Genomic DNA, 57,671 nt, shown 5'->3' with positions numbered 1-57,671 from the left:
ATAAAATGTCACCGCTGACTTCAAATCTGGTCGATATTCATGCCCATGCAGATAAACGGGCTTTGTTTGTTCCTTACGATAACGACAAGTGGGTTCGCTACGAGGCCAAAGAAATCCGCTACGCCAATTTCACAAGCTCGGAAGCCGGTTCCATCTACGACAATACTAGCAGAAAAGGCCTGGTGATCGGCTCGGTGGAGCATGATACTTGGAAAACGGGCGTCAATCTGGCAGGGGAGGGGCGTGGGGAAACTTCCTATGTTTCAGTAATTGCAGGGTTCACGAGCGAAGATGTTACCCGCGACAAACGGGGCCACGGCTGGGTGAGTGTGGGGCAAAACAGCTGCAAATCCCCGAAAATCTTGGTCAGCTATGATAACGACTGGCGAAATGGATTGGATGATTATGGAAAAGCAAATGCAACAGCTGAACCCCGGTATGTGTTTGACTGGACGGCTGCTACACCTTTTGGCTGGAACAGTTGGGGCGCAGTTCAAGCGGGTCTGAATCTGCCTAAGGCAAAATCAGTGGTCGATTATTTTGCGGATGACCTGCCAGGTTTAAGAAATGGCGACAATACCCTTTACATTGATCTGGATTCTTATTGGGACAACCTTGCTCCCGGCGGTATGACCGGCGATTTCAGCCAGCTCACAGAGTTTGCCGATTACTGCAGATCGAAAGGTTTCAAACCGGGGATTTACTGGGCACCTTTCGTGGATTGGGGCAAAAACAGCCGTACCATGGAAGGCAGCTCGTACAATTACGATGAAGTTTGGACCAGGGTAAACGGTGAAGCGTTTGATCTGGACGGGGCTTATGCGCTGGATCCGACACATCCGGCAACAAAAGCAAGAATTGCCTATCTGATCGCCAAGTTTAAAGCGTCCGGATTTGAGATGATCAAGATTGACTTTCTTTCCCATGCCGGAATTGAGGCTGACGGATTTTATCAGCCGGGCATCCACACCGGAATGCAGGCTTACAAAGTCGGTATGGAATATCTGATCGACCAGCTGGATGGTTCCATGCTGGTGTACGCTGCGATTTCGCCCAATCTTGCCACGGGCAGGTACGCCCACATGAGAAGGATCGCCTGCGATACCTACAAGGATATCAGTGAAACGGCTTATTCGATGAACAGCGCCAATTATGGCTGGTGGCAAAACCATATCTATCAATATATGGATGCCGACCATGTTGTTTTTGGTTCGGAAAGCGAAGGGGAAAATCGTGCAAGGCTTGCCTCCTCCATTATAACCGGGACAATCATCACGGGCGATGATTATTCGGCCAACGGCAGCTGGAAAGCCAGATCCCAGGTACTTTTACAAAATTCGGACCTGTTGAATCTGGCTAAAAACGGGAAAATTTTCCGCCCGGTTGAAGGAAATACGGGCTGGGACCCTAGTGAGGTTTTTGTGCAGACGATCGGAAATAAAAATTACATCGCCGTTTTTAATTATGGTCAGGCCAGCAAAACTTTCACGATCGATCTCACCAGAGCAGGCTTTGACGGAAGTACAACATTTCAGGCAAAAGAACTTTTCTCCGGGAGTAATCCTGAGGCGAAGATGGCGGCTGCCCAGGCGCAGGGCACCATCACGATCACAGTTCCCGCTGCCGACGCTGCGATAGTTCAGCTAACGGATATCGCCCTCCCGGTCACGCTGAAAAATTTCAAAGCCACCAAATTGAACAACAACAGCCTGATTCAATGGCAGACGACGGCGGAAAAAAACAATAAAGAATTTGTGGTTGAGAGGAGCAGTGACGCCATAAAGTTCTCAGCCATAGCCACGGTTCCCGGGAACGGAGATTCGGGAAAAGAACATTCCTATCAGTTGACTGACAGCACGCCGGTCCGGGATTCGGTAAATTATTACCGGCTCAGGCAAAATGATTACAACGGACAATTTGAATATTCCAAAATCGTGGCGGTCGACTTTGGCGGTATTGAAAATACGGCTTCACTGTATCCTAACCCGGCCAGCACACAGGTTTCTGTGAAGCTCAACAAGAAGGTCAAAGGGAAACTGCACGTTAAAATCGAAGATATCGCCGGCCTGACCGTTATGACCAGATCTTTTAATAATCCTTCGGAAACAATCACAATACCCGGTATCGGCCGCCTGCGGAGCGGAGTATATCTCCTGACCTTGCAGGACGAGCAAGGCGAAATCCGGAAGCTGAGATTTGTAAAAAATTAATGGAAGGACTTATTGGTCAAGCAATAAGATTAACTCCGGAATGGTGACCAAGTCATTTTACGGTATCAATACCGAACATTTTCACTTGGCAGGAATAGTATAAAAAATGTCATTTCTGCCATCAATTCCATGTTGTAAATTTGAGAAACGATTGGGACTCGGAGTAAAAACAGAGGCCCATGGAGGGACTTAAACAATTCAGACATGAAAATTGCAATCAATGGTTTCGGAAGAATTGGCCGCATGACTTTGCGTGCTTTACAGAATAAGGAAAATATTGAGATCGTAGCTATCAACGATTTAACAGATATCAAAACGCTGACGCATTTACTCAAATACGACTCGTCACATGGTCATTTTCCGGGGCAGGTTTCGGAAGACGGCACACATATCCATGTGAATGGAAAAAATATCGTGCTGCTGAGCGAAAAAGCGCCTGAAAAACTCCCCTGGAAAGAACTTGAAATTGATGTTGTCATTGAATCCACCGGGCGTTTTACGGAAAGGGATAAAGCGCAGCTGCACATCGACGCCGGCGCAAAAAAAGTACTGATCACCGCCCCGGCAACCGGGGGTGTAAAAACCATCGTCAGCGGAGTGAATAATGCCATTGTTACTTCCGACGACAACATTTATTCAACCGCATCGTGTACGACCAATGCGATTGCGCCGGTCCTTCATGTTCTTGATAAGGAATTTGGCATAGAGTCGGGGTATATGAGTACAGTGCATGCGTTCACGGCAGATCAGGTGTTGCAGGATGCGCCTCACCGGGATTTACGGAGAGCCAGGGCCGCCAGCCAGTCGATCATCCCTACTACCACGGGTGCGGCGAAAGCGATCGGGGACGTGTTACCTGGCCTGAAGGGCAAACTGGACGGTTTTTCTTACCGCGTTCCCGTTGTGGATGGTTCCATCGTCGACCTTTCACTTAACTTGTCAAGACAGGCATCCGCTGAGGAAATCAACGATGCATTGAAATCCTATGCCGAAAATGAGCTGAAAGGTGTGCTGGAATACACCGAGGAACAATTCGTGTCGGTGGATATCCTGGGCAATACGCATTCGTCGATTGTAGACGGTACGCTGACAAGAAGTATCGGCAAGATCGTGAAAGTTGTGGCCTGGTACGACAATGAAGTAGGTATTTCCAACCGAATCTCCGAACTTGTTTCGGAACTTTTAGAGACGGTTAAATAAAGTAAATCAAATGGACATATCGGTGCATTCGAAGCTGGTGGTCATTGTCGCATTCCCGGATCTGCCCTTACTGGAAATAGCAGGTCCGGGAGATGTGTTTTTTCAGGCGTCCAAAGCGGTATATGAAAAAACCGGAATTGAAAATGCTTACAAAGTGCTTGTCGTGGCCGCCGACCGGTCCGACAAAGTTGTGACCAGGTCTGGCATTACGATCAGTTCCCCGGTCATGCGGGATAACATTCAAGAGCCGATAGATACACTCATCATTGCCGGTTATAATTTTGAAAACCCGGTTATCGAGACGTCTGATTTTTACCATTGGGTTTCGGAGATGTACCCCCGGGTCCGTAGGATCGGATCTATTTGCGTCGGCACTTTTGCCTTGGCCAAAGCCGGGCTTTTGAATGATAAAAACGTCACTACTCACTGGGAAAAGGCATCCAGGTTACTTCGCGATTTTCCCGGACTTCATGTCGATTCATCCCAATTATTCATCAAAGACGGCAATATATATACATCCGGCGGCGTGTCATCGGCGACCGACCTTTCGCTGGCGCTTGTGGAGGAAGACTACGGGCGTGATATTGCTGTTTCGGTTGCGCGCCATCTGGTGCTTTATCTGAAACGTCCCGGATACCAGTCTCAATTCGGGGACTTGTTACCTGAGCCCGAAATTGGTATTTTTAGTAAAATTCGGGATTGGATGGTTGCCAACCTGGACAAAGATCTGAGCGTGGAGCAACTTGCGCTGCACAGCAATATGAGCCCGAGGAATTTTGCCAGGGTATTTCTGAAAGAAACCGGCCTGACACCCGCCAAATTTGTGGAAAAACTTCGGATGGAAATGGCCCGGAAACTATTGGAAGAAAGTGATTTGAACATGGAACAGATTGCCGTGAAAACCGGCCTCCAGAGCCTGGTATCCATGCGGAGAGTATTCCTGCGAAACCTCATGATCACCCCTAGCGATTATAAACGTATGTTCCGTACCAGTAAAACCGTTGAATTTGCATAAAAATGGCTGAGCAAAACTATCCCCACGAGGTAATTGAAGATTTGATGCAGTATTTCCGGCCGGACATCGGCGCGGATTTTGAGAAATACCGGAACCATGTTTACCGGGTATTTCTCAATTGCATTTTGCAGGACAGTAATGCCGCCAATGTCGAAAAATACGCGATTGCCGCGGTTTTTCATGATATCGGCATTTGGACAGACCATACGATCGATTACCTCCCGCCTTCCATAGATCAGTTGCGAAAATACCTGGCCGAGAACGGCAAAGATGCGCTGGCAGATGAAATTGCCACGATGATTTACTGGCATCACAAGATCAGCCGCTACCGGGGAAAGTTCGAGCTCGTAACGGAGGTCTTCAGACGTGCCGACTGGGCGGATGTCACATTTGGTATCATCGCTTTCGATATCGATGCAAAGGCATCGTCCCACTATCGCAAAATGTTGCCCAACAAGGGTTTTCATGCTTTTTTGATAAAAAAGCTGGTATTGAATTTTCTTAAAAATCCCCTGAAACCGCTTCCGATGTTTACCAGGTAGCGAAGTAATCCCGGTGGGGACATGGATTGTCGTTTCGGGCAACTGTGGGTTCCTTCGTATATCCATAAAGGTTCGTGACGTGCGGGCTGTTTTTGCTCCCGCCGCACGCGTTCAACTGCAAGGCTATGTCAGCCATTTTCCTTCTCAGTGTTACCGGAAAGTTAATTTTCAGGACATAATTTTTAAAACCGAGTAGTTATCGAAATTTTCAGATTTCTTCTGTTACAAATACTTATCACCAGGATGTCATTTTAAACCTAAACCTATCGAAATACTATGCAAAAACTGATTGCGCTTTTTACTCAAAATTTAAACCCTCTAAAACGGAATGAAAAATGTTATTGAAATCTACTGACAAGCAGAAATTAAAGTGTGTGACACGATCCTTTTTTCTGGTTTTCTTCGCGCTCGCCAGCTTTTCCATGCAAGCCGGCCCAACTGCCTTTTCAAAAAATAAGCCTTCCACGAAAACTGTGCTGCTGCCCATAACGGGAACTGTAATTGACCCCACAAATGCGCCGCTTCCGGGGGCCAGCGTGGTGTTAAAAGGTACTTCAAAAGGTGTGGTTACCGATGCGGATGGAAACTTTGCTATTCAGGCAGAAATAGGAGATGTTCTGGTGATATCGTTTATAGGAATGAAAACCCAGGAACTAAGCATCAGAGATGAAAGTAAATTGAAAATTACTTTGATAGCTGACGCTACCATGCTGGGCGGGGTAGTGGTAGTAGGGTACGGTACTCAGAAAAAGAGTGAAATAACTTCCTCCATTGCAAAAATTGATGGCAAGGATATCGAAACATCGACTGCATCCAACGTGGCTTTATCGTTACAGGGCAGGGCTTCCGGTGTCGAGTTTGTTTCATCCGGTCTTCCCGGAAAAACGCCGAGTATCAGGATCCGGGGAGTGGGTACGATCAACAATACCCAACCGCTGATCGTGTTGGACGGCGTACCTGTGAGCGCTGATATACTGGGGCAACTGGCGCCGGCCGAAATCGAGTCCATCGAGATATTGAAAGACGCAGCATCCGGAGCAATATATGGTACGCGGGCTGCGAATGGTGTGGTGCTGGTTACTTCCAAAAAAGCGGGTTTCAACCAGAAGACAACCGTGCGGCTAAACGCCTCTACTGGTTTTAACAGTCTCATTAAAAAATATCCTGTCCTGAATGCCGAGAAGCTTTACGAGCTTAAACGTGAGCGATATGTAATGGACGGCCTCCCGATAGACCAGAATTCTCCGTGGGGGGATGAGTATTACAACAAGACCCGTACCGACTGGCAGGACGCCATGTTTCGCACCGGATTGTTCACCGATTACAACGTCACCATTGGCGGGGGCTCCGAGAATGCGACCATTAACGCCAATGTGTTTTACAGAGACGAAGAGGGCACACTTATTACCACTGATATGAAACGCCTCGGCCTTTCGCTCAGAAGCACCCAGAAAATATCCAACCGCCTCAGGGTGGAAGAAAACGTACGGATATCAGGCAGGAAAAACCGGATCGTACAGGACGACCTCGGAGGCTCGGGAACTTCCACGACCATATACTCGGCTTACCGTTATATGCCTGCTATCCCGGTAAAATACGACAACGGCAGCTACGGCTCGGGCAAGGCAAGTACGCAGCTGGGCGACATGTGGAATCCGGTGTACAAGGCCAGGGAAGAATGGTGGTACACCGATGAGGTCAGAACCATTATCACTACCAAGGTGGATTTTGATGTGACCAAAGCCCTGACTTTGAGCGCAAGGGCATCTTACCAGCGGACAACCTCGGGTAACGACAGGTTCCAGAACATCACACCGGACCAGTCGAGAAGTGAGTCGGCCCCGACATTGGAAGATGCCAATTTTGAAGCAACAACCAAGTTAGGGGAGGTTTTTGCCAACTATGACAAATCTGTCGGCGACCATCACATCGGTGCAACTTTGGGTGTTTCCGGGCAGATCGACGACAGCAACTGGAACAGGATGATCGGGATGGGGTTTGCATCTACCATCAACAGCCAGTTGGTGATGTCCAATGCGGCGACCACCAGAGTGGAAGGCAGCGAGTATCCGACCACCGGGCTTACCTCGGCTTTCTTTCGCGGTACCTATAGTTTTAAAGACAAATATTATGTTTCCGGTATTTTCAGGGCAGACGGTTCGTCCAGATTTGCCGACGGTAAAAGGTGGGGTTATTTTCCCTCTATTTCCGCAGGGTGGCGTATTTCAAACGAAAGCTTCCTGAGAGACAACTCCATGATATCCAATATGAAGCTGAATGTCGGCTGGGGACAACTCGGTAACCAGAATGTGGATGCGTTCCAGTATTTGAACGTATATCAAAAGGATGTCAAATACGTGCTGGGGGGTACCAATTTAACGGGAACCCGGCTCGCTTCCTTTGCGAACGCCAATATCACCTGGGAAACGACCAGCTCGCTGAATGTCCTTCTGGAATTGGGCCTGTTCAATAACAAAGTGAACATGGATATCGCTTATTTCGACAAAAGGACCAAGAATATGCTGATCCCGCTGCCCAGCCTTCTGGCATCCGGAACGGTATCTATCCCTGATTTCAATGCCGGCGAAATGCGCAATTACGGACTCGAGATCGAGCCTTCCTACAACGGTCAGGTTGGAGAGGTGAATTTTGACCTGGGGTTGAACCTGACTTTCCTGCAAAACGAGGTCACAAAACTATATGGCGAGGCCAAATATATTTCCTCAAACGAATACAACAGGACCTACCAGGGCCAGGCTGTGGGCACATTCTACGGCTGGAAAACGGACGGGATATACCAGAATCAGGGAGAAGTCGACGGCGATCCGAATATCTCGGCAGACCCCCGCAAAGTGTATATCACGCCGGGTGACGTGCGTTTTATGGATCTCAACGGCGATCATATCGTAGATGAGAAAGACAGGGTCAGAATCGGAAACCCTAACCCGAAAATGCTCCTGGGCTTCAATTTGGGCGTCGGCTACAAAGGTTTCAATCTTTCCACAACTTTCAGCGGCTCTTTGGGCCATCAGGTTTATGATGCCATGATGGTGCGCGGGATCGACCCAACCCAGAGCGGCAATATGGATGCGGTATCCTATGAAAGGTGGACAGGGGAAGGCTCTACAAACAAATACCCCAGAATGTCGACCATTCGGGCCAATAACAATTACCGTGTTTCGGAGCTGGGCCTTAAAAACGGCGATTACGTCAGAATGAAAGATGCAACTCTTGGATATACCTTTCCTGAGCCTGCATCGAAAGCCATTGGGATGTCACGTCTCAGGTTTTATTTGTCAGGTCGTAACCTATTGACATTTACCAAATTCGATGGTGTCGACCCAGAGGAAAGCGGAAGCGACAACCTGAACCGCGGTGTGATTCTGAACAACACGCCTCAGTCCAAGAGCCTCGTACTTGGGATAGATATCACATTTTAAAACAATAAAGCCTTATTTAAAATGAAAAAATATGCAGTGTTGGTAGTGATCGGGCTACTGTGTTTTTCCTGTGATAGTATTCTCGACCAGCAGCTGGTGGGCAGCCGTACTGACGAGGATTACTGGCAAACCGAAGCGGATTTGCGCGATGCGATTGCCGGCGCATATGGCCCATGGGCCACGCGGGCGCTGGGGATGGACGATCTGTTTTTCGACAATCAGAGCGATGACCACTGGAGAGCCGGCGACCATGCCGAGGACGAAGAGATCGAAACTTATAACACAGATCCGTCCAACGTAAAAATCAAGGATACATATCAGTATAAATATGAGGTGATCAGCCGGGCCAATGGTGTGATCATCAACGGGCCGAAAGTGAAGGCAGCAGGCGCAATCAGTGACGACTCGTATAATTCCATCATGGGACAAGCCTACTTTCTGAGGGCCTATGCGTATTACAGGTTGTATCTTATTCACGGACAGGTTCCTATCATCAAGGAAGAAAATGTTCTGAACAACGAATACAATCTGCCGAAGTGTGAATCGCCGGAGGTTCTGGCCCAATTTATATTGGAGGATCTGAATACAGCCGTAGGTCTCCTGCCTTTGCATAATATTGCGGGCAGCGTTGGTAAAGGAGCGGCATGGGCGCTGATGACTTCCATATATATGCATTTGGCGAAGAATTATGCGGATTCCGACAATCTGAACAAGGCTATTGCATCCGGAAAGAATGTGATCGACAATTATGCATTGGCCCCCGACTACCTGACCCTTTTCAGGACCGGAAACGAGAACATTGAAGAAAATCTTTTTCTGATGATGAATGATATGTCGTGGATCAACCAGGAACTACTCTCCAAACACCGTGGTCCGCGTCCCTGGGGCATGTACGGCTTTAATGAGCCAATGACCGATCTGGTGAAAGAATTTGAAACCGGCGATAAACGTAAAACAACCACCATTGTATCGGACGGGGAATCTGTGAACCAGGCGGGTGTGAGGGTTGTGCATATACCCGGGCTGTCCAACACCGGCCATAGTTATTTCAAATACATGGATTGGGTCACGCCGGAAACATTCAACCACGGGCTCAACATTCCTTTCCTGAGGGCTGCGGAAACCTATCTTTTGGTGGCTGAGGCAAAGATTCGTCTTAATGGCAAAGGTGCAGGGGATGCCGAGATCAATCTGGTACGTAAAAGAGCCGGTCTCAGTCCGGTTACCGGGGCGGATATCCATGCACTGATACACGAAAGCAGAATGGAACTGGCGGGTGAGAATTTCAGATATCAGAACCTGCTGCGTTGGGACAAAGCCAACATATATGATCTCACAACTTTTCTGTTGAAGCCTGAAAAAGTATTTCCCGCCGACATAGGAAGAACAAAATGGGTGAGGCCAAAAAACTATTACCAGCCTTTGCCGCAAATAGAAATAGATAATTCAGACGGCGTGTTAAAGCAAAATCCGGACTGGGTAAACTAAAGAAATACGGATAGGCAGCCAGCGTCAGCTGCTCGCCGGTGACAGGGCCTGCTTCAAATCCCGACATGGGGAATTTGAAGCAGGCCCTGCTGTTTTTGTTGATCTTCAATCTGTTACTTCCAAATGCCGGGGGGCGTTTTTGCGAAGTAACTGAGGTCTTAAGTAACCTGTATTCACGAGTCAGGATTAAACTGATGTAGCCACCAGTATATACATTTCGACTTCATCTTTTAAGAATAATTATTCTTAAAATTTTACAAATATGACGTTATCTATACGAAGTTGTTTATCGGTCCTGCTGGTCGTGCTTTTTTGCGTGGCCAATGCCGTGGGCCAGGACCGGAGGGTCAGAGGGAAAGTCATAGATGAAAGCAATGCGCCGATCCCGGGCGCGAGCGTACTGGTGAAGGGTTCCAACAATGGTACCAACACCGATACGGAAGGTAATTTTGCGATCTCGCTGCCCACCGGAAACCATGTCCTTGCGGTATCGTCCATCGGTTATGTGACGCAGGATATGAACGTGTCGGCAGCCATGTCCGAAGTGACGGTCAAACTCAAAGCGGATGTAAAAAGCCTGGGCGAGGTGGTGGTAACGGCCCTGGGTGTCCAGCGCAACACACGGAATGTAGGTTATGCGATCCAGCAGATCGACGGTGGAGGGATTCAGGAGGCCAGGGAGGTTAACTACATTAACTCGCTGCAGGGAAAGCTGGCCGGGGTCCAGATCGGCGGGAACAGCGGTTCGATGGGCGGGTCGTCACGGGTTACCATACGCGGGTTGAAATCCATTTCAGGGAATAACAATGCACTTTTTATTGTGGATGGCGTGCCTATGGCGAATATGAACATGAATTCGTACGGAGTCACGGGCGGTCAGGGTACCGGCGGCGGAGGGTATGATTACGGTAACCCTGCCCAGCTGATCAATCCCAATGATGTCGAGAATATTTCGGTACTAAAAGGTGCAGCGGCGACAGCATTGTATGGAAGCCGGGGGCAGAACGGGGTGATTTATATTACTACTAAAACCGGCAAAGGTTCCGGCAAGCTCTCTCTCAATTACGACCTGAACGTCCAGACCGACCAGGTTTCGCTTCTGCCCAAGTTTCAAAATTTGTACGGCGGCGGAGGCAGTTCCAGTTTTGCCAAATTGTATGTCAATCAGAATCCTACTGGTTTTTTACCAGGGGGCGGTACTTATGACGACGATGATGGCAAGGGGCGTTACGACCTTATCCCGGATTATGGTACGGACGAATCCTGGGGGCCGAAAATGGAAGGCCAGCTGGTGCGCCATTACTGGTCGTGGGACCAGGACCGCAACAATCCCAATTTTGGTAAAACTGCCCCGTGGAGCCCGCAGCCCGACAATGCAAAACAGTTTTTCAAAACAGGGGTAACTTTCTCGAATAACCTGTCTGTCGCCAGCAGCGGCGATAATGGGTCGATCCGTTTCTCGGTCGGGCAAACGAAGCAGAACTTTATTTACCCGGGAAGTAATCTCAGCCGCTTTTTTATCAGCCTCAATACTACATATAAGTTCAACGAAAAATTCACGTTCAGCGGCGGGATCAATTATGTCAATGATCATTCCAAAGGACGGCCGGGAACCGGTTTCTTTGGCAATAACCCGATGCTTTTTTATGTGATGTTCGGACAGCGGCAGATTGATGATGCTTATCTGAAAAACTACAAATACGCGGACGGAACGGAGCAATCCTGGAACCGCACCGCGTGGAATATCCAGAAACCTGCATTTACTCAGAATCCGTACTGGAACCAGTACGAAAATTACAATACCGACAGGAACAACCGCTATTTCGGGAACGCAGGGCTTACCTACAAATTTACCGACTGGCTTTCCGCCGACATACGTGTGTTTTCGGATTATCTGAACCACCTGGATGAGGTCCGCAGCGCGAAAGGCTTTTTTGTAGGTTCTTATGCCAAAAGGGCGGTGGTCAACAATGAAAACAACTACCAGGGAACGCTGAATATCAACAAGTCTTTTGCAGATTCGAAGCTGACACTGGAAGCGGTAGCCGGTGGGAATATTCTGAGCATCAAATCCAGTATAGATGCAGGCACGACCAATGGCGGGCTGCAGAATCCGATGGTTTACGTGTTGCAAAACTCGGTGACACCTGCTACGGTTTCCAACGCTTACGGCAACAGACAAACCAATTCCCTTTTTGCCTCGGTGACCCTGGGCTACAAGAGATACCTTTTCCTTACCGCAACCGGGCGAAACGACTGGGCGTCGACATTGAAACAGACCGGCAATTACTCGTACTTTTATCCGTCTGTGGCCGGTTCATTCATATTCTCCGATCTGCTTGCAAAAAGCAACTGGCTGACGCTGGGTAAGGCGCGCCTTTCGTATGCGCAGGTGGGTAACGATGCGGACCCGTACTCGGTGTCGCGCTACTATGATTACGTGGCGCCTTTTGATACTTATCCGTTGCAGAGTACTTCCGACAAGCTTTTCAACAGTCGCCTGAAACCGGAGCTTTCTTCGGAAACGGAGGGCGGTGTTGATTTCAAGTTTTTCAATGACCGGGTCGGGGCGAACTTTACCTACTACAACAGGAAAACCAAAAACCAGATCTGGAATGTGCAGATTCCTTCCGAAAGTGGATTTACTACCAAGGTAGTGAATGGCGGTACTGTGCAGAATAAGGGAATTGAACTGACACTTTCGGTAACGCCGGTTATGACGACGAATTTCAGCTGGCGCCTGGGCCTTAATTTTTCCAAAAACAAAAATACGGTGCTCGATCTGAACAGTACCGGCGACAACATCCAGGGTATCGAAAGGTTTATCATCGGTACCGAACGCCGCACGAACAAAGTGTCGATGGTGGCGCAGAGAGGGATGTCGCTCGGTACCATGCTCGGAACCGATTATGTGTATGATGCAAAGGGAAATAAAACGGTAGCCGATAATGGTACCTACAATGTAACCCCGACACCCGTGATCATCGGTGACGCCAATCCGGATTTTATCGGAGGATTGTCGAATATGCTGAGCTACAAGAATTTATATCTGTCTGCCCTGGTGGATTTCCAGAGGGGTGGTGACTTTTTCTCTTATACCAATTTGTATGGTAACAAATCCGGTATGCTGGCAGAAACGGCTGAAGACGGTATCCGTGAAAACGGCGTGATCAATCAGGGGGTAAAAGCAGACGGTACCGTAAATGATATTGCAGTACCTGCCAGGACGCATTTCAACGCCGATGGTGGCAACCGGATCAGCAGGGCAAACCTGTACGACGGCAGCTACATTTATTTGCGCGAGGTCCGGCTGGGCTGGTACCTGCCCGAAAGCTTCGCCAAAAAGCTGAGTATGCAGGCATTGCGGGTAACATTGACCGGCCGGAATCTCTGGCTGATGAAAAGCAATGCACCCAATGTGGACCCGGCCAATATCACCAATTCCATCAGCAACCAGATCGGTTTTGAAGGAGGAGCATTGCCGCCCGTCCGCAGTTATGGTGTTAACCTGAATGTTACTTTCTGACCTGCTAACCCGGATATCAAAAATTTAAAGTATATGAAAAACAAGCTATTTTTCCTGTTAACAGCCCTGATGGCTTTCACAGGGTGCGATAATTTCGAATCCCTGAACACCGACCCGTCGCGATCGAGCGAGACGCAGCCGGAATTCCTGTTGTCAAATGCCGAAAAACGCGCCTCCGACCTGATGTATGACACCTATTTCAATGGCCGCATCGGAATGGAGCTCTCCCAATATTGGATGGGCACCGACAAGACATCCGACGGGCGTTTTTTGTTTACCAATGATGGCCTTTGGGCCGGGCTGTATGCCGGCCCGCTGATGGATCTGAAAGAAATACAGAACTATTACGACCGGCATCCGTCAGAAACCAGTCCGCATACCATAGCGGTGGCGGAAATTCTGAAAGCCTGGATTTTTCACATCCTCACTGATGTGTACATCGATATTCCTTACACCCAGGCATTGCAGGGAGAAGACATTCCCCAGCCTGTGTTCGACAAAGGCAGGGACGTTTATGCGGCATTGCTCGCTTCTTTGAAGACGCAGATCGATGTGCTGTCGGGAACTCCGTCGGGTGTGGTCCGGGGGGATGTTATTGCGAAAGGGGACGTGCAGCAGTGGATCAGGATCGCGAACGCCTTGCGTATGCGGATAGCCATGCGGATGGCGGATGCACAACCTGCGGAAGCCAAAGCCGTGATCGAGGATGCGGTAAAGAATACGCTGATGAATGTGGGCCAGGATGTATATTTTCCTTATAATGTGGCTACCACCACCAACCGGTTTCCTTACAACGACGTAGAACGGCCGCTGGTCGAATTTGCCGTCACATCCACTTTGGTCGACTACCTCCAATCGGTGGAGGATCCGCGGCTGCCGATTTTTGCCCGCCCGGATGATACAAATGGTAAATACATTGGAAAGGTGTATGGTACGGAGGCTAATCTGCCTACGATGATCGGGCTTTCCAAGCCGGGTGTGATCGCTTACAGCGGTTCGGCAAAAGGTTATATGATCACTTATGCAGAGATAGCTTTCATCAAGGCCGAGGCAGCAGCAAGGGGTATGAGTGTGGGGAGCGCTGCGGCTGAGGATTTGTACAAAGAGGCCGTTACCGCTTCCATGACACAATGGGGTATTACAGATGCCAAAGCAGTGGAAACCTATCTAGCGGCCGTGCCTTACAAGGCAGGGGATTGGAAAAATGTGATTGGTACCCAAAAATGGATTGCCATGTACATGCAGGGAATACAATCCTGGCTCGAGAGACTAAGGCTGGACACCAAAAAGCCGGATGGCAGCGTGCTGTTTATTCCCCCCGCGTCGGGCAGCCTCGACCCGGACGTTACCGACGTTCCCAAGCGGTTGAAATACCCGAACAATACCCGCGCAAGCAATGCCCGAAACAGTGAGGAAGCCGCCAAAAATATCGGTGGTGACACCCAGGCAGTGAAGAATTGGTGGGACATTAGATAAGACAGGGACGGTTTTGGTTCGCTGGATACGATTGTGAGCCGGAAACTAAATGAGGATCAGTCTGATACAAGAACGATAGTTAATTTGCTTACCGACCAGCAACACGGGCTTGTTTGATTATGAAAAAGCAGAGCAGTCGGCAAGGTGGATCCAGGGACTTAATAAGGTGAAAAATGGCGGGCATGTACCGGAAACGGAAGAGTAGGGCATCAGCTCTTTTTGTTCCGGTACGTGCGGTCTTTTCATCCGGAGCGCTTCTGGAATTATATTTCTTAAAATTGGCCAGCCGGGATGATCCGTAGCAAAGGATTGTTCTGGATTGCTTCACGGCACGCGGATGCGCTGTATAACCGTGATGTGATCGAATTACGCTGGGGGAGATGACCGGCCAACGCGCTGATTTCGGAAACCCATAAAAAATAGTACCCGCATATTCATTCGGTTTCAGGCGGGTACAAACGATGAATGGTTTAAAAAAACTATTCGCTGCGCAAGCTTTTGACCGGGTTCGTTAGTGCAGCTTTAATGCTCTGAAAGCTGATCGTGAACAATGCGATCCCAGTGGCCAATAGTCCCGCCAGGGCGATGACCCACCATTCCAGGGTGGTTTGGTAGACAAATCCCTCCAACCATTTATTCATGGCATACCACGCAATCGGTGAGGCGATGACGATGGCTATCAGTATCAGCTTCAAAAAATCCCGGGAAAGCAAGCCCACAACACCAGCGACGGTCGCACCCAGTACTTTGCGTACGCCGATTTCCTTGGTCCGCTGCTCGGCCATGAAAGCGGATAGTCCGTACAAACCCAGACAGGAAATGAAAATGGCAAGCCCGGCAAACAGGTTGAAAATGCTCCCCATTTGCTGTTCGCTTCGGTAAAGATTATCCAGATCCTTATCCAGGAAGCCAAATGTGAAGGGGAAAGCCGGATTTAGCTGCTGATTGATCTTTTCCAATGCTTTGATAGTCTGCTCGTTGTTGCCGGCCGTCGTGCGGATCATCACCACGCCGCCCCATTTGTTGAGGCGCAGGATCAGCGGCTCTATCGCGTATTGCAGCGATTTATAATGAAAATCCTTGACAACGCCAATAATCGTTCCCTCCCGATCATCATAATTCAGCCTTTGTCCCACTGCATTGTTCACATTCAGACCCATGATCTGCATGGCCTTTTCATTGATCATATAACCTGAGCTGTCGCCCGAAAAAGCTTTCTCGAAACCCCTGCCCGCCAATATGTTTGCTTTGAAAACCTTTACAAAATTTTCATCCACATCAAGGGATGGGAACACCACCTGGTTGCGGGTGGTTTGTCCGTCCCAGATCACATCAATGGTACCGGATTCAAGCTTTGTAGGAAGATCTGAAATAACGGAGAAATTTTCCGTCAGGGGATTTTGCGCCAGTGATGCCTTCAATGCCTGTTGTTTTCCACCCAGCTCGCCGGTCGTGGGCAAGTATAGCAGGTTGGATTTGTCGAAACCCAGGTTCCGCTTTTTGATAAAATCCAGCTGTTTGTAAACCACCGCAGTACCCACGAGCAGCACAATAGCAACTACAAATTGGGTCACCACCAGCGCATTCCGGAAAAGCAGGTTTCCGCCGGCAATCCTCATTTTGCCTTTCAGTACTTTCACGGGCGCGAAACCCGACAGGAACAATGCAGGATAACTGCCGGATAGCAAGCCTGTCAGTACCGCTATGCCCATCAGGCTCATCAGGAGTTTTCCATCCAGCAAATGAATGGTCAGGGGTTTCTCCGTCAGCATTTTGAAGATGGGCAGCAGCATGTATACGATCCCGATTGCGATCACCAGCGATAGGAATGAGAAGATGAAAGATTCGCCAAGAAACTGGAAAATCAGCTGATAGCGGTTTGCACCTACCACCTTCCGCAGTCCTACTTCCTTGGCCCGGCGCTCGGAGCGTGCCGTGGCGAGGTTCATGAAATTAATACAGGCCACAATCAGGATGAAGATTGCGACGACAAAGAAAATATTGACATACTGCATGTTACCATGCCCGGGAAGGTCAATCTGCAGATTGGAATGCAGGTGAATATCCGTTAGTGGCTGTAGCTGGAAGTCAATTTTAACCGTCTGGCCGTGCTCGTGGAAAATTCTGGCTATTTGTTGGGTAAGTTTCTGCCGGGCGGAGGCAGAGGCCGCCGTTTTTGGATCGAGTTCGAGATAGGTATAAAAGTTAAAATTGCCCCAGGTTTCGATTTGTATGTCCCGGCTCCACTTGGCCATGGTTTTCATAGGAATGATGACATCGAACTGCAAATGCGAATTGGAAGGCGTATTGGCCAGGACGCCCGCGATTGTAAAATTTTCGTTGTTGTTGATGCGGATGGTCTTGCCTGCTGCATCGCTTGTACCGAAATATTTTTTTGCCGTTTCTTCAGTGATCAAAATAGCTCCCGGATCTCTGAGTGCCGTAGCCGCATTTCCTGACAGCAGCGGAAAAGAGAAAACCTCCAGAAAATTGGAGTCGGCATAAAAAACGCGTTTTTCTTCCATCTTTTTTTCGCCAGCTTCAAACAGCAACGAATACTGTTTGCTCATCCTCACTCCGCCTTTGATCTGGGGCAGCTGCGCCTGCAACCCTCTGGCCATTCCAGCCGCACTGACGGCTGTTTTGAAGTCGCCAGCGCTACAGGTCAGCCTAAACAGCTGATCAGCGCGGGTATGGAAGCGGTCGTAACTCAGCTCGTTCTGAACCCAAAGGAGGATCAGTATGCTGCAAGCCATGCCGATGGATAAACCGGCAATGTTCAGCATAGAATAAGCTTTTTGACGGACAATGTTCCGCCAGGCGATTTTGAAATAATTTTTTAACATATCAGGGCTAAGAGAAAATGGTTGATCATATATTGTTTTGCCAGGACGCCGGCGTACAAAGGGCGGCAGAACGGTTACGACATTGAGCAGGTAACGCAGTAGAGCCTTCGTTTTTCCGGCGCGTTGTACCGAGTAGGCGTACAGCTCGTCCAGGTCTCCTTCCACTTCTTCAATCGTGTTTTCAGGGTGCAGCCAGCGGAGCAGAGTTTTTGTCCACTGTGGCGGTTGTGGCTGGTTCATATGCCGCTTGGCTTTAAATTGTTGTCGGGCATCATTTTCCAAAGCCTGTTACGCAGTTGCTGTATATCCTCCAGCGCGATCTTTCCCAGATTCGTTACTTTAAAAAGGCGTTTTCGCCTGCCGCCGCGCTCGGTAGTCGCTCCCCCCAGCTCAGATGTGACGAAGCCTTTTTCTTCCAGCCGGATCAGGGTGTTGTGTATCGCGCCAAAGGTGACCACCCGGCCGGTGTGCCGCTCTATTTCCTGACTAACTGTGACCCCATAAGCCTGGTCGTCCAGAATGACAGTCATGATCAAAACAAGCTCTTCAAATTCTCCCAGATACGTTCGGCGCATGCTCAAAAACAATTTGTTTATATTTTCTAGTACAAATGCGTGCCAGTTTTCAAAAACATGCTTATTGAGGCAGAAAGTAGCTATTTCGTGTTTTTGACGGAAAAATCCGTGTCCGCAGAAGAACAGACGGTGTCCGGTAATGAACAGCGTAATAGGGTAGCAAGAACCTCAATCAGCCGCTGTTGCCCGTCATGAAGGAAGGCGTTTGCCAGGTATTTGAAATTGTATGTGATAGTGAATCCTTCGTACCTTATTTGTTTCACAAACTATCTGAAATTGAAGAATCCGACGGCAACGGTATGGTTGAAAAACCTGCAGACCCACCTATGCCCGCATTAGGGAAAAGCGCAGGGAAGATATTGTTGGCGGTCACTTACCATCTACAAATGAACGCTGACCGATATAAGGCCGGAGAATGCAAGCAGCTTTATTGCGCAATAGGTCTGCGCAATAAAACCTCGGCAGAAAGTCGCAGGTGCGGGCGGAGTAATTTAAGTAAAACAGGCGCCCGGATTTGCAAGTCCGGGGCCTGTTTTTTACGGGAGATCAGCGGATGGTTAAAACCGCTAACCAGGGTTTAGGCAGTTTGCATAAGTTGTCTCCTTGTGGATTCGGTAAGCTCCCTTTTGGCCAGCGCATGGCACTCGTAAAGTGCGTCGTTGAACATCATTTGCTCCGGAGGGGTTTTCTGGGTAGATGCCGATGGCCCTCTCAGGGCTCCCACAAGGCCAAGTTCGCGGGCAACGTACACATACCGGATCGCATCAATGACCACTCCGGCGGAATTGGGCGAATCCTGTACCGAAAGCTGCGCATCCAGGAAAACCGGTGCACCCATAAATCCTTCCAGCTCCAGGCGGAAATTAGCCACTTTATTGTCTCCGTAGTATGCGATGTATTCGGATGGTCCGGCATGTAAAAAGCTGTCTTCCGTCGAAATTCCCCGTATGTCGTTCTGCGCCCTGATGACATTTTCCTTCGATATCTTTTTCGATTTCAGCCGGTTCTTGTCTTCCATGTTCAGGAAATCCGTATTACCGCCCACGTTGCGCTGAATGTGTGCCCGTACATGGTGCCCACGCTCAAAGGCCAGTTCTTGCAGCATTTGTGACAAAATACTCGCACCAAACTGGCTTCTCATATCGTCCCCGATTATCGGTATTCCGGCATCGATGAACTTCTGTTCCCATTCGGGGTTGGAAGCAATGAAAACAGGAATACAGTTCACCAGCGAAATTCCGAGTTCGAGGCAGATTTCCGCGTAAAACTCTGTCGCGAGCTGAGAGCCGACCGGCAGGTAATTGATCAGCACTTCCGCTTCATGGTCTTTCAGGTGTCGGATAATTTCTTGCTTTAGCTCCTGAACGAAGGCCGCATCATGGGCGCCTGGGCTCGCCAGCAGGTCGGTAGGTTTCAAATTCTCTTTGATAATAAACCGGTTGTCCGGCGGATAGTTGGCCATCAGCGGAGATACCCCGTCGATCACCGGAGACCTGTAAACCGGTGCCTCGGATCTCACATCCGGGTTGAGTACGATAGCGCAATTGGGTTTGGCGAAAATCGCCTGTTTCAGTGGCAGCCCGATCTTACGTTCATCGATATCAAACCCACATACAAACTCAATGTTACCTGCCTTATAACCCCCGATGTCGTCTGCCATCAAGCCCGATTTTTTTTCGGAAAATACTGTGTAGTATTCCACGCCCTGCACCAACGAGCTGGCGCAGTTTCCTACGCCTAAAATGGCCACTTTAATTTTTTTGAACTGATTTTCCATTTTTTTAAATCTTGTATTTGCTGGCCGCCTCAGACCGGCTTGTCGGTACACAAATAGCCCTCAAATTGCTCATACAGGGCAAATGAGCTATTTTTGCACTAAATTAAATAAAATAGGATAAATCAATGCAAACGTTTGCATAAAAAACAAAATAATGGAATCCGGGCTGGTTTTTTGCGTATGAACAGTCATTTGTATTCTAACCTGGATGGAGGCTTCACCCAGGTTAGAAGTAGCTACAGAACGTATCATTTCCCGATCAGGACGTACTCTTTTCCTGCTTCGGTCATGAAATCGAAGGTCGGCTTGCCGGTGCCTTTCGTAGGGTCTGTTGACGCGCGAAACGATTTGTAAAATGGATTGGTATTGTCGCCGGTGGCTGGTTTCAGACTCTTTTTTTCAAGTTTAAGTGCATTCGGAACCGCGATACGGCAGTTACCACCCAGTTTGGACCGGACCGCCAGTTTAGAGACTTGTCCTTTGTTCCAGGTAATATCTACCTCAAATCCGCCCCTGGCCCGCAGCCCCTTTACCTCTCCGGTGGTCCAATCGTCAGGAATTGCCGCAAGAATGTTCAAAAAACCGTCATGGCTCTGCAGCAGCATTTCAGTCATACCGGAAGTGCCGCCAAAGTTGCCGTCGATCTGAAAAGGAGGGTGGGCATCGAGTAAATTAGGATACGTACCCCCACCTTTGGCATAGTTCGTTCCTTCCACACCGGTCAGTTTCAATTGCTCACGAATCAGCTTGTAGGCATGGTTGCCGTCCAGAAGCCGCGCCCAGGTGTTTATTTTCCAGCCTTTGCTCCATCCCGTACCTCCGTCCCCGCGCAATTCCATTGTCCGGCGGGCAGCCTGAGCGTAGGCAGGCGTGTAAAGCGGGGATATCTGCCTGCCCGGGAATAATCCGAACAAATGTGAAATGTGGCGATGCTCTGGTTCTGCCTCTTCCCAATCCTTATACCATTCCTGCAGATTCCCTTTTTTGCCGATCTGCATCGGGAACAGCTTGCTGCGTTTCTCGATCAGCAATTTCCGGAAGTCGGCATCCTGGCCTGTCTTTTCGGAAGCTTCTATGAGATTTGTAAAAAGGTCCCAGATGATAGCCATATCCATGGTTGTTGCAACCGACACGGATCCTTTATAGCCTTTTGCATCAATGAAAATATTCTCAGGCGTGGTGGAGGGTGAAGTTACCAGCTTGCCGTTTTGATCTTCGATCAGCCAGTCGAGACAAAAGATAGCGGCAGATTTCATCAGCGGATATGCCGTTTTGGATAAAAATTCCTGGTCGCCGGTAAACTGGTAATGCTCCCAAAGATGCTGGCAAAGCCAGGCACCGCCCATAGGCCAGTTGGCCCAGGAGGGGCTACCGCTCACGGGGTTGGTTGTCGCCCAAATATCCGTGTTGTGATGCAGTGTCCAGCCTTTGGCGCGGTAATAGTTCTTCGCGGTCTCGGTCCCTGTTTTTTCCAGCTGGCCGATCATGTCCAGCAGCGGGGTGTGGAGTTCAGATAAATTCGCCGTCTCCACCATCCAATAGTTCATCTGGGTGTTGATGTTGGTCGTGAAATTGCTGCTCCAGGGCGGCCTGACGTGGCTGTTCCAGATTCCCTGCAAATTGGCCGGGATGCCGCCGGGGCGCGAACTTGAAATAAGCAGGTAGCGCCCAAACTGGAAATACAGCATTTCCAATCCCGGGTCTCTGGCACCTTCGGTATAGTCCTTCAGGCGCTCATCCATAGCCTTGTCCGGTACCGGGTTCCCGTTTAAAACCAGGCTGGTGCGGTTGAAAAAGTGCTGGTAATCTTTAACATGAGCTGTTTTTAAAACATCGAAACTTTTGGCAAGGGCCGGCTGCAGGTATTGTTCTGCCAGTGCTGTTTCATTTTTTCCGTCTTTATCAGGGCATTTGTCAAATCCATTGAAGCTCGTTGCCGCCGAAAGCAAAAGTACGACCTCACTGGCATTGCGTACATGTACCCCGGCGCTGTCGGTGGTAACCTCACCGTCCGACTCCTTCACTTTCAGCCGCAGTTCGAAACGCATGCCTTTGCATTGCGAAGGATCGTTGTAAACGACCGGAATTTCCATGGTCTGCAGATAGTTCGGATCCGTGTGTGAGGGTGCCTGTCCCTTCATGGCAAGCTGGTCATTTGCGATCGCGACATTGTTATATACCAAAGGGCTGGAAGTAGAAGCTGTAAAATTCAGTGCACCTTTTTTACCGGCTTTCAGCTTCACGACCATGACCTGGTCTGGTGCGGAAATAAATACTTCCCGGCTGTATTCCGTGCCTTCCGAGGTGAACGTGGTAGTGGATACCGCATTGGAAATGTCCAGCTCCCGGCGGTAGGCGGACGGTTTGCCTGCCAGTTCCTGCCTGATCATCAGATCTCCCAGCGGTTCGTAGGATTCAGTGAAAAGGCCCTGTATTTTTTTGGTGAGTTCTTCCGCCAGTTTGTAATCTTCGTTTTCCAAAGCTTTCCGGACTTGCGGAAGGTATTTGTATGCATCAGGATTCGGGTTCTTATTGGCCGGCCCGCCCGACCATAATGTTTCCTCGTTCAACTGGATCAGTTCTTCATTCACGCCCCCAAAGACCATCGCACCGATCCGCCCGTTTCCCACCGGCAGGGCCTCACTCCAGTTTCGGGCAGGCTGTTTGTACCAAAGTTTCAGGTTTTGCTGGGCATGGGCTGAATTGGAATTGTAAAAAAGGAGAAAAACAACAATACCTATCGAAAAAGGCATTTTGCATAGCTTTGATGGAGATAATCTGCTCATGGTTTGTAGTTATTATTTGAAAGGACTTCCTGTTGCAAAGGGTTTTTCAGCTGTGTGAAAACCCGCGACCGGGTAATATTACCTTCGGGCGCGGGTTTGCGTGTTTAGGATTTTTAATGGGCTAATAACCGTCGTTTTGTTTCAGCTCCGGGCTGTTGCGGTCTATCTCTGTCTGAGGTAACGGCCAGAACTGGTATTTGTCTTCATACTTCGTCCTGACTGTCGGCGCCAGCGGATTCTGTACGAACCCATTCAGTTTCTGCGTAGCCATTCCCCATCTTCTCAAATCAAAATAGCGGATCCCTTCGAGCGCAAATTCGGACCTGCGTTCCTGCTTGATGCGCTCGCGGAAAAGGTCTTTCGTCAGTCCGGTGGGCAAAGCAGGCATTCCCACTCTTGCCCTCACCGCATTCACCGAAGCGTAGGCGTTCAATGGTCCGTTTACTTCGTTTTCGGCCTCGGCGTGCATCAGCAACACATCTGCATAACGGATCAGCACAAAATCGTTGTCTCCCAAAACGCCATAATCAGGATTGACAAGTGTGGGGTCGAGCCATTTTTTTGCTGCATAGTAACCGTTGGTCCAGCCGCCTTTTCCGGGTGTGGCCACCGAAAGGTCACCGGTAAAAGGCCAGCCCGACGATTCTTTTGTATCACCCGGGAAGAAAAATGTCATGCGCATCCTCGGATCTCTGTTCGTAAACGGATTTTTAGGATCATACCCGCTCCCGGCTTCGTTTATGGCCTTTCCCGTGGCGGTTTCGTAGGAGTCAATAAGGTCCTGTGTGCCCTGGGCTTCTTTCCAGCGGAACAGGGGAACTGCCAGTCCGTTGTCCTGGTGGGAAATGTTCGGCAGCTGGTACTTCACCGAAAACATGATCTCTTTGCTGGAATTTTGTGCAGGCTTGTAGAAATTCCCGAGATAGTTGTCAAAAAGAGAATACACTTTCCCGTCGATGATCTGTTTTGCGAGCGCGGCAGTCTCCGGATATTTCTTCTGGAAAAGCAGCATTCTTACTTTCCAGGCCTGGGCAGAGCCTTTTACAGCATGGCCGTTGCCATACAGATCATCGGGCAGACCTGCAATGGCCTTGTCCAGATCGGCCAGTACGAAGTTCACCACTTCGTCACGCGACGACTTTGTTTTTTTTGTTTTGAAATCAATGCTGAACGGATCTTCCTCCGTGATGACCACGTTGCCGTAAAGCTGCGCCAGCCACGAATAATGGAATGCACGCAGGAAATATGCTTCTGCCTTGTATTTTTCGAGCTTATCGCCGGTCAAGACTTTGTCTACGTTTGCTAGAAAAGTGTTGATCGCAGCTACTGCACGGTAGCTGTTGTCATAGTAATTTCTTACAAATTCGCCCGACTGAGGTGTTATCCCGGAGGCCAGCGCCGACTGTCCGCCGCCATAGTTATCGGGGCTGTACGTGTTATCGCTGAAATTGTCCCATGCATATATCTGGAACTGCGAGTTGGAATAACCTCCGCCGGGTGCATACAGGAAGTTATAAAGTCCGGTTAATGCATATTCGGCATCGGCTTCTGTCTTCCAGAAAGTGGTCGTCGACCTGCTTTCCAGTGGGTTGACGTCAAGCAGATTATTTTTACAGGAGCCTGCCGTAAGGCAAAACAACAGCAGGAATAATATGTTTTTGCTATATTTTTTCATGTCAATACTTTTTGAAATGGGGTTTAGAATTGGATGGAGGCGCCAAATGTGACCGTTTTGATCTGAGGATAAGTCACATAAGTTCCGCTCACGCTTACGCGTTCAGGGTCAAGCCCGGGGTATTTGCTGAACATGAAAAGGTTGTCCCCCACGGCATATACCCGCAGCGATTTCGCGCCTATCTTGCTGATTATTTTAATCGGCACGGTGTATCCCAACTGAACGCCACGCAGCCTCAGAAAAGAAGCATCCTTGAGAAAATAGGTAGAGGCATAGTTCTGAACCGGCGCATAACTATCGGCTACGTAAATTTTAGGCATTGTTGTGCTCGGATTTTCAGGCGTCCACCGGTTTCTCCAGTCCGTAGTAGGGACCGATCCCTGTCTGAACGGTTCGGCACCCCATCCGTTCACATAGATTTTCTGGCCCTGCGAACCGTACATCTGAAGGCTCAGGTCAAAACCTTTCCAATTGGCTCCGATGTTAAACGAGTACTGCATAGAGGGATAGCGTCCGTCCACATACGTCCGGTCGTTCGGGTCGATTTTACCATCGTTATTCACATCCTTGATTTTCAGGTCGCCCGGAGTCGGTTTCACAGGCTGCACCGGAGAATTGTCGATTTCCGACTGACTCTGGAATATACCGTCCCACACATACATGTAAAACTGGTCCAGAGGCCTTCCTTCCTCCCGGATCGTGTTGCTGCCTATCTCTTTGACTCCATAGCTCTCGATTTTATTCCGGTAGGTCTGGATATTTCCGCCGATACTGTATGAAAAATCATTGCCGATCCTGTTTTTGTATTCGATATTGAGCTCTACACCCTTGTTCCGCAAAGCGCCGTTATTGATGACCGGGGCGTTGAGTCCCAGCCAGATCGGGATGAGCGGTGTGCGAAGAATGTCAAAAGTGTACTTGTTGTACCAGTCGGCAGTGATATTAAGCTTGTTGTTAAATGCCGTAACATCTATTCCGACGTCGAATACCCGGGTACTTTCCCATCTCAGCGCCGGGTCTACCAGCGTGGACGCGGAATAACCTGTAGCTACGGAACCCGAGAAAGCATAGTTGCGGAGCGACAGCACAGGCTGGTAGGGGTAGGGTGTTAAAGCTGCCCTGTTGGCATCCGTAACAATGTTCTGGTTCCCGACTTCTCCCAGCGATGCACGGACCTTCGCATCATTCAGCCAGGAAACATCTTTTAAGAATGCTTCTTCTGTGAGCCGCCATGCTGCCGAAACCGAATAGAATGTTCCCCAGCGTGTATTGGAAGGCAGCCTGGAAGTACCATCGTACCGGATACTTCCGCCAATCAGGTATTTGTCCTTAAAATCGTAATTTAAGCTGCCATAAAAAGACCGGAGCGCCCATTCCGACGCAGCACCGTTATTGCTTTGGCCATCCGCCGGGCCGGCATTCAGTTCCCGCAGGTCGTTGGAAGGAAATGCGTTTCTGCCGGCGTTCAGCTCACTGTATGTATTGTATTCCTGCTGCGCACCTGCGAGTACCGACAAATTATGCTGGCCGAATTTCCTGCTGAAATTGAGCTGGCTGTAAAGCGACCCGTAGATATTGTCCTCCCTGCGCACGCTCAGACCGGGGGCGCCTACGTCCAGGTTTCCGGCAGGGCTCATGTCGTTGTAAAAATACATAGGTATACGAGGCCTGAAATCATTGTTTTTCAGAGAAAAATAGGTAGCCCCACCGCGGTTTTCCCACCGGAGACCGTCGATGATGTCAACGTCGAGCGATATGTTTCCCTGCGCATAATAATCCAGTGTCCTGATCCGGACATCATTTTTTGCGATGGCCACAGGATTTTTGTTCCGCTGTTCGTTGGGATAAGCGGATGCGATCCACCTGCCGTCCGGCGCCTGCGCAGGGTAGAGGGGCGACTGTGCCAGCGTGGACAGGAAAATATCCCCTCCGCCCGACCTTGGCGCGTTTCTGTTACCGTAACGCATCTGGAGGTCTGTCCCAAATGTCACCCTTTTATTCAAACGGGAAGAGAGGCCAATGCTCACTGTGTACTTTTGGTAATCAAAACCGATGACCGTTCCCGGCTGATCCGTGATTCCGAAACCAACATTATAAGTAGTGCTTTCTGTTCCCCCGCTCAGGTTCAGGAAATGGTTTTTGGTGTATGCGGTAACAAATACATCATCAAGCCAGTTGTGATTGGGGTATTTGACACGGTCAGTCGCATTGCGGTAGAGATCGATCTGGTCTTGTGTGTACAGTGGCTGAAGTGATGAATTCCTCCGCGCTTCATTGGACAGCTCCATGAATTCCGCTGAGTTGCTGATCGTTTCAGGCAGTTTGGCGGTTGTTGAAATCCCGATATTGAAATTGTACTGGAGTGCAAAGCCTGCCTTGCCTTTTTTGGTTTTGACAACAATGACGCCGTTTGATCCTCTGGACCCGTAGATGGCCGCGGAAGCAGCATCTTTCAGTACGGAAATGGATTCGATATCATTGGGGTTGAGCGCAGTAAGGTTCCCAGGCAAGCCGTTCACGATCACGAGCGGATCGTTACCGACCGAGCTGAAAGTAGTAATACCCCGCACCCGCATCTGTATCCCTTCGTTACCCGGCTCACCAGACCCTTGTACGACCTGTAATCCCGGCAGTTTGCCCTGCATGAGCGTCAGGGGATTGGTACCCACGCGCTTGTTGATGTCGGCACCGGAAACAGTGGCTACCGAGCTGAGCAGTTTTCGTCGCTCCTGAGACTGGTAACCGACTACCACGACTTCGTTCAGGTTCGCGGCCATAGGGGCCAGACGGATATTCAGAACGCTTTTACCGGAGATCGTTACGCGCTGGGTCTGGTAACCGATGAAGCTGACGACCAGTGTTGCATTTGGATTGACATTTAGTTCGAATTTCCCGTCAGCGTCGGTAGAAGTGCCCCGGTTCCCCGAGCCTTCCACGATGATGTTCACACCGGGCAATGTTGTGCCGGTTGAATCAATAACGGTACCGGTTACTTTTTGTACCTGCTGGGCAAATACTGGCCCGGATCCCAGGCAAACAGCGAAGAAAAAAAGCAACTGCATCAGCAGTGGGTGACCCGGGGAATTAGCCCTGGTCCGTCTGGGTAAATTGTGTTTCATAGTAGGTAATTGATTGGTTTAAAGGGTAATTTTTGATGGTTTAAACAGGCATATTGATCTCAATGAACAGCCGTCACCAACAGCCGCCAGCATGAAATGCACCTTGAAGGTTTGAACAGAAGTCAATTAATACTTGGAATTAGAGAGGGTCGGCTTCGTTCTTTTACAGGAATATTTAGCTTATTATTTTTCATAAAACTGCAGGTTGCACTCTTCGTCTGTCACATTCGGTTGAATGGTAAAAACTGAAAGTCCGGGATGAAGCTTCTCCGGAAGCCGCCAAGTTGGGTTTTACATTAGGTCGTTATACCGGGGTCTTCCGACTGTATAATCAAAAAAAAGGTCGTTTGATATTGCCATCCGGTATTTGAACCAATGTAAAAGTTTGTCTTCATAGGGATGTTTAAGGTCTGGTTTGATCCAATGAACATTACAAAGAAAATATATGCAGCGAAGGTCCGGGGGGCAAACATTATCCAGTTATTAAGTTATTTTACCATTTTATATATTCTATATTTTTTTTTGTGTTTTTTTAATCCTTCATTAAGACTATACCTTTTTATCACCTGGAAATGATGCTCCGGGACCAACTCAAATATCGGTAATACCAGACTAAGTTATGAAGCCTCAAATTCTCCAGGTTGCTACCACACCCAACAGGTCGTTCAGTATAAGAAGAGAGCTCATTCCGAACATCAACAGCCGCTGGCACTGTCATAGCGAGGTGGAGTTGATCTGTTTTCATAAAGGCAGCGGTACCCAGTTCGTAGGGGACGATGTCCGGAGATTTAATGCCGGGGATGTGGTTCTTGTCGGTGCCAGCTTACCTCATTTCTGGCATTTTGACGTAGAAGAACGATCTGATCAGGGAGACATTAACTCGCCATTTTCAACTGTGATCCACTTTACGGAGAATTTTTGGGGAGAGCGTTTTTTAATGCTTGCAGAAAACGCTGTCATAAAAAACGTACTCGAGAAAGCAAAACGCGGCCTGGCGCTGAAAGGGGAAATCGCGGTGAAAGTGATAGACCTTATGGAACAGCTGTATCATGCCGAAGGGCCTTACCGGATTATGCTGCTGATAGAGTCGCTGGTTGCCGCAAGTAACGTAAGCGATAAAAGTGTACTGGCTTCCCTCGGCTTCCGGTACGACAATCCGGAGCAGGAAAATGAAAGGATCAACGCAATATATAAGTATACGCTCAACCACTTCAGGGAAAAGATCAAACTCGAAACGGTGGCTTCCATAGCCGGGCTGTCGCCCAATTCTTTCTGCAGGTATTTCAAGTCCCGCACTGGCAAGCAGTTCTCACAATTTGTGACCGAGATCAGGGTGGGGTACGCATGTAAAATGCTCATTAATAATAACATGGGGATCAAGCAGATTTGCTATGACAGCGGATTTCACAACTTCACCTGTTTTTACAAGCAATTCAAACAAATCACCGGAAAGACGCCTGCGGGATATCAGCAGGCATTTTCAAACAGATAAGCATGCAGCACCTCTGTTGATCTACTTTTTGCCCGGTTCGTCTACTTTTTTTCAGCCGGACAGAACAGTTTCGCACATTTGTCAGGATGGCGCGTGGAATGATTTTTCCCTGCCGGCGTGCAACATTCCGGATCAAAAGGTGTCATTGCGATATTCCGGTCAGCCGGAACCCAAAGGTTGATGCCCGTCTGACCATCATCTATTTCGCCATGTTATGAAAATATTACTACTCTCCCTGGTTGCGTTCGCTGCGAGTTTCTGCCTGGTGTCGGCACAGCACATTAAAATCTCGGGTTTGCTGATGGACTCAGCAACCGTCAAACCCGTCGAATTTGCAGCTGTGGCCCTCCTGAAAGACGGAAAGATCATGGAGGGTGCGAACTCGGATTCCAAAGGCAGGTTTGTGTTCACCAAAGTTCCTCCCGGGCAATACGCCATTCAGGTTTCACTGATGAGCTATGCGACCAAAACGGTAGGAAAGATATCGGCCACAAACGAGGATATCGAAGTAGGTATCATTAAGCTTGTGCCGGCGGTTCAAAACCTGAATGAGGTGACGGTCAGTGAGCAGAAGGCATTGTTTGAGGAAAAATCGGACCGGATGGTTTACAATGCAGAAAAGGATATCAGTATCAAAGGCGGGGATGCGACCGACGTGCTCAAAAAAATACCCTCGGTGGCAGTGGACATTGAAGGTAATGTACAGCTTCGCGGCAGTTCGAATATCAAGGTGCTGATCGATAATAAACCATCGAGCATTGTAGCCCGCAGCGTGTCCGACGCCTTAAAACAAATCCCGGCCGATATCATCAAGCAAGTGGAGGTAATTACTTCACCATCTGCAAAATACGACGCGGAAGGCACCGCCGGGATCATCAATATCATTACCAAACGGAATACCATGAGGGGTACCAGCGGATCGGTCAGCCCTAACTTCGGACAATGGAACAACTGGCCGAATGCAAGTATCAACCACCGGATGAAAGGCCTGGGTATCTCTGCCAACGGCGGTTTCAGCAACTGGAGGAACAAGCGTTATATGCAATTGCTACGCTCTTTTACAAATGCTGACACGGTCACTGACCAGAACCAGACGCAGTGGGTGAGGGGCGATGGCCAGAATTTCTATGGTACGCTGAACCTGGATTGGGACGTGGATTCACTCAACCGCATCGGAGCGGGAGTGAATTATTATGATGGCGCCAACACCAATGGATTTGATATCGTTTTTGAGGAGAGCAGCAACGACAATGCCGGGCAATACTTCCGCAGGGACATGAGCAGAACCTACGACTGGTCTGGTGCGACCATCAACCTGGATTATACCCGTTTGTTTAAAAAGCCGAAAAAGGAAATTAATCTTTTGATGATGTATTCATTTGAAGAAGAGGATAGTAACTATTGGTCGGATCTGCTGAACCGCGGCAACAATGTTTACTACCGCGAGAAAAGCTACAACATCAGCAACAATAAAGAGGGAACAGTTCAACTCGATTTCACCAATCCGCTCGACAGCATCAGCACGCTCGAAATGGGCTCCAAAACCATCTTCAGGCAAATATTGAGCGACTACCGCATATCCAGCGCATTAGAAGGATCGACAGATTTCACAGACATGCCCGAGCTTGCCAATATTTTCGATTATGCCCAGCAGGTTACCTCTGGTTATGTCGTATATAGCCGTACGCCCAAAAAACGCTGGGGCGTCAATCTTGGGTTACGCTATGAGCACACCTTCATCCAGGCCCATTTCCTGAACGGGACAGCGTCTTTTGCAAACAACTACGGAAACCTGATTCCGAGCCTTAGTTTGTCACGCAGCCTGAAGAAAGATCAGCAGGTACGATTCAGCTATTCTCAACGCATTCAGCGCCCCCAGTTTTATTATCTAAATCCTTATGTAAATCAGGCTGATTCCAAAAACCTGTATGGCGGAAACCCTTATCTGAAACCCGAACTGACGCATTCCGTGGAGGCGAATTACAGCATATCCATCCGGCAGACGAGTCTCAATGCTTCCTTCTTCCTGCGCCAGACCAACAATGCCATCGAAAGCATCAATACCGTGGACAGCAGCGGTGTACTGAAACAGATCTTTCAAAATGTGGCGGAGAATTCAGCCTATGGGGTCAACCTGAGCGCCAATACGAAACTGACCAAACAATGGACTGTGAATGGTTCATTGAATGTATTTTACAATGTACTGGAAAGCAAGGAGCTCGCAACCAGCAATAAAGACTGGATGTACCGCATCAATCTCAACTCGACCATTGATTTTGGAAAAGGCATTAAAGCGCAGCTTTTTGGCTTCTACAACTCCCCCAGGGTTAATCTGCAGGGAAAAAATGGGAGCTTTGGCTTCTACAACATGGTGCTGCAAAAAGAGATCCTTAAAAAGAAATGCACCATTGGCGTGGGCTATGACAATCCCTTCAACCGCCGGATCAGATGGCGCAATGATTTTGTCGGTCCCAATTTTGTGCAGACGCAGGATGTAGCCATGTACCGCAGAGGGTGGCGCATTAACCTGAAATACGAATTCGGTCAAATGACGACCAACCAGCGTCAGAAAAAAAGGATCAGCAATGATGATAAAAAAGGAGGCGACGGCAACAACTAAGTTACCGGTAACCTTGCGTATAAATCGGGATATCGCTACTGCATCGAGTGGAGGCCCAGTTTATTCCCCTCTGTATCCGCGAACGTGGCATAAAAACCCATTTCCGGACTGATTTCAGTTTTGGCAACAATCACCTTGCCGTTATTGGCTTCCACCTTGTCCAGAATTACCTGTAAATTATCGCCTCCGTTAAGATATATGATCACGCCGTCCGATGAAGGTCTGTAACCTGCCGCCTCGATGATCGATCCGGAAACGTTTGTTCCATCAGCCGGGAAGAGCCCCATTTTAGTCCCCTGCCAATCGAGTTCCTCGATTTCGGTATTGAGTATTGCTTTGTAAAACGTTACTGCCCGCTGGAAATCGGATGCGGGTATCTCAAACATTGAAATAAGGTTTTCCATTTTGATCATTGTTTAATTGTGGCTGCAATGTGCCGTTTTTAATGATTAAAAAATTGGAAAAATGCGACACGTCACTCCCGGGAGTATAAAATTGACGAAAGGGCCAGTCCGCCGTCCTGATAAAAATCCTTGGGGCTGATACCTGCCAGCTCCTTAAAATCATTTGTAAAATGGGATTGATCAAAATACTGGCTTTCGTAGGCCACGTCTGCCAGGCTTTCGGTTTTTTTGTCGGCCATCATTTTCAAAACAGCCTGTAAGCGTATCGCCTTGCCCAGTTGCTTTGGGCTTAGTCCTACCTGTTTGGAAAAATTCCTTTCCAGCTGCCTCCTCTTTGAAGGATTGTCTTTCAGGATCTGATGAATTGAGGCGCTTCCTTTTGTCGACAGCATGGCTTCAATAGTCGATTTTACGATTCCATCGACCACGCTTTCTTCTGTGATCTTGTCAAAAAGAAACTTCTCTATTTCTTCAATGCGTTGTTCCGTGTTTTCGGCATTGACTATATGTTGTTCGAGCTCGTTTGAAATTTTTTCGCCAAACAGCGCCAATATGCTGGTTTCCTTATCCGTGAAATTTTTAATGGGGATGGCAGTAAAGTTGGCAAAACCGTACGGATAGAAACGGACAGCGAAAGAATTGACATAACCGGTGGGCTCAATAAAATATGGCTTGCTGATCTGGCCGAGAATCATAGCACGGGGTTGCAGAATGTATTGATCCGCTGTTGTGTACCGTTTCACATCGTCTCCGAGAATAAATATCATTTCAATGCAGCCGTCCGGAAGAATCCGCTGCTTCTGAGCGTTTGCTTCTGCCGGAACCTCTAATGTCCAGTAACATTTTATTAGCGACGCTAAGTCGGAGTGGGGCTTAAATGTCTGGTAGTCCATATCTGAGCGAAGTAGCCGTTTTACGGATCGAGTATACTAATTTATAAGAGAAATCCCATGAAATGCTACTAGGTGTCAGGCACTTTGTATCATAGAAAAAACAAAAAAAGCCAAAAGAAAAAATCCTCCGGCTTTGGTTGATACGCATTTTATTGTTGATAGTGAGTAATTTACAGGTAGTAAGTAAGTTTGCCTAGTGTGGGGACTCGGCCGTCGGTTCATTCTGCAACAGCTTTATCGGCTTCTTCAAAAATCGACAACAATTCGATGAGGTTGCCTATAATATAATCCGGACTGGCCTGACGAAGCTGGTCGGGCGTGTGTGCCCCGGTGGTGATGCCGATACTCAAACCGCAACCTGCATTCTGTCCTTCTTCAATATCGATCGCGGAGTCGCCTACTTTTGCAACTTCGCTTGCATCCGTGATACCCAACTGGCTCATTGCGAGTAAAATCATGTCAGGATTGGGCCTGTTAAGTTCAACGTCCGAAGCCGTGATCAGGCAGTCGAAATGGACTCCCGGTTCCCAGCCTATCTTTTTTACCAGTGCTTCCGCAGTCTGACGGTTGTAGCCTGTGTTGAGCACAACGGCAATGTTGAGCTCTCTCAGTGCATGGAACACACTGGTGGCATTGGGTTGCTCCAAAATATCCTGCGTGCTGTATGCGTCATCGAGCAGTATGAGGAACCGCTCAAAAATCTCCGCGGCCAGTTTTTCGTCTTCAATCTGCTTTAAGCTCAATATGCTTCTGATGGCCTGAAGCTTTTCCTTTCCTGCACCCTCTGCCAGTACTTCGTCCAGCGTTACGGAAAGTCCCTTTTCATTAACCGCGCGCATGAGTGTTTTGTATACCACATTATTTTCGTCGACCGTGGTTCCCGCCATGTCGAAAACGACCATTTTAATCATTGTGTCATTTATTTAGTTTGAATGTTATTTATTTAAAAACGATATCGTCCATTTTGGTTTCAAGAATTCGGTCACCGTACCACATAGGAATCCGGCCTGGCCGCTTTGATTATTTCATCGTCTGGCAATGCTCCCTTTTTCTGAAAATCCCGAGCTGTTTTTTTTGAAAAAAACAGGTGGCTAAAACCCAGTGCAAGCAATGCAACGATAGTAAGAACATAACAAAACTGCGTTAATGCGGCAGACCAGTTAAGGTCTTTCATGAAAAATTCCTTATAGAACAGCAGTATGACGCTGCCGAGATAGCCGCAGGCATCGCAGATGTAAACAAAAAAGCCGGCATTTGCCTTTATCTTGAAAAGGGCGATCATCCGTTCGAACAATGCGACCTGTATCGGGGTGTATGCCAGGAACATACCGGTACCCAGCATAACCATCCAGCTGAACGGCCCGATCCATTTGTAACTGAAGGCCAGTGTGCTGATTCCGCAAATCAGTATACCAAATGCAATCAGCCCCTGAATAGCCAGAAATCCTTTTGAATTGCTTCGGATCGCAGACAGGCAGCCCACAGAAAACAGCACGATCAAACCACTGATAGCTTCTGTTTTGGAGAACACGTTTCTGTCCCATCCGGGCTGGATCTCATTCCAGATCTCCACCGAAAAGTTATCCCTGAAATCACGCATCGTGGCCAGCAGGATGTAAATGAGGACAAATCCCATTACGCCCAGACCAAAGTTTTTCATCACCAGACGTTTATCATCACCTGTCATAGGAAGTCTTTCCGACCGCAGTATTTTGTCTGACTCGGTGGGTGGCGGAATAAGCTGGAGCATCCAGGAAAAAAACAGGAAAGCAGGTAAAAACAGCAAGCCGATTATTGTAGGAAGCCAGAATTCGGTCAACCCCGGAAAAAAATATTGTATCTGGAAATAAACAGTTTTGAGAAAACCGGACGAAACAATCAGGCTGATACTCAGTCCCATGCCCAATGCCTCCGTGAACTTCCGGCCTTCCAGGTAGCTGAAAATAACCCCCCAGACCATTCCCAGCGGAAGCCCGTTGAAAAACAGGAAAATGAAATTGTAAGGTGCCGGCACAAGCCCGAAAAACAGAAGTGACATTTCGGCGAAAACGATCAACCCGACAATGAGCGTTTGCCTGAATGCTGGTTTGAGTTCTGAAATGACTTTGATACCGACCCATTTGGAACACATATAGCCAATCACCTGCGCTACAATCAGGACTGTCTTGTAATGAAAGCCCCAGAGCGCAAAGTCACCATAGGTTCCGGCCGTGAATGGTTTGCGGAAGGCATACATACAAAAGTACGTCCCGAAGGCGGCCGCAACACACCAGAGGATAAAAAACACCTGGGAACGTGCCAGCCATTTCCTGATCAGTATCTTCATGAAAAGTGGAGTTTTGAGGTGAAAATCATAGGCTGACGCTGTGATCACTGATTCTGGTCGGAAATCTGGCACGCACTTCGTCGGGCGTTTCCTTGCTGTAAGTAGTGCTCCGGCCTTCTATGATCAGCTTGCCTTCCGGATCAAGGGTGATGAAAGCAAACAGCGGGTCTTTGTAATAATGCGCCCCGCTGTTGGTATAAACATAGGAGGCACTGTTGATGATAAAATAATGGACGCCATTTCGCTCGCCATGCCTGTCGTCATGGTCATGTCCCATGAAAACCGCGGCTACTTTGTTATTCGTATTGTTTTTGTCCGCGTTAAAATTCGCCTCGTCGAAGATTTTCAGGATGTCACTGGCATTGCCGAGTTCGTCAAAAAAATCACTCAGGAATACCGGCTGATGCATAAATACAATGACCGGATGCTGCGCTTTTTTCAGATCTTCTTTCAGCCAGTCCAATTGTGGCTGGTCGGTAAAGCTTCGTTTCGGAGCGGGTAGAGGCCCCCAGTTGGATGCATTGTAATCCACGAGCGTTAAGTCGTCCTTTTTCAGGAAGTTGCGGTCCATCACCACAAAGTGAAATCCCTCCCGGTCGAAAGAGTAGTAGCGCTGCTGCATACCCCACATTTTCATGATCGTCTCCTTGTCACAAAAGTCCATATCGTGGTTGCCCAGGACATGGTATTTTGGCCCTTTGAAACGGTTCCATTCCTCCATGATACCTGCTATCCCGGCTGTTTGGGTGGGCCTGCAAAAGTCGCCGCACTGTACGATGAAGTCAGGGTTCTCCTGCATCACCGCGTCCATAAAGCCTTTCATTCGGATGTCCTCCGGTTTTCCAAACTGCAAATGGTGTAGGTCGGTAATGAACCCGAACCGCAGTATTTTCTTTTCAGCCGACTGGCTCGGCGGAATGGCGTAAACATTTTTGGCCAGCAACGCAGTACCCACTGCCACACCGATATTTTGAATAAAACTTCTTCTGTCCTGCATGACTGTGGCTTTATTGGTTAAAGATCTTGCTGATGTTTTCCTGCGCATAACCTGCCGAACATGTCATACCCTTTCCGCCAATTCCCACGGTGATGAAAATCTTGTCTTCTATTGCGTGTTCAAAGATTTCTTCTTGGTCATGCAAACCGTAATATCCGGCCCAGGATTCACTGAGGTTTGTCATGTCGAAATCGGCAATCCGGCTTGCTTCCTTTAACATCAGATCATTAATGTGCTGGTTCAGCTGGTATCCGAGGTTTTCCTCTTCCCCGATTTTTGCATATTCATGTGAATCGCCGATGATGACCGTGCCGTCGATCGCCTGTTTGAGGAGAATATGGATGCCGTAACTTTCCAGTTCCAGCAAATGGTCGGGTGTCTTCATATTGGCAAATCCAGGGCATTCAGTAAAGGCCTCATACCGGCGGATACTCAGGCCGGTACCGATGTTGCCGGCCATTGCCAGTTTGGGAAGCGGCTTTGTGCGAAGCATCTGCAACTTGCTGACCGATAGTTTTTGCTCTTTAAACAATGCAGGAAAAAGCAGCCTGAACTCGTGCCCGGATGCAATAACTGCCCGTTCAGCGAGCAGTCGTTCGCCGCCGGCCATCGTCACTGCGACGTCACTGCCCGAAACGCTGCAATCCGTCACAACAGTCGCTCTTTTCATTTCAAAGTTTGTAAATGAAGAAAGCATGTACTCATGAACCTTATGGATGAACAGGTTAGGTTCGACGCTTACTTCCTGGGGGAAGTACAATGCTTCCCGGCAATAGGATGCCTTCATTGCCGGATATTTTGCCAGCAGCTGCGTTTGTGAAAGCAGCTCTGCTTTATAGCCCTTCGTGTCGTAAGTAGCTTTCAATTCATGGAGCAGTTGCTGCTCATCGTCGTCCGAGGCAATGTATACCGAGCCGTTATTGCGGACCGAGACGTCGAAACGCTGCTGGATCGATTTGTAAAGCTCCGTACCATACACCCCGTAATCGAACCATTTCCCCGACATACCGGAGGCGATTACCATACCGAAATTGCGGACAGTTGCATTGACAGGACGCTGGTCTTTTTCCAAAAGCAGCACTCTCTTCCCGGCCGCCGCTGCATGAAAAGCATGAAACGTCCCCAACGCCCCCGCCCCTACAACAATCAGATCATATTTAGAAACCATTTAATATTATTTAAAAGTTAATTCCCCGGTATACAGCAGCCAGATCTCTTATTAAGTCATTGGCTCATGGAGTCATTTATAGTTCGCCGGCCCAGTCCTTCGGTTCGACTCCACTCACCCTGACATTCAAAATTCATTCAATCATTCACTCATTCACTCATTCACTCATTCACTCATTCACTCATTCACTCATTCACTCATTCACTCATTCACTCATTCACTCATTCACTCATTCACTCATTCACTCATTCACTCATTCAATCATTCAATCATTCAATCATTCAAAATTCACTCATTCAAAATTCACCCCTTCCCCCACAGGATGATTTGCCGTAAACGTAAATCCCATCATCCGTGCCGCAGTTTGTGCAAACTGGTCCTGGTAGATCTGGACTTTGTTTTTCATTTCCCCGCCTGCCGGTGTATCCGGGCCTATCAGAGCCAGAAAAGTTTCATTGGAGCCAGGTGCTGAAGTGCCGTGGCCTGTCCAGTGCTTACCGGTGCCGCGGCCATGATCGGGATAGATCATGAATGTTGTTTTATCCTTGTAAAACGAATCTTTTTGCATCGTTTCCCACAGGCTTTTGATCATAGCGTCCAGGTAATGTGCCGCATCCAGGAAAGAATCGTATTCCCCTGAATGCCCGAAATTATCCGGATCAGCGAAATCGATATGGACAACCCTGGGATGGTTCGCGATGACATAGGATTTGGTCAGCGCATAGGTATGTGCATCAAAGCGGATACCATCACCAAAATAATCCGGAATGAACTTCTGCAATTCGTTTGAAAGGATCTGCGCCTCGGACAGGTTTGCGCCTTTTATAGTTTCGCCCGGAATGTTTACCAGCATTCCGTTCCGCTCGCGGTTTACGATCCTGTACACTGCGTCCCAGGAAGCAAATGTGACTACCTTTCCTTTGAAGCCTTTTTGTTTGTCGAAAAACTCCAGTACATTCTCATTAGGGTTGTTCGGGTAACTGTTGCTATTGATTTTTTCATCATAGTAACCGCAAAGCGTCTCGCTGCGTCCGGGATAGGAAAACCAGTATTTGTTTTTCACGTTGACGTTGTTTCCAAGGTCCCTGTTGCCATAAAGCCGCCCCTGGCCGGCTATGGTGTTCCAGAAAAAGGGCATCAGCTTCTGTCTCCGGTCATGGGCGGACGCGGCCCAGTACTTCTTGAAAAGAGCAGCAGAATCCTGTTTGCGGTACTTTTTGTCGAATAATAATGTTGAATCCGCGCCTCGGAAGATTTCTTGCCAGCGGTACCCGTCAATGGAAATCAGCACGATGTTTTTGGTTTGCTGGGCATAGCCTGCAAGGGTGCACACCAGCAAGGAAAGGATCAGGAGTTTAGTTCTCATCAAGTATTCTGTAAAGGGTTTAGGAATTATGAATGTTCTTATCTGATCAGCCACATTGTGTCATTCTGCGTGTCCGCGCCGCTAAATTGCGCCTGAATCGCAGCTTTCAGGTTGACTTCATTGGTGGTGTATTCCGATGTGGGGTACGCCCAGCGCACCGGGATCTGGTTGTTATTGGCATTGGACTGGCCGATATCAAATGCTGGTACGCCCGTTCTCCTGTTGTCGTAAAAAGCCTGCTTGCCAGAGTTCTCGAAAAAGGACATATACTTTTGTTCGAGGATTTTGTTAAGTCCCTGGGCAGCGGATGCAGGATATGGATTTGCCGCTATAAAGCTGGTCACGGCCGCAGCGCCAATGTTGTAAAACTTCATCGATTCCTCGATACCTTTTTGATAGAAATCTGCTGCGTTACCTGGCACCCATCCACGGTTGATGGCTTCGGCAATTACAAAGTTCACCTCAGGAGCGCCCAGCTGGATCGCGGGTACACCGGCAGCTGATGTTTCCCAAAAATCAAAATTAATCATCGACAAAAGGCCAGCACTGGACTGATCAAGCAGGGTAGACTGCAGATCGCCGGTTTTTCCGCCGCCGTACCTGGCGAATACGTCCGTATTTTTGGCAAGGGCTTCGGCGGGAAGCGCAACCACCATCAGGCGGGGGTCTTTGGTACTTTTCGCAATATTCACGTAGGTAGCGGCTAATGTGTTCCTTTTGTCATTTTTAACCACAACACCGTTACTTGGCCACAGTGGATAGGTGTTGAAGGTGTTGTAAATGACCTGGAAATTATCCGCGTTGGTAAGGATCAGCGGATACTTGGCCGGATCGGACAGGATGGTTGCAAACTGCTGCTTCACATTAAGCTCAGGCGTATCGTCGGCCCTTTTGCTCAGGCTGATCAATGTTCTCAATCTGTAAGAATTGACCAGTTTCTGCCATTTGGAAAGATCACCGTTGTAGATAAAATCATTGGGAATGGTTACGCGCTTTTCAATCAATGCGGGAAGTTCGGCGTTGGCTTCGTCCAGCCATTTCAGAACCTGAATGTAAATGTCTTTCTGGCTGTCGTATTTCGGCTTGAAATTCTGATCGCTTACACCTTTCATCGCTTCCGTCATGGGTATATCTCCGAACATTTCAGTTGCGCGGCTGTAAAAATAGGCCTTAAAGAATTTGGCCATCGTTTTGTACTGCGCGCCCAGATCACCCATTTTTTCGGCTTCGATTTCCATCTGGTTCACGTTTCTCAGTGCGGTGTAGATGTTTTCGTAAGTACCGGTCGTCCACCCGTAAGGCTGGCCTTCATAGTATGCTTCATTCTGGGTCATAAACTGGTTGTGGCGTTGGTCCAGACTCCACGGGGAATCATAGCTGGTCAGCAGAATGCCTGCAAATATCAAATCTGCCGACGGCCTGGTAATGGCTCCCGGGTCTTTTTGAAGGTCAGCGATATCCTCGCAGGATGCCAGGCAGACCGCGAGCGAAAAGATTATATATTTAAGATTTTTCATTGCGCTTTTGATTAAAATGTCAGGTTGAGGTTGGCACCGAAACTTTTAACAGATGGAGTCTGGAAACTCGTCGTGGTCTCTGTAAATTGATCCAGATCGATGTTCCGGGTATATTTTCCGGTGAAGTAGAGCAGGTTTCTGCCAACCAGGGAAATACTTGCAGCGGAAAAGAAACGTGTTTTGGCCAAAAGTGCCGAGGGTAAATTATAGCTGATCACCACCTCTCTCAGCTTCACGTAAGTCCGGTTTTTTGCGCCCACATAAGCCGACTGGTAATAATTGGTTGCCCAGGCCTGCCATAGAACCGGCACATCGTTTGTTGCGAATTCCCGCGTGTCGGAAATTACGTTACCGTCCTGGTCGGTGTTCAGCTGCCCTTTCACAATCCGCTGGCCATCGGTCATCACGCTGCCTTTGTAACCTTCAACGTTCCTGTTGTTCCAGTCTTTCAGACGGTATTCGCTGGCAGATTCAGGCGCGCTTCCGCTGCCGAACTGTTTGGTATACATATAGTTGTTGACTTTCCCGCCAAAACGGCCATCGACCTGAAAACTGAACACCAGGGATTTGTATTTGAAGGTGTTGTTGATACCGGCTGTGAATTTGTTGTCGTAATATCCGATTTTAGTGTTGTATGGATTGTAGGCAGGCATACCGTTGGTTCCCACGATCATATTTCCCTGCTCGTCGCGCTGAAAATCCTTGATAAAGTAACTGTCCGCACGGTCGCCCAGCTTGATGTTCCCATTGCGGGTTTGTGTTCCGTCAATCTTATCAAGCCATTTATGGTTCGTGGACCAGTTAGCGGCTATGTTCCAGGAGAAATTGTCCAGTTTGACCGCTGTCCCTTCAACGGTTAGTTCAGCGCCTTTTCTGATATAGGTAAATCCATTCTGCTGTATACCGGATACGCCCGACGTTATTGATGTGGGAACGCTTACAATGCCAGGCCCTTCCACGTTCCGGAAGACCGTCGCGTCAAAAGCCAGCCTGTTTTGAAAAAGGCGTACTTCCATGCCCAGTTCAAAAGTTTTTACCCTGGCCGCTTCCAGGTTGTTGCTGTAAAGTGTTCCCGTGTAGCTTACGCCGGTATAAGAGTTGTTCCAGCGCCCGGAATTGGAGTAGGTAGGAAGCAGGCTGTAAATTTCATATTGCTTTTCTTCATCTACAAAGTCGCTGGCAACGTTGGCATAAGATCCTCTTATCTTCACGAAAGAAATTTTCTCGGGAAAGGAAATCACCTCGGAGAGGACAGCGCTCAAAGAAGCCGATGGATAAAAGTATGTGTTGTTTTTGATGGGCATCGTGCTTGATTTGTCCACACGCCCCGTTACGTTCAGGAATAGGAAATCTTTGTAGTCCATGTCCACAAAACCGTACACGCTTCCTACCTGACGTTTTGCATAATCGTTTACAGATGTTGCGGGCTGAACCGAATTGGACAACGCATAAACGCCGGGAACGATCAAACCTTTTGTTGTAACCCCGTTCAATGAGGTAACCTTCACGGAACGCAGGTTTCCGTAGAGCGAGGCGTTAAGGCCAAAACGCTGACCAAACCGTTTTTCATACTTTACGGAAGCTTCCGTATTGTTTTCAAAAAAGGTATCGTATGTTTCTGAGTATCCTCCTGCCTGGTTGGGAAAACCAAAATTATACAGGTTTGAAGATATCGGTGCCCTGGTGCTCCGGTTTCTGTTCCATGCACTCAGACTTGTGCGCACATTGAAAGTGAGGTCATCCGTAGCCTTGTAGTTTGCTTGTGCAAAACCGTAAGTGTCGGTTTTGTAATAGGTTTTCAAAGCTTCATAGGCGGTCATCCACGGATTATCGTAAATGGTGTATTCGCGGTTGTACTGCTGCTGGTTCTCTTTGCCCGGCTGCCAATAGTTGCGCATATCGTTTACGTCATAATCCACGCCTCCCCAGACCGTAAAAATGTAAATAGGGCTCGCGGGGCCGTAGTCGAGGGTAGGGTAGTTGGGGGAATACTGGCGGTTATAATTGATGCTCGCATCGAAACGAAGCTTTTTACCCGCGTTGATACCACCTGCAATGTTGACGGTCGTTCCGCCCAGTTTGGTATTAGGGACCTGGCCGCGCTGAAACAGCTGCGAAAGCGACAGGCGAAAATCCCCGAAATCACTTTTATTGGAAATGGCAATGTTATTGGTGCTCAAAAGCCCGTTTCTCAAAAAGTTCGTAAGGTTGTCTTTACCCCTCGCCAGCCAGGGTATAGGGATTAACTTGCCAGTTTGCGGGTCCCTCTCGCTATTGTACTGGGTAATCGGCTGGCCTTCGAAACGCGGCCCCCAGATGTTGTAATCATTGTCATTGATACCGCCCCCACGGCCGTCCACAAAGGAATATTGAAAGTTGCTTCCCGGGCCGTACTCGCTCTGGTACTTGGGGATGGCGTTGAAACCAGTCTGTAACTGCGTACTGGAATTGAAGTCGACTGTAAATCCTTTCTTTGCGGAAGCGCCTTTTTTAGTTGTGATAATGATCGCTCCGTTCTGTCCCCTGTTTCCGTACAATGCGGCCGCGCTCGCACCTTTCAGGACAGAATAGGTCTCAATGTCATCCGGGCTGAGATTCCAGGAATCCGTATTGACGGGCACGCCGTCGACCACATACAAAACGCCGGTGCGTCCCCTCAATGTAACTTTGGGATTGGAGAACAGGTCGGGACTTTGAGCGATTGTCAGACCTGCCACCTTACCTGTAAGAGAGCTGATCGCATTCGGTTCGCGGGCCTTTACCATGGTGGCACCCTTCACTTCCTGCACGGCATACCCTACCGCTTTTTTCTCTTTTTTGATACCCAATGCAGTGACGACAACTTCATTCAGCTGCCTTGGATCTGCATTTAAAGAGACATCAATGGTAGTCTGATTTCCGAGCTTTACCTCCCGGCTCACAAAACCCAAAAACGAGAAGATCAATACATCGTTGCCATTGTCCACGTCAATGGAATAGTTACCTGAGGCATCCGTGATGGTGCCTTTTGAAGTCCCCTTGACGAGTACATTCACGCCTGCGAGTGCCCCGCTGTTTGAAGCGTCTGTCACTTTGCCTGTTACTTTGTCGACCGCATCGATGTCCGTCACGCCGGAACCTGCACGGGTATACGTGGCGTGATTCGCGCCGGCTGCTCTGGAAATGGTGGGAGCGCAGAGTCCCGTCATAAGGAGCAGGCAAGTTGGCAACAACCCCTTTGTCCAGTAAGGGCCTTCCAGGAAGTAAACCTTGTTTTTCATAGAATAGGATTTAGTGTTTCCTGTTCTATATCAAAAAGCAGCCCAATGATCATGTTGTTGAAAATCAGATCGTTATTAAATGCAGATATTCAAATTTTGATGATATGGCCCGTTTTTGATGATATTTAGTCAAAAATGAACGCTCTCGGCATTGCGGTTAACATTGGGATAATCTGAAAAGGGGAGAAATTGCGAGACAATCCATGCTATTATTCCTAAAATGCAATAGTTTTTTTCGAAAATCCGGCCATTCACAATAGTTACTGAAAGTCACACAGGGCTGGCACGAATGAGTGGCTCAATGTGATGATTAATCATCAGCATCATTGGGCCGCCGGATCTGCAGTTTCCGAATGCGGGATTGCAGCGTGCGTTCGTTGATCAGAAGCAGTCGTGCCGCACCCTGGTCACCGGTAACCCGCCAGTTGGTTTGCTGAAGTGCCCGGACAATATGAATCCGTTCGTTTTCCTCCAGTGACTCGATGGCGCCGCTTTCTCCGGGATTCTGAGGTGAGCCTGCGGAATCTTCGAGCAGCCAGCTGTCTATTTTAAACTTGTCGCCTTTGCTCATAATGATACCCCGCTCGATCACGTTTTCGAGTTCGCGGATATTGCCCGGCCAATGATGCGCCTGTAAAAGATGGTAAGTTTTCTTGGAGATACGGCGGATTACCTTTCCATTTTTGACGGCATATTTACGTACAAAGTGTCTTACCAAAAGCGGAATGTCGTCTTTCCTTTCCCGCAAAGGAGGCGTGTGCAAGGGGAATACATTGAGCCGGTAAAACAAGTCAGCCCGGAAGCGACCCTGCCGGACCGCGGCATTGAGGTCAACGTGCGTAGCGGTAATCACCCGGACATCAACTTTGGTGGTACGTGTTGCCCCAAGCCGGTCAAATTCCCCCTCCTGCAGAACACGCAGTAACTTTGCCTGCAACTCCAGCGGAAAATCGCCGATCTCGTCGAGGAAAATGGTACCCTGATGGGCCAGTTCAAAACGGCCCGGACGAGCGGACGTGGCACCCGTGAATGCCCCTTTTTCATGGCCGAATAATTCGCTCTCGATCAGTTGGGCTGGCAGCGCCGCGCAATTGATTTTAATAAATGGTTTCTGCCGGCGGTGGCTCAGCCTGTGGACAGCCCTGGCCAGGAGTTCTTTGCCGGTGCCCGTTTCACCGGTGATCAGGACAGTTGCGTCTGTAACTGCCACGCGCGCGGTACGGTGCAGCACTTCCTGAAAAATGGGGCTGTTACTTACCATATCATCGAAATTGAACGATTCGTTCACTTCCTCCCGGAGCAACTGATTTTCCTCTTCCAGCAGTTTGGTAAGGGTTTCCACTTCACCCAATGCCCGGCCCAGGTTTTCGTTGGTCTGTTGCAGATTTTCAATCAGTGCCGCGTTCTCTCTTTGTAAAGTCCGGATCTGCAGCGCTCTCTCAAATGCCCGGTTCAGTTCCTGTTCAGCCCAGGGTTTATGAAAGAAATGGAAAATCTTGCCCTGGTTAACCGCCTGTACAAGTGTTTCCAGGTCGCCGTAGCCCGTCAGGAGAATGCGGGCCGGTGCCGGGTCCAGTTCGTAGATTTTCTCAAAAAACTGAACGCCAGACATGCCAGGCATACGCTGGTCAGCCACAACCAGATCAACCTCATTTTGTTTAAATATTGTCAAACCCTCCTCCGCTGATAAGGCCGTCAATACATGATATTCCCATGAAAACGTGGCTGCGAAAAACTTTAGGTTGATCTCCTCATCGTCAACATACAGGATGGTATAGGGCTTTTGTTCCATTGCCATTTTGTTAATATATATTAAACATAATAGGCGAAAGGCTTATGTTAGTTAAGTCAGTGTTAAATTTGTGGGAAGGTAAATAAAAAATCTGGTACCACGGCCGACTTCACTTTCAACTTCCAGCGTACCCTGGTGTTTCCGGATGATACCGTAGGAAATTGACAATCCCAGCCCTGTACCTTCGCCCACCTGCTTTGTAGTGAAAAAAGGATCGAAGATTTTGGCCAGGATGCCTTGCTCTATACCGGTGCCGTTGTCACTGATGGTAATTTCAATTTTTTCACCAATCTGCCTGGTAGTAACGCTGACCAGTCCCTCGGTTCCGTCTGTTCTGGCTTCGATAGCCTGGATGGCATTGGTGAACAGGTTCATAAATACCTGGTTCAGTGGTCCCGGATAACAAGCCATCTCGGGTATGTTATCGCCATACTGCTTCGAGAGCTGGACGCCGGCTTCTTTAAATTTGAACTGAAGTAAAAGAAGTGTAGAGTCAAGACAGTCGTGGATATGGGCCCGCGTACGTTCAGACTCGTCGGTACGGGCAAAGTCACGTAAGCCGCTGACAATGTCCGCGGTACGTTTGGCACCAAGCCTGATCCCGTCGATAAACTCATTTAAGCTCGCTTTCACAGCCACATACCGGTTATTTTTCTTGACCAGTTCAATGGTATCCCGGTGCATGGCGATCTGCTCAACGGGCAGATCTTCCATTTTTTCCATTTCCGTAATGACCGTCATCAAAGCATTGATGTTTTTCTCCAATCCATTGATCCCGGTGAAAATGAAATTTACAGGATTGTTGATCTCATGGGCGACACCAGCCGTCAGCAGACCAAGAGACGCCATTTTCTCAGAATGGACGAGCGTATCCTGGGCAAGCTTAAGGTCGGAAAGCGCCTGTTCGATCTGATCGTTTTTCAGGATCAGTTTGTCATTCAACCGTTGTTTCGACCGGCTGGACCGCACAACCAGAGTGATAATGACGCCGATACCGATAACAATCAATCCCAGTAAATAAAGTGATGCGGTCTGGGTCCTTATCTGAATGATCTGTTTGTCGAGCACTTCTTTCTGTTGCTGGATTTTGGCGCGCTGGCCGTCAATCAGGCCGTCGCCTTTTGCCAGCTCCTGCGATTGCTGGGCGAGGCGTTCCTCATAATAGTTCAGGAAATAAACGAGCTTGCCCACCTTATCCGCCGCCTGCTGAACAGACACAAAATCCGTTGCCAAAGCATCAACAAAACGAACGGGGCCAACAGCTCCCCAGTTCTCCTTAACATGGTGCCACACAGCGGGATCGTCGTGATGTAAGTTCAGGAATAATGATCTCAACTGCTGTTTCAGAGCGTCCGGTAAATTTCGCCGTACCACGACCGGGCTTTGGGTGATCGGATAGGATGTCCAGATAATTCTGACTGCGTCTTTGGCGATCTGACCGGTGAGCTGATAGTTGATAAGATCATCTATGGATACAAACGCCGCGTCGGCACGTTTGCCTATAACCGATCGGATCGCCTCGAGGTGGCCTCCCGAAAAATGAACGCTCTCGAACTGTGCTTCGGGATACTGTACGCCTGAGGCAGCCAGCTGCATGCGGGGTACAATGTGCCCGGAAGTCGATGCGACATAGGCGAAATCTATTTTGACCCTGTCGGCTGCGCTGATGATCTGCCCCAGGTCGCGGTATGGGCTAGCCGGTCTGACGATGAGACAACTGCGGTAGGTCTTGGCTTTGCCACTGTTGTCGCCCAGAATTACAAAAGGCTCAATGTTGGTTATATGGTCGCTTTTGGCAAAAACATACTGAAAGGTGTTCATCATCGCCAGATCTACCTTTCCCTGCCTGAGCAGTTCGTGCATATGCTTTGTGGAGGGGATATTTTCGTATTTGACGGGGATCTTTAACTTGGCAGAAATATAATTGCAAAGGACCAGGGTCCGCTTTTCGTCAAAATAAGAGGATCCGGTAATCCTGAGCGTGTCCGGCTGAGACAACGCTGACATTGGGAGCCAGACAAGTAGCAGTAAACAGCCAATCGCCCCGTATAATAATTTAGCCATATCAGTTAGCAGACAGCCAGAAAGATAACCCTGAAAACCCTTTGTGCGTTTAAAGTGATATAAAAATTATTTGAGAGGATTCTTCCCGGCGGGAACCAACTTGTGCTATGCCTTAGATTTTGCGAGGTACGCGCGTTGCCCGGCCGACTATTCATGGAATTTTTTCGTGATGTATCCACTCGCTCGTGTATCTACTTGCAGAATATCAAACATCAGTAACGAAAGTTTGGTGAGTATGGTGTCGCATGAGAGGTTGGTTTCGACTGTAAACTCAATTCCTGCCATGTCTTCATGAAGGTCGAAACCCAGTGATAAAATGTTTTTTCTGAAGCGTGGCAGATAAACGTAATAATGTGCTTTCAACATTTCGCTTTCTGCAGGAATCTGGCAATAGAGCTTGTCATTGGGAAGTTTGTAGAAGTGAAGATAAAAATCTGAATTTTTGAGGAAGAACAGAGAAAATCCTTTGATCCTGTTTTTATTCAACTCGATTATCGCGTCCACCAGGTATTGTGTATCGGGTGCCAGGGGATTCCGGTTCAGTTGTTTGAGCCGGTCGATTTTTCTCTCAATCCGCCAGATGCCTTTTTGATAATACTGGGCATATTTATAATCCTGAAACTGAAGGCATTCCTGCAATTCTTCATTCAGCCTTAATTTTTCAGCCTCCAGTTCCTCGATAAGCAATTCAAATTCTGTCAGCATGGATACGTATCAGAGTGCTTTTGTTGAATCCCTGGCCGCATTTTTTCCGATTTGTAAAAACTGTGCGATGGCTGGCCCGCTCATACCATTGGTGATGACAACATGCGGATTTGATCTGTTCAGTTGATTCACAATGCTATCGGTAGCATTGGATTTCCAAACATATACCGATCGCATGGTCTTCATGGAGGCAATACTTTTGAGGCCATTATCAGTGATTTTTGTGTCGATCAGATTGAGGTATTCTAGGTAATCCAGTGATTTCAGATTTGCCAGGCCGGCATCTGATATTGCTGTATGGTCGAGGTGGAGTTTGGTCAGGTACTTCAATTTGGCAATTTCTTTCAGGGAGGCGTCGGTGATTTTGGTACCGCCCAGTTTTAAAGAAACGATTTGTCCTGATAAACCGGTCAGCAACGCGATCTGGCGATCGTCAAAGTCCTTCGCGTTCACAGCACTGACTTCCAGCAGGTTCAAATCCTGCGAAACCGAGTTGACAAGTAATCCTGCTTTTCTGAGCGCATCTATTTGTTTTTCATCCGCCTGCCCGACTTTCAGGCTTAACACCGGTGAAACAGTGGATTTTGCAGGACCGGCAGGGTTACCCGACGTCAGCGATGCCAGTGCCGGTTTTACAGCATCTGATTTTTGAAGCTCGCCCACTTTTTTGTCGGCAGGGGCACCTTGTTCTATCCACCACGACAGCAGTGCAATTTGCTCATTGGTCAGTTGGGGTTTTCCTTTAGGTGGCATGTGCTGATCGTCGTTTTCCGGGAGCAGGCACTTTTTGATCAGGTCACTTTCGGCGCTGTTGCCGGCCAGAAGGGCCGGGCCGCTCTCGCCTCCTTTTACGATGAAGGACATATCGTCCAGCCGGAGGCCCCCTTTGCTCTTGCTTGCATTGTGGCATTGCGTACAACGCATTTCCATAATAGGCTGGACAACATCCTTATAAACAAGGGCCTGCTCTATATTTTCAATCGGCTTGATTTCCTCGGAAGGCACCTTTCCAGGAGGCATTCCTGCCAGCGTGCGGAACGGCTCGGGCGTATATTGAGACAGGTATCCTTCCCCGTGCGTCAGCGAGCCGCCGTCATGCCCGGCGGTCATGGTGAGCAGTACGGCCAGGCCCAATGTGCCTGCATAAACGGTTGAAACGAGCGGTATTTTTTCTTTGAATTTATCAATGCTCACAAACCATGCGACCCACGCAAAAGCGGCCACGCCGATCCCCTGCCATTTGTGCCTGTCGAGCAGAAGTGCGTCGTATCCGCCTCCCAGTGAAAGCAGATAACCGGCAACACATGCCAGGGAAGCACCGATGGCAGAGCACAATAATATAAAAGCAATCGCCGGAGCCCCGACATTAATTTTATTTGTCCGCCGGCCCAGTTCCAGCAATGCAGCGATCAATAAAAAGCCGATAGGCAAATGAACCAGCAAGGGATGGAACCTGCCTATGAAAAGTGCCCAGCCTGACGACTGGAGAAGTAATTGAAACATAAATTGAAATAAACTAGGCTAAAACTTCTTTAACAACCTTGCCTTCTGTGTCAGTGAGCCTGAAATTCCTTCCCTGGAAAGGATAAGTGAATTTCTCGTGATCAAAGCCCATTAAATGCAGTATAGTAGCCTGTATGTCATGGACATGTACACGGCCTTTCACTCCATAATAGCCCAGTTCATCTGTTTCTCCATGCGAATATCCCTGTTTCACACCGCCTCCTGCCATCCACATCGTAAAGGCATCCAGATGGTGGTCCCGGCCCATAAAGGGCATCACCAGGCCATTCCGGTTTTCCTGCATCGGTGTCCGTCCGAACTCTGCCCCCCAGATAATCAGTGTTTCTTCCAGTAACCCGCGCATTTTCAAGTCCTGGATCAATGCCGCGATAGGCTGGTCAGACTCACGGCATTTTTGTCTCAAACCTCCTTCTACATTGTGATCTTTTGAAGTTCCGTGCCCATCCCAGCCCCAGTCAAAAAGCTGGACGAAGCGGACATCGTTTTCGACCAGTTTTCGGGCCAGAAGACAATTCATCGCAAAGGTGCCTTCGCCTGGTTTTACACCATACATATCCAGGATAAACTGCGGTTCTTTCGAAACATCCATCACTTCCGGAACGGACATTTGCATCCTGAATGCCATTTCGTACTGGCTGATGCGGGTCAAAATCTCAGGGTCCTGCACATCTTCGTAGGTCTGGCGGTTGATCTCATTGATGGCTTCAATGGTTTGTTTACGCATGCCGCGGTTCATTCCATTGGGATCACTTACATACAAAACCGGGTCTCCTCCCGTTCTGCACTGAACCCCCTGATATACGGACGGTAAAAATCCGCTTCCATAGACACTTTTTCCAGCATCCGGCTGCTGCCCGCCAGATGCCAATACTATAAATCCCGGCAGGTTCTGATTTTCAGAACCTAAACCATAGACCGACCATGCTCCCAAACTCGGGCGTCCTAAACGTGCACTTCCCGTATGCATGAGCAATTGCGCGGGTGCATGGTTGAACTGATCCGTGTGCATGGCTTTCAGGAAAGTGATTTCATCGGCAACAGTTTGCAAATAGGGGACATAGTCAGACATCCAGGCGCCGGATTGACCATATTGCGCAAATTTCCCCTGAGGCCCAAGCATTTTTGGAACACCCTGAATGAAGGCAAATTTTTTACCTTCCAGAAATTCGGCCGGACAGTCTTGTCCATGGTATTTTATAAGCTCGGGCTTATAGTCAAAAAGCTCCAGCTGGGATGGTGCGCCTGCCATGTGGATATAAATGACCCTTTTGGCTTTCGGGGCAAATTGCGGGATACCGGTTTTCACAGATTGTGGAGTGCTGTCGCCGGAAGCTGCAGTGCACGAGCCCATCAGAGAACCTAATCCCAAAGCACCCAGGCCAAACCCGCAGGATTGTAAAAAGTGGCGCCTGGTCTGATGCTGCAGGTGCGTATGCTGAAGTTCTTTTAAGAGATTTTGCATAATGTTTGTCTTTAAGCCAAAGATTATTCCTTCGTGATCACGTTATCCAGGTTGAGCATGACATTGGCCGAAACCGTTAACGCGGCCAGTTCAGGTGACTTTTCATTTCGGTACAATAGCATGCTGTCTGCCTCTGCAGGTTTTGATTTATATGCTTGCAAGGCCTGGTTGTATACATTGACCAAAGTATTCAGGTTCTTTTTTTCGATGTTCCTGAAAGTGAGCATCCGGTAACCTTCCGTTATTTGCTGCTGGGGTGTACGGCCTCTTTTTTGCATATTGGTAGCCAACTGCTCGGCAGCTTCCAGGTATACCGGATCGTTCAACGTCACCAGTGCCTGCAAAGGTGTATTGGTAAGTATCCTTCTGGATTGACAAAATTCACGGCTGGGCGCGTCGAAAGTGACCATGGACGGGTAGGGCGACGTCCGTTTCCAATAGGTGTAAACGCCTCTGCGGTAACGGTCTTCACCTTCACTGAGTACCCATTTTTCACCACTGTAAGGCGATTGCCAGATCTTGTCGGGCTGAGGCGGCATGACACCCGGGCCATACATTTTTCGCGAAAGCAGCCCGCTGCATGCCAAAGCCTGGTCGCGGACCTGTTCGGCGCTCAGCCGTACGCGTGGCCCCCTCGATATCCAGACATTGTAAGGGTCTTTCTCAATTTTTTTTCCGTCTGTTTTCGAGCTCTGCCGGTAAGTAGCAGACATAACGATACGTTTCAACAGTTTTTTTACACTCCAGTGGTCTGTCTCCATGAATTCTACGGCCAGCCAGTCCAGCAGCTCCCGGTGCGAAGGCTCGGCTCCCTGAGAACCGAAATCTTCGACAGTTTCAACAATGCCGCGACCGAAAAGCTGCTCCCAGAACCGGTTGACGATGACCCTGCCGGTCAGGGCATTTTCTCTGTTCACAATCCATTTGGCCAGGCCAAGCCGGTCGTTGGAATACTCTTTTGGCATGGGATACAGCAGCTTGGGCACGTCCGGTTTTACCTGTGCACCTTTTACCATCCAGTTGCCCCTCACGAATACATGCGTCTTTCTGCTGAAATCCCCTTTACCTTCCCAAAGCACAGGAATATCCTCTATTCCCTTGGTTAGCAGTCTGCTGTATTCAGTTACTATATCAGGGTACTCCGGTTCTGTTTTTCCTGGGATTCCTTTTTGGAAAGACAGCCATTTTACCCCAACCCAATTGTCCGGTGTTTTCGGGCTATCCAGACTAAAGAACAGATCCTGTTTGCCGCCCCCATGGGATATCGGAACGACCATGACGGTGTCCTTTCCCTTGGTATTGGGCACGTCGATGCGGGCAATAAAGGCCTTGTCGGACGTGTCCTTCCGGATCGTCAGTACGGATTTATCGATATTGGCACCCAGGGACACTACCATGTGTGTCATTCCTGTCAGGTTGGCATTGGGAAGCCTTCCCGAAGTTTTGTGTTTCAGTCCCAGATATTTCCCGTCGAGCAAAGTGGCACCGCCGATGATCTGGAAGTCGTGGGAGTTGATCTTGGGCTCCATCACGCGCATAAATTGCGTAAAGTCTTCGGTTTGAGCGGGGTCACGCTTGGCCACCCAATCGATCAGGCGCTGTACTTTAACGGAATCGTCGCCTTTGTAAAAACGCAGGGTAGGGGAATCACTGGGCACATCTTCATCACGGGTATTGTTGAAATAAGCCATGTACTTGTAATACTCGTCGTGCGAAATAGGATCATAGGGGTGGCTGTGGCACTGTATGCAGGCAAATGTAGTGCCCTGCCATACTTCCCAGGTGGTGTTGACGCGGTCGATCTGTGCGGCGACGCGGAACTCTTCATCCGAGGTACCGCCTTCGTCGTTGTTCATCGTATTGCGGTGAAAACCGGTGGCAATGAGGTTTTCCTCGGCGGGCATCCCGTTCTTTTTCGGAAGCAGGTCGCCGGCCAGCTGTTCTATTGTAAAAACATCGAATGGCTTGTCTGCATTAAAGGACCGGACGACATAATCGCGGTAACGCCAGATCCTGCGCCCGCTGTCTTTTTCGTAACCTTTTGTGTCGGCATACCGTGCCAGGTCCAGCCACATCGATGTCCAACGCTCTCCGAACGAAGGTGATTGCAACAAGCGGTCGATTACTTTTTCATAGGCACCGGCCGAGTTGTCGCTGACGAAGTCGGCTACCTCTTTTTCGGTAGGCGGCAGCCCGGTCAGGTCCAGGCTCACCCTTCTCAACAATGTCACTTTATCGGCTTCAGGAGAAGGCGAAAGATCTTTTTCACGGAGTTTTTGCAATGTGAAATGATCGATCTCATTTTTCGGCCACTTTCTGACATCCGCGTCCAGCAGTCCGAAAAGGTTCCAGACAGTACGCAGTGACGGAACTTCTGGTTTTTCGATGCGTTTGTAAGACCAGTGCGTTTCCCAGGAAGCACCCTGGTCAATCCATTTTGTGAGTATCTCAACATCGTCCTTACTCAGCGGCGTACCGTTTTTCGGCATTTTTTCATCCGCGTCATCGGTCAGGATCCTGCGGATCATTTCACTGGCGTGCGCGTCGCCCCGCACCACCGGTATTTTTCCCGACTTGCCCGGTTCAAGCATTTCGTGCTCAAACAGAAAACTTACATCCCCTGCTTTTTTGACCCCCCCGTGGCAGCCAATGCAGTTTTTATTGAGAATAGGTTTAACCTCGGTGTTGTAATCAATCTTGTGGCCGAATAAACCTGACCAGGTAAAAGACATCATGCCGACAACCAACAAACCGATGAAGGCCCAAAGCTTTATTTTCATTGGAATTAATTTGGTGAAAATTGCTGCCATTTTTAAAAATGATAAAACAGGTCCGGGCTAAATAGCCCTGGTTAGCTGTTTTGCACATCAAAACCAGCTCCATTAAGCAATGTGCCCGACGGGAAGGCGTTTTTGATGTAAATTATATGCAAAACTAAGGTCTTTTAGTCCTATAAACCAATTCCCTGTTGTCTTGTTTCGATATCATATTTGCGGATTACGGTCCCAGCGATATGGAAACCTACAAGTTGAGTTGCTATTATTCAATTAATAAAATATGAAATAGGTTTTATGAGTCAAACATACTAAATGTTTACTAATATTAAACAATAGTTCATTTAATTATCGAGACAGAAATATTGGATGCCGGAAGAATTTTTTAAAGCACAGGGGTAGTGTTATCAGACGGGATCTGATGCTGGAACGGCATCGCCACAACCACTTAATTTCCTGGTTCAATGAGTTGGGGATGAGCAGGAAATCAGCTTTCGTATATAGGATTGCGTTATTGAATTAGCTGCGTTGATCAAAGAAATACAAAACGAGCAGCAGGCATTCACCCGATGAAGTGTTTTTGGGAACATGGGCCAGCCTTCCATCGAAAAACAGCGAATCGCCTTCGTTGAGATGCAGCGTCTGACCGTTGACCCGGTAATCGGTTTCGCCTTTGATGATATAGATAAACTCGTAAGCATCCGTGGTGACTTCTTCTCTGTAAGAATCGGTTGACAGTGTGAGCAGTGCAAAATCCACGGTACTGGGCGGAAGATTGCGCATCATCATGCGCTGGTAATTGAAACCCCTGGCATCTTCTTTTTCGAATGGCACGTAATCGCCTTTACGATTGAGGAGAATAGTAGGTTCCAGGAGGCTCATGCCCTCAAAAAACTCACTGACTTCAATCTCCAGTGATTGAATAATACCCAGCATGACGGGTAGTGAGGGGATACTACGGCCATTTTCGATTTGAGACACAAGTCCTTTACTGACAGCAGACTTATCTGCCAACTCCTGTAGCGTCATTCTTTTTTCAAGCCTTTTTTGCTTGACCCGCCTTCCTAATTCTAAAATGAATACTCCTTCCATACACAACATTACTAAAATTTGTTTGCTACCGCCTAATGCTGACACAAGTTTAGACGCAAAAAAATATCAGAAGTCATTTTTTGTTTAAACATTTGGAAGTAGAAGTGAAATAATGAACTCTGGATTTAACATTTAGTGATGATAATGTTTAGTATTTGTAAATCAAATGACGTGCTGTATCTGAAAACCTGTAAGGAGGTAAACGCAAGCTCTGGCGGACCTTACCATTACCTAAGCACAGCAAAATACATAGGATTTGTTTTGGACGGGCGGTGAAGAAGACCTGCCAAATCAAGACGGGATTCAGCGGGCAATGCCTCATTTCTTTAAAATTTAATACTGACTTGCAGGATATCGAAAATCATTCTCCCCGTTTTCTTGTTGCTTAGGCAGATCTGTTAGCAACTACTTCTTCAACCCATGAAAACAAATTCCGGCACACGCACGGCTATTGTATTAAACAAACTCCTGTTACTTGTGGCGGCGGGGCTTTCGTCATTGATCTATGTATTTACTTTTTATGTATTGAAATACCGTTACAAGGTGATCAGGAAGAATCTGACGACATCTTTCGCAGTGGAGCGGGAAAAGAATATTACGGGCATCATCTCAAAGTATTACAGGCATCTTGGCGATCTGGTGATCGAACCGTTTTTATACTATTTGGTAAGTCCGGCAAGACGAAAGGAACTGGCTACTTATACCAATCCTGACCTATTGGATCAATTCTACCTGAAAAAGAAGCACGTGGTTTTGCTCGCTTCGCATTACGGCAACTGGGAGTACCTGATTAATCTGCCAAAAGTTGTTGATTTCCAGGTTTATACAGCCTATACGCCGATCTCCAATCAAACTATCAATAACTGGATTTTGAAGATGCGCTCGTCGCTGGGCGTGAGGCTTATTCCCAAGCAACATTTTTATCGCGGCGCACTGTCGACTTTGAAGCAACGTGAAAATCCGTCGCTGGTGGTAGTCATTGCTGATCAGCGGCCTGCTACCGAGGCAAAACATTATGTCGAATTTCTGGGCCAGAAAACCCAGGTTCAGATTGGCGCGGAAAGACTGGCGATTGCCTCCGACTCAGCGGTTGTCTACCTGGAATGCATCAAAAAGTCGCGCTTTCACTACGACTATACATTTCACCTTATTTCGGAAAAATCTTCGGAAAATTCTCCTATGGAAATTACGGACGCCTATTATGATAAACTGGAGACAAACATCTACAAGGCGCCGGCACTCTGGCTCTGGTCACATGACCGTTGGAAAGGTCTGTCCGCCGGATAACGTAAACGATTCGGCCAAGCTGGTTTTACTGCTTGGCCGAAATCATAAGAAACATGCGCGTTATGTGAAAAAGTCTGGAATTATTATCAGATGTGTAAAGTCAAAAGGCAAAAAGTGATGTAAATGAAGATCATCGTGAAGGCACAGATCATCACAGAAAATATCTCGCGGGCAGGTCTGCTTTTTTCATCTTTCATAATCACTTTGTTTTAATAAGATATTGATAATCAAATGCCTATTTGTCTTTTTTTATAGAGGGTATCTCCTGTATTTCTGACCAGAACTGATGAATAAAAACACGCTCCTGACGTGACACGCCTTCGTTTCCTTTTGCCACACGGTTCAAAATGGTCAGAAACCGGCTTCCATCCTTTTCAGTAATTTTCGATGGCCTCCTGTTCGGTCGATGCGAAATAGAGCCGGTCATCCCCAGTATTGCTGCATTTTCCTGAATAAAACTGGCGTAAACCGAAAAATCAGATTGCAGTTCCGCAGCGTAAAACCTTTCGTTACCCTGAGCTCCCTTCTTTTGGAACATGTCCTCCATCTTTGCCAAAACCAGTGCCACCGAAGCGGATCCCGGATTTATGTTTGTTGAATGCATACACTTCAATTAATGTGAAACAAATTACATCTTGCCCTGATACAAATATTCAGGTTTTTGATATTAAGCAAAAGAACTGGCCGCAAGCTGATGAAAAACCCTTTCGTCGAGCTTGTAGCGGTCGTTCAAAGTAAGACTGCTGCGGGCGTTAAAAAGCGCATGATTGACAGCATTGTACATCAGCCAGTAGGACGGATCCGCTCCGAGAAGCCTCTGCTCAAGCCTGAGCCTTTCATAGGCCTGCTTCGCCAGCTGAACCGGAATAGGCAGTGTCTTGAGCAGGTTTTCGTCTGCCCGGTTCACTGATCTTTGTTGAAAATGCTCATAGACGGTAGCCGTTAACGTAGCCTGCTGTTGATTCTGACCGGCCAGCAATTCGTATAGTTGTCGTTGGAACAGCTCCGGAGTTAACCTGCTGTGATGTATTTTTCTCACGCCCGGTTCTTTTTTCACAGCGGGAGTACCTTTACGGACTTTTCCCTGCGGCCGCTCTTCTAACCATTGCTGATAGTCCGGTAATGCGACAAACGAGTCTGCCCAGCCCATCAAACCGTTTTGACATACTGCCCTGTACATGCTGCTGCCCGGTTTGATATTGTTGTCCAGCATGGTGGTCAGTGTCTGGCCCTGTATGCTGAAAGGGGTTTTG

At 48.4% G+C, this 57,671-nt stretch carries 36 protein-coding genes (2 of these 36 cut by a window edge); 11 read left to right on the top strand and 25 right to left on the bottom strand.

What is annotated here, in order from left to right:
• From FBF61_RS09580 to FBF61_RS09565, 4 genes are all read left to right on the top strand, one after another.
• Positions 1–2,210, top strand: the 3' portion of a protein-coding gene (locus FBF61_RS09580; protein ID WP_138476971.1) for a T9SS type A sorting domain-containing protein. 799 nt of this gene lie to the left of the window's left edge; only the last 2,210 of its 3,009 coding nucleotides appear in the window; its start codon lies beyond the left edge, outside the window; it ends in the stop codon at positions 2,208–2,210.
• A gap of 204 nt (positions 2,211–2,414) precedes the next feature.
• Positions 2,415–3,410, top strand: coding sequence for a type I glyceraldehyde-3-phosphate dehydrogenase (gene gap / locus FBF61_RS09575; protein WP_138476970.1), 996 nt, complete (start codon positions 2,415–2,417; stop codon positions 3,408–3,410).
• Positions 3,411–3,420: 10 nt separating this feature from the next.
• Positions 3,421–4,425 carry a GlxA family transcriptional regulator gene (locus tag FBF61_RS09570; protein WP_138476969.1) on the top strand — a complete coding sequence of 335 codons (1,005 nt, stop codon included), beginning with the start codon at positions 3,421–3,423 and terminating at the stop codon, positions 4,423–4,425.
• 2 nt (positions 4,426–4,427) lie between these two features.
• A complete protein-coding gene (locus FBF61_RS09565; protein ID WP_138476968.1) occupies positions 4,428–4,967 on the top strand; it encodes an HD domain-containing protein in 540 nt (179 codons plus the stop codon).
• On the opposite strand, the gene FBF61_RS34560 is transcribed toward FBF61_RS09565, so the two are convergent.
• The gene (locus FBF61_RS34560; protein ID WP_166444482.1) at positions 4,957–5,103 is read right to left on the bottom strand and encodes a hypothetical protein; all 147 of its coding nucleotides are present in this window, start codon (positions 5,101–5,103) and stop codon (positions 4,957–4,959) included. The genes FBF61_RS09565 and FBF61_RS34560 overlap by 11 nt on opposite strands.
• A gap of 199 nt (positions 5,104–5,302) precedes the next feature.
• On the opposite strand from FBF61_RS34560, the gene FBF61_RS09560 reads away from it, so the two are divergent.
• The 4 genes from FBF61_RS09560 to FBF61_RS09545 all read left to right on the top strand — a co-directional run bounded on the left by FBF61_RS09560 (position 5,303) and on the right by FBF61_RS09545 (position 14,897).
• Positions 5,303–8,407, top strand: a complete 3,105-nt coding sequence (locus tag FBF61_RS09560) for a SusC/RagA family TonB-linked outer membrane protein (RefSeq protein WP_138476967.1) — start codon at positions 5,303–5,305, stop codon at positions 8,405–8,407.
• A gap of 21 nt (positions 8,408–8,428) precedes the next feature.
• Positions 8,429–9,895, top strand: a complete 1,467-nt coding sequence (locus tag FBF61_RS09555) for a RagB/SusD family nutrient uptake outer membrane protein (protein WP_138476966.1) — start codon at positions 8,429–8,431, stop codon at positions 9,893–9,895.
• 262 nt (positions 9,896–10,157) lie between these two features.
• Positions 10,158–13,421 (top strand): SusC/RagA family TonB-linked outer membrane protein, encoded by a 3,264-nt coding sequence (locus tag FBF61_RS09550; protein WP_138476965.1) that lies wholly within the window; start codon positions 10,158–10,160, stop codon positions 13,419–13,421.
• A 33-nt stretch (positions 13,422–13,454) separates the two neighbouring features.
• Positions 13,455–14,897, top strand: coding sequence for a SusD/RagB family nutrient-binding outer membrane lipoprotein (locus FBF61_RS09545; RefSeq protein ID WP_138476964.1), 1,443 nt, complete (start codon positions 13,455–13,457; stop codon positions 14,895–14,897).
• A 479-nt stretch (positions 14,898–15,376) separates the two neighbouring features.
• On the opposite strand, the gene FBF61_RS09535 is transcribed toward FBF61_RS09545, so the two are convergent.
• From FBF61_RS09535 to FBF61_RS09510, 6 genes are all read right to left on the bottom strand, one after another.
• Positions 15,377–17,983 carry an ABC transporter permease gene (locus FBF61_RS09535; RefSeq protein ID WP_138476963.1) on the bottom strand — a complete coding sequence of 869 codons (2,607 nt, stop codon included), beginning with the start codon at positions 17,981–17,983 and terminating at the stop codon, positions 15,377–15,379.
• A complete protein-coding gene (locus FBF61_RS09530) occupies positions 17,980–18,318 on the bottom strand; it encodes a PadR family transcriptional regulator (protein WP_138476962.1) in 339 nt (112 codons plus the stop codon). The genes FBF61_RS09535 and FBF61_RS09530 overlap by 4 nt, the downstream gene beginning before the upstream one ends.
• Before the next feature lie 577 nt (positions 18,319–18,895).
• On the bottom strand, positions 18,896–20,095 hold the full coding sequence (locus FBF61_RS09525) for an inositol-3-phosphate synthase (protein WP_138476961.1): 1,200 nt from the start codon (positions 20,093–20,095) through the stop codon (positions 18,896–18,898).
• A 248-nt stretch (positions 20,096–20,343) separates the two neighbouring features.
• The gene (locus FBF61_RS09520) at positions 20,344–22,881 is read right to left on the bottom strand and encodes a glycoside hydrolase family 95 protein (protein WP_229214978.1); all 2,538 of its coding nucleotides are present in this window, start codon (positions 22,879–22,881) and stop codon (positions 20,344–20,346) included.
• 121 nt (positions 22,882–23,002) lie between these two features.
• Positions 23,003–24,556 (bottom strand): RagB/SusD family nutrient uptake outer membrane protein, encoded by a 1,554-nt coding sequence (locus FBF61_RS09515; protein ID WP_138476959.1) that lies wholly within the window; start codon positions 24,554–24,556, stop codon positions 23,003–23,005.
• Positions 24,557–24,579: 23 nt separating this feature from the next.
• A complete protein-coding gene (locus FBF61_RS09510) occupies positions 24,580–27,675 on the bottom strand; it encodes a SusC/RagA family TonB-linked outer membrane protein (RefSeq protein ID WP_138476958.1) in 3,096 nt (1,031 codons plus the stop codon).
• Positions 27,676–28,294: 619 nt separating this feature from the next.
• Between FBF61_RS09510 and FBF61_RS09505 the strand changes: the two genes are divergently transcribed.
• On the top strand, positions 28,295–29,167 hold the full coding sequence (locus tag FBF61_RS09505; RefSeq protein WP_138476957.1) for an AraC family transcriptional regulator: 873 nt from the start codon (positions 28,295–28,297) through the stop codon (positions 29,165–29,167).
• A 214-nt stretch (positions 29,168–29,381) separates the two neighbouring features.
• Entirely contained in the window at positions 29,382–31,787 is a 2,406-nt protein-coding gene (locus FBF61_RS09500; protein ID WP_138476956.1) for a TonB-dependent receptor, read from the top strand.
• A 35-nt stretch (positions 31,788–31,822) separates the two neighbouring features.
• On the opposite strand, the gene FBF61_RS09495 is transcribed toward FBF61_RS09500, so the two are convergent.
• The 16 genes from FBF61_RS09495 to FBF61_RS09420 form a co-directional block, all read right to left on the bottom strand.
• On the bottom strand, positions 31,823–32,191 hold the full coding sequence (locus FBF61_RS09495; protein WP_138476955.1) for a VOC family protein: 369 nt from the start codon (positions 32,189–32,191) through the stop codon (positions 31,823–31,825).
• A 71-nt stretch (positions 32,192–32,262) separates the two neighbouring features.
• A complete protein-coding gene (locus FBF61_RS09490; protein WP_138476954.1) occupies positions 32,263–33,084 on the bottom strand; it encodes an AraC family transcriptional regulator in 822 nt (273 codons plus the stop codon).
• 218 nt (positions 33,085–33,302) lie between these two features.
• Positions 33,303–33,995 (bottom strand): phosphonatase-like hydrolase, encoded by a 693-nt coding sequence (locus FBF61_RS09485; RefSeq protein ID WP_166444481.1) that lies wholly within the window; start codon positions 33,993–33,995, stop codon positions 33,303–33,305.
• A gap of 71 nt (positions 33,996–34,066) precedes the next feature.
• The gene (locus tag FBF61_RS09480; protein WP_138476953.1) at positions 34,067–35,410 is read right to left on the bottom strand and encodes a DUF5690 family protein; all 1,344 of its coding nucleotides are present in this window, start codon (positions 35,408–35,410) and stop codon (positions 34,067–34,069) included.
• A gap of 25 nt (positions 35,411–35,435) precedes the next feature.
• A complete protein-coding gene (locus FBF61_RS09475) occupies positions 35,436–36,407 on the bottom strand; it encodes a metallophosphoesterase family protein (protein WP_166444480.1) in 972 nt (323 codons plus the stop codon).
• Positions 36,408–36,417: 10 nt separating this feature from the next.
• Positions 36,418–37,575 carry a TIGR03364 family FAD-dependent oxidoreductase gene (locus FBF61_RS09470; protein ID WP_138476951.1) on the bottom strand — a complete coding sequence of 386 codons (1,158 nt, stop codon included), beginning with the start codon at positions 37,573–37,575 and terminating at the stop codon, positions 36,418–36,420.
• A gap of 292 nt (positions 37,576–37,867) precedes the next feature.
• Positions 37,868–38,941 (bottom strand): alkaline phosphatase family protein, encoded by a 1,074-nt coding sequence (locus tag FBF61_RS09465; protein ID WP_138476950.1) that lies wholly within the window; start codon positions 38,939–38,941, stop codon positions 37,868–37,870.
• A gap of 38 nt (positions 38,942–38,979) precedes the next feature.
• Positions 38,980–40,458 carry a SusD/RagB family nutrient-binding outer membrane lipoprotein gene (locus FBF61_RS09460; protein ID WP_138476949.1) on the bottom strand — a complete coding sequence of 493 codons (1,479 nt, stop codon included), beginning with the start codon at positions 40,456–40,458 and terminating at the stop codon, positions 38,980–38,982.
• An 11-nt stretch (positions 40,459–40,469) separates the two neighbouring features.
• The gene (locus FBF61_RS09455; protein WP_229214977.1) at positions 40,470–43,718 is read right to left on the bottom strand and encodes a SusC/RagA family TonB-linked outer membrane protein; all 3,249 of its coding nucleotides are present in this window, start codon (positions 43,716–43,718) and stop codon (positions 40,470–40,472) included.
• A 310-nt stretch (positions 43,719–44,028) separates the two neighbouring features.
• Positions 44,029–45,510, bottom strand: coding sequence for a sigma-54-dependent transcriptional regulator (locus FBF61_RS09450; RefSeq protein ID WP_138476948.1), 1,482 nt, complete (start codon positions 45,508–45,510; stop codon positions 44,029–44,031).
• Positions 45,511–45,561: 51 nt separating this feature from the next.
• Positions 45,562–47,574 (bottom strand): sensor histidine kinase, encoded by a 2,013-nt coding sequence (locus FBF61_RS09445; RefSeq protein WP_138476947.1) that lies wholly within the window; start codon positions 47,572–47,574, stop codon positions 45,562–45,564.
• 147 nt (positions 47,575–47,721) lie between these two features.
• The gene (locus FBF61_RS09440; RefSeq protein ID WP_138476946.1) at positions 47,722–48,279 is read right to left on the bottom strand and encodes a hypothetical protein; all 558 of its coding nucleotides are present in this window, start codon (positions 48,277–48,279) and stop codon (positions 47,722–47,724) included.
• A gap of 9 nt (positions 48,280–48,288) precedes the next feature.
• Positions 48,289–49,782 (bottom strand): c-type cytochrome domain-containing protein, encoded by a 1,494-nt coding sequence (locus FBF61_RS09435; RefSeq protein WP_138476945.1) that lies wholly within the window; start codon positions 49,780–49,782, stop codon positions 48,289–48,291.
• Between the two features lie 13 nt (positions 49,783–49,795).
• Positions 49,796–51,265, bottom strand: a complete 1,470-nt coding sequence (locus FBF61_RS09430) for a DUF1501 domain-containing protein (protein ID WP_138476944.1) — start codon at positions 51,263–51,265, stop codon at positions 49,796–49,798.
• 23 nt (positions 51,266–51,288) lie between these two features.
• Positions 51,289–54,045, bottom strand: a complete 2,757-nt coding sequence (locus FBF61_RS09425; RefSeq protein WP_138476943.1) for a DUF1553 domain-containing protein — start codon at positions 54,043–54,045, stop codon at positions 51,289–51,291.
• 513 nt (positions 54,046–54,558) lie between these two features.
• Entirely contained in the window at positions 54,559–55,131 is a 573-nt protein-coding gene (locus tag FBF61_RS09420; protein WP_262712801.1) for a helix-turn-helix domain-containing protein, read from the bottom strand.
• Between the two features lie 420 nt (positions 55,132–55,551).
• On the opposite strand from FBF61_RS09420, the gene FBF61_RS09415 reads away from it, so the two are divergent.
• Positions 55,552–56,418, top strand: a complete 867-nt coding sequence (locus tag FBF61_RS09415) for a lysophospholipid acyltransferase family protein (RefSeq protein WP_138476941.1) — start codon at positions 55,552–55,554, stop codon at positions 56,416–56,418.
• 235 nt (positions 56,419–56,653) lie between these two features.
• Here the strand turns inward: FBF61_RS09415 and FBF61_RS09410 are convergent, their stop codons facing one another.
• Positions 56,654–57,022 carry a hypothetical protein gene (locus tag FBF61_RS09410; protein WP_138476940.1) on the bottom strand — a complete coding sequence of 123 codons (369 nt, stop codon included), beginning with the start codon at positions 57,020–57,022 and terminating at the stop codon, positions 56,654–56,656.
• 63 nt (positions 57,023–57,085) lie between these two features.
• Positions 57,086–57,671, bottom strand: the 3' portion of a protein-coding gene (locus FBF61_RS09405) for a DUF945 domain-containing protein (protein WP_138476939.1). Its footprint extends 368 nt past the window's final position; 586 of the gene's 954 nt are visible here — the last part of the coding sequence; the start codon falls outside the window, past its right edge; the stop codon is at positions 57,086–57,088.

Source organism: Dyadobacter bucti (genome assembly GCF_005869225.1).
GTDB lineage: Bacteria > Bacteroidota > Bacteroidia > Cytophagales > Spirosomataceae > Dyadobacter > Dyadobacter bucti.
Note: the sequence above shows the minus strand (reverse complement) of the source record. Positions and strands in the feature narration are given on the sequence as shown.

Coding starts and splice junctions, on each gene's coding strand:
- FBF61_RS09560 (WP_138476967.1), top strand. CDS start 5,303: ATGTTATTGAAATCTACTGACAAGCAGAAATTAAAGTGTGTGACACGA.
- FBF61_RS09440 (WP_138476946.1), bottom strand. CDS start 48,279: ATGCTGACAGAATTTGAATTGCTTATCGAGGAACTGGAGGCTGAAAAA.
- FBF61_RS09530 (WP_138476962.1), bottom strand. CDS start 18,318: ATGCGCCGAACGTATCTGGGAGAATTTGAAGAGCTTGTTTTGATCATG.
- FBF61_RS09450 (WP_138476948.1), bottom strand. CDS start 45,510: ATGGAACAAAAGCCCTATACCATCCTGTATGTTGACGATGAGGAGATC.
- gap (WP_138476970.1), top strand. CDS start 2,415: ATGAAAATTGCAATCAATGGTTTCGGAAGAATTGGCCGCATGACTTTG.
- FBF61_RS09495 (WP_138476955.1), bottom strand. CDS start 32,191: ATGGAAAACCTTATTTCAATGTTTGAGATACCCGCATCCGATTTCCAG.
- FBF61_RS09420 (WP_262712801.1), bottom strand. CDS start 55,131: ATGGAAGGAGTATTCATTTTAGAATTAGGAAGGCGGGTCAAGCAAAAA.
- FBF61_RS09500 (WP_138476956.1), top strand. CDS start 29,382: ATGAAAATATTACTACTCTCCCTGGTTGCGTTCGCTGCGAGTTTCTGC.
- FBF61_RS09470 (WP_138476951.1), bottom strand. CDS start 37,575: ATGGTTTCTAAATATGATCTGATTGTTGTAGGGGCGGGGGCGTTGGGG.
- FBF61_RS09480 (WP_138476953.1), bottom strand. CDS start 35,410: ATGAAGATACTGATCAGGAAATGGCTGGCACGTTCCCAGGTGTTTTTT.
- FBF61_RS09520 (WP_229214978.1), bottom strand. CDS start 22,881: ATGAGCAGATTATCTCCATCAAAGCTATGCAAAATGCCTTTTTCGATA.
- FBF61_RS09485 (WP_166444481.1), bottom strand. CDS start 33,995: ATGATTAAAATGGTCGTTTTCGACATGGCGGGAACCACGGTCGACGAA.
- FBF61_RS09525 (WP_138476961.1), bottom strand. CDS start 20,095: ATGGAAAATCAGTTCAAAAAAATTAAAGTGGCCATTTTAGGCGTAGGA.
- FBF61_RS09445 (WP_138476947.1), bottom strand. CDS start 47,574: ATGGCTAAATTATTATACGGGGCGATTGGCTGTTTACTGCTACTTGTC.
- FBF61_RS09465 (WP_138476950.1), bottom strand. CDS start 38,941: ATGAGAACTAAACTCCTGATCCTTTCCTTGCTGGTGTGCACCCTTGCA.
- FBF61_RS09515 (WP_138476959.1), bottom strand. CDS start 24,556: ATGAAAAAATATAGCAAAAACATATTATTCCTGCTGTTGTTTTGCCTT.
- FBF61_RS09570 (WP_138476969.1), top strand. CDS start 3,421: ATGGACATATCGGTGCATTCGAAGCTGGTGGTCATTGTCGCATTCCCG.
- FBF61_RS09510 (WP_138476958.1), bottom strand. CDS start 27,675: ATGAAACACAATTTACCCAGACGGACCAGGGCTAATTCCCCGGGTCAC.
- FBF61_RS09425 (WP_138476943.1), bottom strand. CDS start 54,045: ATGAAAATAAAGCTTTGGGCCTTCATCGGTTTGTTGGTTGTCGGCATG.
- FBF61_RS09565 (WP_138476968.1), top strand. CDS start 4,428: ATGGCTGAGCAAAACTATCCCCACGAGGTAATTGAAGATTTGATGCAG.
- FBF61_RS09475 (WP_166444480.1), bottom strand. CDS start 36,407: ATGCAGGACAGAAGAAGTTTTATTCAAAATATCGGTGTGGCAGTGGGT.
- FBF61_RS09460 (WP_138476949.1), bottom strand. CDS start 40,458: ATGAAAAATCTTAAATATATAATCTTTTCGCTCGCGGTCTGCCTGGCA.
- FBF61_RS09550 (WP_138476965.1), top strand. CDS start 10,158: ATGACGTTATCTATACGAAGTTGTTTATCGGTCCTGCTGGTCGTGCTT.
- FBF61_RS09430 (WP_138476944.1), bottom strand. CDS start 51,265: ATGCAAAATCTCTTAAAAGAACTTCAGCATACGCACCTGCAGCATCAG.
- FBF61_RS09545 (WP_138476964.1), top strand. CDS start 13,455: ATGAAAAACAAGCTATTTTTCCTGTTAACAGCCCTGATGGCTTTCACA.
- FBF61_RS09455 (WP_229214977.1), bottom strand. CDS start 43,718: ATGAAAAACAAGGTTTACTTCCTGGAAGGCCCTTACTGGACAAAGGGG.
- FBF61_RS09410 (WP_138476940.1), bottom strand. CDS start 57,022: ATGCATTCAACAAACATAAATCCGGGATCCGCTTCGGTGGCACTGGTT.
- FBF61_RS09505 (WP_138476957.1), top strand. CDS start 28,295: ATGAAGCCTCAAATTCTCCAGGTTGCTACCACACCCAACAGGTCGTTC.
- FBF61_RS09435 (WP_138476945.1), bottom strand. CDS start 49,782: ATGTTTCAATTACTTCTCCAGTCGTCAGGCTGGGCACTTTTCATAGGC.
- FBF61_RS09415 (WP_138476941.1), top strand. CDS start 55,552: ATGAAAACAAATTCCGGCACACGCACGGCTATTGTATTAAACAAACTC.
- FBF61_RS09535 (WP_138476963.1), bottom strand. CDS start 17,983: ATGAACCAGCCACAACCGCCACAGTGGACAAAAACTCTGCTCCGCTGG.
- FBF61_RS34560 (WP_166444482.1), bottom strand. CDS start 5,103: ATGGCTGACATAGCCTTGCAGTTGAACGCGTGCGGCGGGAGCAAAAAC.
- FBF61_RS09555 (WP_138476966.1), top strand. CDS start 8,429: ATGAAAAAATATGCAGTGTTGGTAGTGATCGGGCTACTGTGTTTTTCC.
- FBF61_RS09490 (WP_138476954.1), bottom strand. CDS start 33,084: ATGGACTACCAGACATTTAAGCCCCACTCCGACTTAGCGTCGCTAATA.